The organism is Streptacidiphilus carbonis (genome assembly GCF_000787775.1).
Taxonomy (GTDB): Bacteria; Actinomycetota; Actinomycetes; order Streptomycetales; family Streptomycetaceae; genus Streptacidiphilus; species Streptacidiphilus carbonis.
Map to the genome: position 1 here is coordinate 57,672 of NZ_BBPM01000005.1, position 57,671 is coordinate 115,342.

At 71.1% G+C, this 57,671-nt stretch carries 43 protein-coding genes (1 of these 43 only partly in view); 18 read left to right on the forward strand and 25 right to left on the reverse strand.

Going from position 1 to position 57,671, the window contains the following annotated elements; all coding sequences use genetic code 11:
* The first annotated feature begins 545 nt into the window (after positions 1-545).
* From TR46_RS05385 to TR46_RS05395, 3 genes are all read left to right on the forward strand, one after another.
* Entirely contained in the window at positions 546-1,148 is a 603-nt protein-coding gene (locus tag TR46_RS05385; protein ID WP_042394391.1) for a TetR/AcrR family transcriptional regulator, read from the forward strand.
* Between the two features lie 276 nt (positions 1,149-1,424).
* The gene (locus tag TR46_RS05390; protein ID WP_042394784.1) at positions 1,425-2,429 is read left to right on the forward strand and encodes an NADP-dependent oxidoreductase; all 1,005 of its coding nucleotides are present in this window, start codon (positions 1,425-1,427) and stop codon (positions 2,427-2,429) included.
* Between the two features lie 59 nt (positions 2,430-2,488).
* Positions 2,489-3,358: an alpha/beta fold hydrolase gene (locus TR46_RS05395; protein WP_042394393.1), complete on the forward strand. Its 870-nt coding sequence runs from the start codon at positions 2,489-2,491 to the stop codon at positions 3,356-3,358.
* A 110-nt stretch (positions 3,359-3,468) separates the two neighbouring features.
* Here the strand turns inward: TR46_RS05395 and TR46_RS05400 are convergent, their stop codons facing one another.
* From TR46_RS05400 to TR46_RS05435, 8 genes are all read right to left on the reverse strand, one after another.
* Positions 3,469-4,368 (reverse strand): aminoglycoside phosphotransferase family protein, encoded by a 900-nt coding sequence (locus tag TR46_RS05400; RefSeq protein ID WP_042394787.1) that lies wholly within the window; start codon positions 4,366-4,368, stop codon positions 3,469-3,471.
* Between the two features lie 136 nt (positions 4,369-4,504).
* The gene (locus TR46_RS05405) at positions 4,505-5,722 is read right to left on the reverse strand and encodes an alpha/beta hydrolase (protein ID WP_042394397.1); all 1,218 of its coding nucleotides are present in this window, start codon (positions 5,720-5,722) and stop codon (positions 4,505-4,507) included.
* A complete protein-coding gene (locus tag TR46_RS05410; RefSeq protein WP_042394399.1) occupies positions 5,712-6,599 on the reverse strand; it encodes a hypothetical protein in 888 nt (295 codons plus the stop codon). The genes TR46_RS05405 and TR46_RS05410 overlap by 11 nt, the downstream gene beginning before the upstream one ends.
* Entirely contained in the window at positions 6,596-6,904 is a 309-nt protein-coding gene (locus TR46_RS05415; RefSeq protein WP_042394790.1) for a PadR family transcriptional regulator, read from the reverse strand. The genes TR46_RS05410 and TR46_RS05415 overlap by 4 nt, the downstream gene beginning before the upstream one ends.
* A 324-nt stretch (positions 6,905-7,228) precedes the next feature.
* Positions 7,229-9,427, reverse strand: coding sequence for an MMPL family transporter (locus TR46_RS05420; RefSeq protein ID WP_042394402.1), 2,199 nt, complete (start codon positions 9,425-9,427; stop codon positions 7,229-7,231).
* A gap of 221 nt (positions 9,428-9,648) precedes the next feature.
* A complete protein-coding gene (locus tag TR46_RS05425; protein WP_042394404.1) occupies positions 9,649-10,368 on the reverse strand; it encodes a response regulator in 720 nt (239 codons plus the stop codon).
* Positions 10,365-11,588 (reverse strand): sensor histidine kinase, encoded by a 1,224-nt coding sequence (locus TR46_RS05430; RefSeq protein ID WP_052432563.1) that lies wholly within the window; start codon positions 11,586-11,588, stop codon positions 10,365-10,367. Before TR46_RS05430 ends, TR46_RS05425 begins: the two co-directional genes overlap by 4 nt.
* Positions 11,582-12,340, reverse strand: coding sequence for a class I SAM-dependent methyltransferase (locus TR46_RS05435; protein ID WP_236655209.1), 759 nt, complete (start codon positions 12,338-12,340; stop codon positions 11,582-11,584). Before TR46_RS05435 ends, TR46_RS05430 begins: the two co-directional genes overlap by 7 nt.
* A 188-nt stretch (positions 12,341-12,528) precedes the next feature.
* Here TR46_RS05435 and TR46_RS05440 point away from each other — a divergent pair, with 188 nt between their 5' ends.
* A complete protein-coding gene (locus TR46_RS05440) occupies positions 12,529-13,350 on the forward strand; it encodes a helix-turn-helix domain-containing protein (RefSeq protein ID WP_052432575.1) in 822 nt (273 codons plus the stop codon).
* A 25-nt stretch (positions 13,351-13,375) separates the two neighbouring features.
* Here the strand turns inward: TR46_RS05440 and TR46_RS05445 are convergent, their stop codons facing one another.
* Positions 13,376-14,386, reverse strand: a complete 1,011-nt coding sequence (locus TR46_RS05445; protein ID WP_236655210.1) for a carbohydrate kinase family protein — start codon at positions 14,384-14,386, stop codon at positions 13,376-13,378.
* Positions 14,379-15,437 carry a LacI family DNA-binding transcriptional regulator gene (locus TR46_RS05450; RefSeq protein WP_042394406.1) on the reverse strand — a complete coding sequence of 353 codons (1,059 nt, stop codon included), beginning with the start codon at positions 15,435-15,437 and terminating at the stop codon, positions 14,379-14,381. The genes TR46_RS05445 and TR46_RS05450 overlap by 8 nt, the downstream gene beginning before the upstream one ends.
* A gap of 148 nt (positions 15,438-15,585) precedes the next feature.
* On the opposite strand from TR46_RS05450, the gene TR46_RS05455 reads away from it, so the two are divergent.
* The 5 genes from TR46_RS05455 (at position 15,586) to TR46_RS05475 (ending at position 22,544) form a co-directional block, all read left to right on the forward strand.
* Positions 15,586-16,716, forward strand: a complete 1,131-nt coding sequence (locus TR46_RS05455; RefSeq protein ID WP_042394409.1) for a substrate-binding domain-containing protein — start codon at positions 15,586-15,588, stop codon at positions 16,714-16,716.
* A gap of 237 nt (positions 16,717-16,953) precedes the next feature.
* Complete coding sequence (locus tag TR46_RS05460) at positions 16,954-17,988, forward strand: ABC transporter permease (RefSeq protein ID WP_042394412.1); 1,035 nt, start codon at positions 16,954-16,956, stop codon at positions 17,986-17,988.
* Positions 17,985-18,761 (forward strand): ATP-binding cassette domain-containing protein, encoded by a 777-nt coding sequence (locus TR46_RS05465; RefSeq protein WP_042394415.1) that lies wholly within the window; start codon positions 17,985-17,987, stop codon positions 18,759-18,761. The genes TR46_RS05460 and TR46_RS05465 overlap by 4 nt, the downstream gene beginning before the upstream one ends.
* 100 nt (positions 18,762-18,861) lie before the next feature.
* A complete protein-coding gene (locus tag TR46_RS05470; RefSeq protein WP_042394418.1) occupies positions 18,862-19,872 on the forward strand; it encodes an aldose 1-epimerase in 1,011 nt (336 codons plus the stop codon).
* A gap of 116 nt (positions 19,873-19,988) precedes the next feature.
* Positions 19,989-22,544, forward strand: coding sequence for a glycoside hydrolase family 32 protein (locus TR46_RS05475; protein ID WP_042394420.1), 2,556 nt, complete (start codon positions 19,989-19,991; stop codon positions 22,542-22,544).
* A gap of 147 nt (positions 22,545-22,691) precedes the next feature.
* Here TR46_RS05475 and TR46_RS05480 read toward each other — a convergent pair whose 3' ends face one another.
* The 4 genes from TR46_RS05480 to TR46_RS42090 all read right to left on the reverse strand — a co-directional run bounded on the left by TR46_RS05480 (position 22,692) and on the right by TR46_RS42090 (position 25,913).
* Positions 22,692-23,291 carry a cation diffusion facilitator family transporter gene (locus tag TR46_RS05480; RefSeq protein WP_042394422.1) on the reverse strand — a complete coding sequence of 200 codons (600 nt, stop codon included), beginning with the start codon at positions 23,289-23,291 and terminating at the stop codon, positions 22,692-22,694.
* Between the two features lie 156 nt (positions 23,292-23,447).
* On the reverse strand, positions 23,448-24,530 hold the full coding sequence (locus TR46_RS42080; protein WP_052432565.1) for a sialidase family protein: 1,083 nt from the start codon (positions 24,528-24,530) through the stop codon (positions 23,448-23,450).
* Positions 24,527-25,687 (reverse strand): hypothetical protein, encoded by a 1,161-nt coding sequence (locus TR46_RS42085; RefSeq protein WP_052432566.1) that lies wholly within the window; start codon positions 25,685-25,687, stop codon positions 24,527-24,529. The genes TR46_RS42080 and TR46_RS42085 overlap by 4 nt, the downstream gene beginning before the upstream one ends.
* A gap of 76 nt (positions 25,688-25,763) precedes the next feature.
* Positions 25,764-25,913 carry a hypothetical protein gene (locus tag TR46_RS42090; protein ID WP_161790088.1) on the reverse strand — a complete coding sequence of 50 codons (150 nt, stop codon included), beginning with the start codon at positions 25,911-25,913 and terminating at the stop codon, positions 25,764-25,766.
* A gap of 663 nt (positions 25,914-26,576) precedes the next feature.
* Between TR46_RS42090 and TR46_RS05495 the strand changes: the two genes are divergently transcribed.
* The 5 genes from TR46_RS05495 (at position 26,577) to TR46_RS05515 (ending at position 31,471) form a co-directional block, all read left to right on the forward strand.
* The gene (locus TR46_RS05495) at positions 26,577-26,915 is read left to right on the forward strand and encodes a hypothetical protein (RefSeq protein ID WP_152626307.1); all 339 of its coding nucleotides are present in this window, start codon (positions 26,577-26,579) and stop codon (positions 26,913-26,915) included.
* A 134-nt stretch (positions 26,916-27,049) separates the two neighbouring features.
* Positions 27,050-27,430 (forward strand): VOC family protein, encoded by a 381-nt coding sequence (locus tag TR46_RS05500; protein WP_042394428.1) that lies wholly within the window; start codon positions 27,050-27,052, stop codon positions 27,428-27,430.
* A gap of 274 nt (positions 27,431-27,704) precedes the next feature.
* Positions 27,705-29,312 (forward strand): alpha/beta hydrolase, encoded by a 1,608-nt coding sequence (locus TR46_RS05505; protein ID WP_042394431.1) that lies wholly within the window; start codon positions 27,705-27,707, stop codon positions 29,310-29,312.
* Positions 29,313-29,471: 159 nt separating this feature from the next.
* Positions 29,472-30,776, forward strand: a complete 1,305-nt coding sequence (locus tag TR46_RS05510) for a sensor histidine kinase (protein WP_084717964.1) — start codon at positions 29,472-29,474, stop codon at positions 30,774-30,776.
* Entirely contained in the window at positions 30,773-31,471 is a 699-nt protein-coding gene (locus TR46_RS05515) for a response regulator transcription factor (RefSeq protein WP_042394434.1), read from the forward strand. The genes TR46_RS05510 and TR46_RS05515 overlap by 4 nt, the downstream gene beginning before the upstream one ends.
* 149 nt (positions 31,472-31,620) lie before the next feature.
* Here the strand turns inward: TR46_RS05515 and TR46_RS05520 are convergent, their stop codons facing one another.
* Positions 31,621-32,976: a hypothetical protein gene (locus TR46_RS05520; protein ID WP_052432567.1), complete on the reverse strand. Its 1,356-nt coding sequence runs from the start codon at positions 32,974-32,976 to the stop codon at positions 31,621-31,623.
* Between the two features lie 297 nt (positions 32,977-33,273).
* Here TR46_RS05520 and TR46_RS05525 point away from each other — a divergent pair, with 297 nt between their 5' ends.
* Positions 33,274-33,849 (forward strand): dihydrofolate reductase family protein, encoded by a 576-nt coding sequence (locus TR46_RS05525; RefSeq protein ID WP_174505093.1) that lies wholly within the window; start codon positions 33,274-33,276, stop codon positions 33,847-33,849.
* Between the two features lie 232 nt (positions 33,850-34,081).
* Positions 34,082-36,175, forward strand: a complete 2,094-nt coding sequence (locus TR46_RS05530; RefSeq protein WP_084717966.1) for a SpoIIE family protein phosphatase — start codon at positions 34,082-34,084, stop codon at positions 36,173-36,175.
* An 88-nt stretch (positions 36,176-36,263) separates the two neighbouring features.
* Here TR46_RS05530 and TR46_RS05535 read toward each other — a convergent pair whose 3' ends face one another.
* The 3 genes from TR46_RS05535 to TR46_RS05545 are packed head-to-tail and all read right to left on the reverse strand — an operon-like array spanning position 36,264 to position 39,486.
* A complete protein-coding gene (locus TR46_RS05535; RefSeq protein ID WP_201776368.1) occupies positions 36,264-37,211 on the reverse strand; it encodes a carbohydrate ABC transporter permease in 948 nt (315 codons plus the stop codon).
* Entirely contained in the window at positions 37,208-38,107 is a 900-nt protein-coding gene (locus tag TR46_RS05540) for a carbohydrate ABC transporter permease (RefSeq protein WP_042394439.1), read from the reverse strand. The genes TR46_RS05535 and TR46_RS05540 overlap by 4 nt, the downstream gene beginning before the upstream one ends.
* 8 nt (positions 38,108-38,115) lie before the next feature.
* Entirely contained in the window at positions 38,116-39,486 is a 1,371-nt protein-coding gene (locus TR46_RS05545) for an ABC transporter substrate-binding protein (RefSeq protein WP_042394442.1), read from the reverse strand.
* Positions 39,487-39,851: 365 nt separating this feature from the next.
* On the opposite strand from TR46_RS05545, the gene TR46_RS44990 reads away from it, so the two are divergent.
* On the forward strand, positions 39,852-42,140 hold the full coding sequence (locus tag TR46_RS44990; RefSeq protein ID WP_042394446.1) for a beta-galactosidase: 2,289 nt from the start codon (positions 39,852-39,854) through the stop codon (positions 42,138-42,140).
* A 50-nt stretch (positions 42,141-42,190) separates the two neighbouring features.
* Positions 42,191-44,302 (forward strand): ROK family protein, encoded by a 2,112-nt coding sequence (locus TR46_RS39105; RefSeq protein ID WP_174505094.1) that lies wholly within the window; start codon positions 42,191-42,193, stop codon positions 44,300-44,302.
* 35 nt (positions 44,303-44,337) lie between these two features.
* Here TR46_RS39105 and TR46_RS05560 read toward each other — a convergent pair whose 3' ends face one another.
* From TR46_RS05560 to TR46_RS05590, 7 genes are all read right to left on the reverse strand, one after another.
* Positions 44,338-45,486 (reverse strand): ROK family transcriptional regulator, encoded by a 1,149-nt coding sequence (locus tag TR46_RS05560; protein ID WP_042394449.1) that lies wholly within the window; start codon positions 45,484-45,486, stop codon positions 44,338-44,340.
* Positions 45,487-45,662: 176 nt separating this feature from the next.
* Positions 45,663-48,845, reverse strand: coding sequence for an alpha-mannosidase (locus TR46_RS05565; RefSeq protein WP_042394451.1), 3,183 nt, complete (start codon positions 48,843-48,845; stop codon positions 45,663-45,665).
* A gap of 127 nt (positions 48,846-48,972) precedes the next feature.
* A complete protein-coding gene (locus TR46_RS05570) occupies positions 48,973-51,996 on the reverse strand; it encodes an alpha-mannosidase (RefSeq protein ID WP_042394455.1) in 3,024 nt (1,007 codons plus the stop codon).
* A 70-nt stretch (positions 51,997-52,066) separates the two neighbouring features.
* The gene (locus tag TR46_RS05575) at positions 52,067-53,164 is read right to left on the reverse strand and encodes a Gfo/Idh/MocA family protein (RefSeq protein ID WP_042394457.1); all 1,098 of its coding nucleotides are present in this window, start codon (positions 53,162-53,164) and stop codon (positions 52,067-52,069) included.
* Complete coding sequence (locus tag TR46_RS05580; RefSeq protein ID WP_042394472.1) at positions 53,149-53,808, reverse strand: ThuA domain-containing protein; 660 nt, start codon at positions 53,806-53,808, stop codon at positions 53,149-53,151. Before TR46_RS05580 ends, TR46_RS05575 begins: the two co-directional genes overlap by 16 nt.
* A gap of 335 nt (positions 53,809-54,143) precedes the next feature.
* Positions 54,144-54,764, reverse strand: coding sequence for an L-threonylcarbamoyladenylate synthase (locus TR46_RS05585; RefSeq protein WP_042394475.1), 621 nt, complete (start codon positions 54,762-54,764; stop codon positions 54,144-54,146).
* 126 nt (positions 54,765-54,890) lie between these two features.
* Positions 54,891-57,671: the 3' portion of a fascin domain-containing protein gene (locus TR46_RS05590; RefSeq protein WP_174505095.1), read on the reverse strand. The gene runs 63 nt beyond the window's last position; only the last 2,781 of its 2,844 coding nucleotides appear in the window; its start codon lies off the right edge, out of view — the gene reads right to left on this strand; its stop codon occupies positions 54,891-54,893.

Consider the following 57,671-nt stretch of genomic DNA (forward strand, 5'->3'; position numbering starts at 1 on the left):
GCCGAGCCTTGTGCGGTCGGTCCCTTCGGACTTCCTCGACCATTGAAGTATGACCGTACTCCCATGAGGGCGCAAGCGACGAGCCGTACTCAATGACGCCGATGTCGGACCGCGCACACAGACACCGCCCGAGATGACATTGGGGTCGCCTCCCGCGCTTGCGGGGCAGCCAGCGGGAGACTCGTGCGGACTGCGACGCAGTGAGGATCAGCGGCGCGACGGATGCGGCCAGACCGCGAGAAGGTCGACCACCCGCCTTGCGGGGGCCTGGCGCTCAAGCCGCCGGGACACAGGGCGGGATGCCTCTTTGCTTCCGACTCCACACGAGGGGGCGTTGCGGCGGGTGCGGATCTGCGTCGAGTCGTACAGCAGAGCGCAAGCCACCAGCCAGAGGGCCGATCATGAGCATGGACACAGAGCCGCAGCCGCCGACTCACCGCCACCTGGGGCGATCGTCACAAGGATCATTGAATTACGTTCACAATACAATACAGTGGAGAAGCGGCGGAGGGTGAACAACCGCTCCGGCGACCGAAGGAGTATGCGTGCGATACGGGAAAGAGCACAAACAGGAGACCAGGCAGCGGATCATCGAGACAGCCGGCCGCCGGTTCAAGAGGGACGGGATAGACGGCTCGGGCATCGCTGCGCTGATGAAGGACGCAGGACTGACCAACGGCGCCTTCTACCTCCACTTCACGTCCAAGGACGAACTCGTGGCCACCACGGTCGCCGACCAACTGCACGCCCAGAACGCGAACATCGTCGCGCACGCGGCACCCGGTCACGCCGGACTCGAACAGATCGTCCGGTGGTACCTGTCCCCCTGGCACCGCGACAGCCCCGGCGACGGCTGCCCCTCAGCCGCCCTGCTCGACGAGATCGGCCGCTGCACGCACACGACCAAGCAGGCCTACACCGACGGCGTACTGGTCATCGCCGACGGCATCGCCGCCCGGCTGGCGCCCGACGATCCACTCTCGGTCCGCACCGTGACACTCAGCACCTACGCCATGATGGCGGGGACACTACAGCTCTCCCGAGCCCTCGCCGACCCGCGGCTCGCCGATGAAGTCCTTGAGCAGGGCATCCACAACGCCCTCGCGCTGCTGGGTGTCGACCATGCCCGCGCCGGGGCCGCAAGCTGAGGCACCCGACAGAAGACGCGCCGGAGGCGACCGCCCCTCGCCGATCAGCACGTCACCGGCCGCGGCCTCCATCCCTCCGAACACGAGCCCCGCTTGCAGCCCGTCATCCGACGATGTTAATATTATGACCGTAATTTAAATGACGACCCACTGGTCGTCGACATTCGGGCAGTCCCGACGCCCACCTCGCATGTCCCCTCGATCCGTGGGCGTGCGCGTACATCCTCACAAAGCAGGAGCAGTCCGTTCGCTGGCGGACGAGATATGGAGACGACGATGAAGGCCTTCTTGGTCGAGCGCTACGGGGACAAGGACGGTCCGCGGGCCGGTGACGTGCCGGAGCCGAAGGTGGGCAGGGAGGACGTGCTGATCCGGATCCGGGCGGCGAGCATCAATCCGCTGGACCGCATGATCCGTGACGGAGAGATGAAGGCGATCCTGCCGTACCGGGTCCCGTTCGTCCTGGGCAACGACCTGGCCGGGGTGGTGGTCGAGGTCGGCGCCGCCGTCACCCGGTTCTCGGTGGGCGACGAGGTCTACGCGCGGCCCGACAAGGACCGGATCGGCACGTTCGCCGAACTCATCGCGGTGCGACAGGATGACGTGGCGCTCAAACCGGGCGCACTGACCATGGAGGAGGCCGCCTCCCTTCCCCTGGTCGCACTGACCTCGTGGCAGGCGCTGGTCGAGCGGGCAGGCGTCCAGCCGGGCCAGAAGGTACTCATCCACGCCGGCTCCGGCGGCCTCGGCACCATCGCCGTCCAACTGGCGAAGCACCTGGGTGCGCACGTGGCCGCGACCACGAGTACGGCCAACCTCGACCTGGTGAAAAGTCTGGGCGCGGATGTCGTCGTCGACTACAAGAAGCAGGCGTTCGAGACGGTCCTGCACGACTACGACGTCGTCCTGGACGCACTCGGCGGCGAGACGCTCAAGAACTCCCTGCAAGTCCTCAAGCCCGGCGGAAAGGTCGTCAGCGTCGCCGGCCCGCCCGACGCCGCCTTCGGCAGAGAGATCGGAGCGAACCCGGTCATCCGGCTGGTGATGTCCGCGCTGAGTTTCCGGATCCGTCGACGTGCCCGGCGCCACAACGTCACCTATTCCTTCCTGTTCATGAAGGCCAGCGGCAACCAGCTGCGCGAACTCACCCACCTCATCGACACCGGCAGGATCCGCCCGGTCGTCGACACCGTCTTCCCCTTCGAGTCGACCCGGGAAGCACTGGCGTACGTCGAGGCAGGGCGGGCGAAGGCCGGCAAGGTCGTCGTGAAGATGACGTGAGCGGACAGTCCCGCCGGTCACCGACATCACCCCGAAGCCCGCGACAGAAGGACCCGGACATGAACGCACCGCACTACTCCCCCTACCCAGCGTCGGCGTCGTACAGGGATGCGGCCACCCGCTCCGTGTCCGTACAGGGTGTGGACTTCGCCTATCGGGAACTCGGCCCTGCGGAGGGCGTGCCGCTCATTCTCCTGATTCATCTGGCCGGGGTCCTGGACAACTGGGATCCGCGGGTCGTCGACGGACTCGCCGCAGCGCACCGGGTGATCACCTTCGACAACCGTGGCGTCGGCGGCTCGGGCGGCTCCACACCGGACACCGTCGAGGCGATGGCTCGCGACGCCGTGCTGTTCGTCCGGGCCCTCGGATTCCAGCAGGTGGATCTGCTCGGTCTGTCGATGGGCGGCTTCGTCGCGCAGGTCGTCGCGGCGAACGAACCGGGCCTCGTGCGCAAGGTCATCCTCGCGGGTACGGGCCCCGCCGGAGGCCCCGGCATCGACAGGGTGCCGGCGCTCACGATCCAGGCCACGCTGAAGGGTGCCCTGACCCGACAGGACCCGAAACTGTCCCTCTTCTTCACCCACAGCGCTGACGGCCGGCGGGCGGGACGGGCCTTCCTGGAACGGCTGAAGGAGCGCACCGACAACCGCGACAAGGACATCTCCCTGCCGTCTCTCCGCGCCCAGCTCAAGGCCGTCAAACGGTGGGGCCGCCAGACACCGTCGGACCTGTCGGGCATCCGCCAACCCGTCCTCGTGGCAAACGGCGAGAACGACCGGATGGTACCCAGCCAGAACACCCTCGACCTTGCCGCACGCCTCCCCCGGAGCCGACTCCTCCCGCTCTACCCGGACGCCGGGCACGGCGCAATCTTCCAGTACCACAGGGAATTCGTGACAGAGGCGCTTGAATTCCTCGAATCCTGAGCCCGGTTGACGGTTGATCACGGGTGCCGAAGCGGCGCTGGACGTGGCTCCGCCGCGTGATCGCGTGGTGCGCGATCACGTCTCAGGACTTCCCCGAGCCCACGGAGCCGTCAGGTCAGCAGCTCGGCCAGGCCATCGGTGAGCCGGATGAGCCATGCCGGGTCGCCGTGCTCACGGCCCCAATGCGCAGCCATCACGGCGCGGGCTTGGGCCCAGCGCTGGACGCGTTCGCGGTCGATCTCGGCGGCGTCGGCAAAGATGGCCAACCGGCGCAGGACCGCGGCCTCCAGGTCGTCAGCGGCAAGCAGGTCCTCGAAGCGGCTGCGGAGAAGCGTGATCGCGTCGTACGCCGGGTCCCCGACGTATCCCTTGGGGTCGATGGCCAGCCAGGGTTCTCGCTCGGCCCGCAGAACGTTCCCGAAGTGCAGGTCGCCGTGGACAAGTGTGTCCGGCTGGTCGCAGCCCAACTCCCGGAGGGTCGCGGCGGCGGCCTGCACGACGCGGCGGGGCAACGGCCGGGCGAGTCGTGCAGCGTCCTTACGAAGGTCTTCCTGCCAGCCCTCGGCTCGATCCCGCAGACGCGGCAGACCTGCCGGGGCCCGGACGGCAAGTCTGCGAACGAGCCGGCCCGCGACAGCGACCGCCTCGTCGACGTCGTCGAGTTCGGCCAGGGTGCCTTCGCCGGCCTGCTCCAGCAGCATGGCGAAGCGCGCGTCGTCACGCTCGAGCAGCAACACCGCGCCCCGCCCGCGCCAGGCCGCGAAAGCGTCCGGTTCATGAGCGTTTCCAGGGTGGGGAAAGGAGACCTTCAGGACCGCAGACGCTCCATCAGCCGACCGCACGGGAACGATGATCCCCACCCCGCCGTGTCCGACCTGCTCAGCGATCTCGCAGTTCCAACGATCAAGAAGTTCATCCACCACAGACGGCAGAGACGCAACCCACTCCTGACCTTGCTCGCCCTGCCGCTCGATGGTGCCCTGCGCGAACCCCGCCGGGATCTCGATCACCACAGCACACTACCCAGCGGCCCGCACCACGTCAGGCTCTCGGAATTACGTGCCGAAGCCGCGGGGAATCGCGGTCTCCGACAGCGCTCCGATCACAAGATCAGCGAGCGCGACGTTCGGACTCCTCTGCCCATGCTCACGACGCGGTGCGCTGTACCTCGACCTGTGGGTACGGCGAGGACCGGCCGGTCAGCAGCGGTTCCGGGAGGCCGCGGGCGACATGGTCGACGAACGCGACCAGGTAGGCGTCGGTGATGGCCAGCGCGTCGTCGCCGCTGATGGACCCGAGCCCGACCACGGAGCGGATCGGCGCGGCCAGGTAGTAGGCGCCGTAGTCGCTGAAGTTGAAGTGCTCGGACCCGTCGAGCCGGTAACTCCAGACGGGCCCGGTACTGGCTGCCAGCAAGGTGCGAGCGGCGTCGCGTTCGGACTGCTCGTCGGCATTCCTCGGCTGACAGGTTCCGGTGATGCACGAGATCTGGCCGGCCAGCAGCATCATCGGTTTGGCGAGCCCGGACCGGACGACCGTGCCGAACTGGGTGCCGTCCAGATCCGCCGCGCCGACGCAGTGCGCGTCGTCGTGGCAAGCCTGCAGCGCGGACGCGCCGCCGAAGGAGTGGCCCAGGTACACGGTGGTGGCCGCGTCGAGGTGCCCGGTGAACCGCCCGGTGGTGTCCAGCGCGGCGAGCTCGGTGGCGACGAAGCGGTCGTCGGCCGCCCATACGCCGACCAGCCGGTCGTCGGCTGGGCGCATGCTGGTCGCGTCGGAGCCCTGCGGGTTGCCGGAGGGTGTCGCGCTCACCGGTCGTCCGTTCAGCACCGTCAGGTTCGCGCTGTAGGTGGGGGTGATCCCGGCGACCAGGTATCCGTGGCTGGCCAGGTTCTCCGCGATGGTGGTGTACTGCGGCGCGGCCAGGCCCAACCCGGGTTCGAGCACCACCACGGGGAAGCGGCCGGCGGCGACGGGGGCCTCGGCGACGGCGTGCACCCGGATGTCGTCGAAGCCGGTCTCGCCCAGCCCGGGCAGGCCCCCCAGATGCAGTCCCGACCAGGCGCCCGGGGCGTAGGGCGCGGATGGCGCACCAGGGGCGGGTGCGGCCGGGTACCAGAGCCACACGGACAGCTCCCGCGGCGTGCCCGCCCGCGGGGCGAGCGGATCGGTCCGGGTGTGGTCGGTCCAGTCGGCCGTGGTCCGGCCGACTGGATAACGCCCGGTCGGGGCAGGCAGCGTGACCTGCTGCCCCGACCGGACCGCGACAAAGCCGATGTAGCCGCCGAGCGTCACCACCAGCACGATCACCAGGACGAGCAGGGTCTTCAGGGTTCGGCGCAGCCACCGGCGGTCAGTGCGCATCGACGCTGCCCCGAGTGCCTGCGACGGCGGCCCGCAGACCGCGTGCGGAGGAGGTCGCCGCGACCACCAGCGTGACCGCCATGACCGTGCCGTAGCCGGTCAGTGCCGTGAACCCCGGCCGGTCGGCGAAGGTGACCAGGCCGCAACCGACGCTGGCGGGAACGGCCACCGCCATGAGTGCCGTGGCGACCGCGCCGGCCAGGGTGGTCACGCGCAGCTCCGCACCGCTCGGCGCGACGTGCCGCAGCGCGACAGCCGGTCCGGCGGCGCAGGCGGCGCCGGTGAGCAGGCCGAGCCCGATCAGGACCAGAAACCCGGTGCGGCCGACACCCGCCCCGTGGGTGATCAGCCGGAGCAACGCCGCAGAGCCCAGGAAGGCCGATACGGCGACCGGCGGGGCGAGCAACAGCAGGAGGGCTCGGCGGCGTCCGGGATGGCATTGCGGGGCGCGGAGGACGGCGGCCACCGGCGGCAGCCAGCCGACCGCGATGGCCAGCGCCGACGTCCCCGAGGCCAGCGCGTAGACGTTGTACCACCCCGCGGCCGGGTCGGTGTGCCCGCTGACGTACCATGCCCCGTCCCGACTGGTCTTGGCGAACAGGACGGCTCCGGCCGCCAGCGCCGTCCACGCGCACAGGGTGACCGCGACGGTGGCGCGCATCCGTCCCGTCCGGTCGTGCAGGTGCGTGCTGGGACGGACCCAGGCGTGCAGCGCCGCGACCGCGACGTCGACCACCTGTCGAACCCCGCCGTCGCTGTCCTCCAGCAGGGCCGCGAACTCCGTGGCGTAGCGCTGCCGCCACGCGGGCGGATACAGCCCGACCAGCGCGCGCGTCCGCCGGTCGGGCCTGTCCTCGGCGGCGTTCGGGATCTTCACGGCATGGCCCCTGCGGCCCGGAGCCGGCGTAGCCCCAGATCGGCCACCCGCCGCATCTGCGCCGCCTGCTCGGCCAGCGTGCGCTCACCCAGAGCGGTGATCCGGTAGGGGCGGCGGCGCCCTTGCGCGGGCAGCGCCTCGATCAGCCCATCAGCTTCCAACCGGGCCAGCACCCCGTACAGGGTGCCGGGCCGGAGGACGACGCCGACCGAGTCCGCGATGTCCTGGGTGATCGCGTAACCGTGCCTGGGTTCGTCGGCCAAGCTCGCCAGCACGAGTACGGCTGGATCGTTCTCGGACACCATGAGTTCCCCCTCTATGTCGCAGGACACTATAACGCCTCACGATGTATCGCCAAGCAGGGTAACCCATGACGGGTGGCGGGCTTCTGTGTGGAGCCGGCGAAGTCGCGTTCCGGCGCTGACGGTGACGAGGTCTCAGTTCCCAGGCTGCGGCCTCGTCGGCGGTGGCGGCCGGTGCTGTCCTGCGGTGGTGCCGTACTGCGGTGGTGCCGTCCTGGGACCGGACGTCTCGGCGCCACGGCGGTGCATCGTGCACCGCCGTGGCTGTTCGGCTCTGCCGCTGTGTGACCGTGCCCCCGGGTGGCTCTACGACTGTGCTGCTGGGCGTCAGACGAGCGCGGCTCCGGGAACGCGGGCGGGCTGCTCCTCCGCGGGCGGCTCGATGGCCAGGTGCGGCAGACGGCGGTCCAGCCAGCGGGGCAGCCACCAGTTGGCCCGGCCGCACAGGTACATCACGGCCGGTACGAGCACCGTCCGCAGGACGAGCGCGTCCAGCGCCACCGCGGCGGCCAGGCCGATGCCGAACTCGGCGATGCTGCGCTGGCCCGTGAACACGAATGCGGTGAACACGGCGATCATGATCATGGCTGCGGCGGTGATCACCCGTGCGGTGTGGGTCACGCCGGCGAGCACCGAACGGGCGTTGTCATGGGTGCGCGACCATTCCTCGGCCATCCTGCTGACCAGGAACACCTGGTAGTCCATGGACAGGCCGAACAGGACCGCCAGCACCAGCTCGGGAAGGTAGCCCTCGACGGGACTGGGCGAGCCGAGGCCGAACGCCCTGGTCCCCCAGCCCCATTGGAAGAAGGCGGTGAGTACGCCGAACGAGGCTGCCGCAGACAGCAGGTTGAGCACCGCTGTGACCGCGGGGATGAGCAGGCTGCGGAAGGCGAGCACGAGCAGCAGGAAGCTGAAACCCACGATGGTGGTCAGGAGCCAGGGCAGCTTGGCGCTCGTCATGGTCGCGAAGTCGATGAACGTGGCCGTCAGGCCGCCGACGTAGACGTGCAGTGTGGTGCCGTGCGTGTAGCGCGGTATGACCGTGCCGCGCAGTCGGTCGATCAGCGCGGAGGTGGCGGGATCCTGGGGCGATGTGGCGGGCAGGACCTGGGTCACCTCGATCGTCGGACCCGCGCCGGGCGTGGTCTGCGCGGGCACGGTCTCCACGGCGGCCACCCCCGGAACGGCGGCGAGCGCCCGGTCGAGCCGGTCGAGTGCGGCGCGGTCGGCCGCCGACTGGCTCTCGGCGACCAGGAACAGCGGTCCGTTGAAGCCCGGCCCGAACCCTGCGGCGAGCATCTCGTAGCTCCTGTGGGTGTGCGTCGACACGGGGTCGTTGGACGCGTCCGCGAAGCCCAGTCGCAGGTGCAGCACGGGAACGGACACCACGAGCATGACCACGAGCCCCAGGGAGGCGAGCACGGCGGGGAACCGCGGCACCATGCGGGACCAGCGTTCCCACAGGCCGCTGCCGCTGTCCTCGTGGCCCGGTCGGCCGGCCCGCAGCCTGCGGCGTTGCCTGCGGCTGAGCACGCGCGGGCCGAGCACCCCGAGGAGCGCGGGCAGCAGCGTGACGGCCGCGACCACGGTGCACACCACGGTGATCGCCGCCGGGACGGCCAGCCCGTTGATGAACTGCAGGTTGACCGAGAGCAGCCCGAGCAGGGCGATGCACACCGTGCCGCCGGCGAACAGAACCGCGCGCCCCGAGGTGTTGAGCGCCTGCACGGCCGACTGCTCCGGGTCCAGTCCGGACTGCAGGCCGCGGCGGTGCCGGGTGACGATGAACAGGGCGTAGTCGACGCCGACACCGAGGCCGATCAGCGCCCCGAGGATCGGCGCGATGCCGTTCACCGGCATCAGGTGGCTGAGCGGGGCCATCAGCAGCAGGCCGCTGCCCACTCCGGCCACCGCTGTCACGATCGGCAGTGCCATCGGCAGCACCGATCCGAACGCGATGAGCAGGATGACGGCGGCTGCGATGATGCCGATCAGCGACGCGTTCGAGGCCGGCGTCTCCTCGGCGCCCGCGATCGCCTTGCCGCCGACCTCGACCGCGAGACCCGGCTCACGGGCCGCTGTCGTCGCCGCGATCACCCGGTCGACGTCGGCATGCTTCAGGTTGTCCGCCTGATCGGTGAAGGTCACCGTGGCGTACGCGGTGCGCCCGTCCGAGCTCACCTGGACCTGTCCGCCCGGCCGGTAGGGGCCGGCGACCGAGGCTACCGCGGGCAGGTGCGACACCTGCGCGAGCATCGCCGACATCCGATGCTCGACGGCCGGATCGGTGGCGCTGCCATGGCTCACGTGCCAGACGATCTGGTCGGAGTCGCCCGCCTGGGCCGGCGCCGACCGCTGCAGCAGCTGCTGGGCGCTGCCGGAGCCCGTTCCCGGCAGGGTGAGCGAATTGTCGTACGTCGTCCTCAGCGCCTGCGACATCACCGCCAGGGCGATGAAGAGACCTGTCCAGGCAGCGATCACGATGAGGCGGTGCTGGTAGCACCAGCGTGCAAGGGCGGACATGATCCTCCGTTCGGTTCGGTTCGGTCCTCATCGTCGGATTCCCGGCTGCCCCGGTCACCGGCCGTCCGCAGCGACTGCCCGAAGCGCTACCGCGCCGTCCGGCGCGGTTCGCGGCATCGCCTACTGCGTCGGCAGTAGTCCTGATCCCGGGTACCCCGCCGGCGCTGCCCGGGTACGGTACGGTGCTCGCGGAAGTCCTCGCCTCGCGGTGCCGCGGTGGCTCACGGACGGGGTCGCGGCGCCCCGGCCAGGCCGGTCTGGTAGGCAAGAACCACGAGTTGGGCGCGGTCCCGGGCACCGAGCTTGGTCATGGCGTGGTTGACGTGGGTCTTGACGGTGAGCGGGCTGACCGTCAACTGGCAGGCGATCTCAGCGTTGGACATGCCGTCGGCGACCAGGGCCGCCACCTGTCGCTCGCGGTCGGTGAGGGCGGCGAGCACAGGTGAGGGACGGACCGGCTCGCTGTCGCGCAGCGTGAGGAACCGGGTGATCAGGCCCCGGGTGGCGGACGGCGAAAGCAGCGCGTCGCCGCGGGCGACCGTGCGGATCGCCTCGATCAGGACCTCCGGGCGGGCGCCTTTGCCGAGGTACCCGCTGGCGCCCGACCGCAGCGCCTCGAAGACGTACTCGTCGACCTCGAACGTCGTCAGGATCAGCACCCGCACTGCGGCGAGGCTCTCGTCGGCGGCCATCCGCCGGGTCGCGGCCAGCCCGTCCATGCCGGGCATCCGAATGTCCATCAGGACGACGTCGGGGCGTGCCTCGCGGGCGAGCCGGACCGCGCCCAGGCCGGTGCCCGCTTCGCCCACGACGGCCAGTCCCGGCGCCCGTTCGATCATCAACCGCAGGCCCGCGCGGACGAGTTCCTGGTCGTCGGCGAGGACCACCCGGGTCGGCGCCGCGGCGGCGGACGCCGACAAGGCGGTCGCGGTCCCGTTCATGAGCCCTCGATCCCGGGCGCTCGCAGCGGAAGCTCGGCGAAGACGCGGTAGCCCCCCTCAGGACGGGGTCCGGCAGCCAGACGTCCGCCCACGGCGGCCACCCGCTCCCGCATGCCCACGAGGCCGTGCCCACCAGGTGTGCGGCCGGCCGGTGCGCGGCCTGCGGGCGTGGGACGGCTGTCCCACGCAGCCTGGTCGCCCTTGTCCTCGACCGCCAACCTGAGCGCCCCGGGGGCGTATCCGAGCCGCACCACCGCCGTGTCGCAGCCGGCGTGCTTGCGGGTGTTGGTCAGTGACTCCTGGATGACCCGGTAGGCGGTGAGCTCCACCGCCTCGGGCAACGGCCTGGCATCGCCGGTCACCTCGCGGGTGACCCGCAGCCCCGCACCGGCGAACGAGCAGAACAGTTCACCGAGAAGGTCCAGAGCCGGCACCGGCTCCGCCGGGGTGGCCGGCTCGGCCGCGCCCGGGGCGCGCAGCAGGCCGACGGTCAGCCGCAGTTCGTCGAGGGCCTCCTCGCTCGCCTGCTGGATATGTGCGACCGACTCCTTGGCCTGGGACCGGTCCTCGTCGTCGAGCAGACAGGCCAGCGCCCCGGCCTGCACGCTGATCAGGGCGACATGGTGGCCGACGGCGTCGTGCAGCTCCCGTGCGATGCGCAGCCGTTCCTCGGCGACACGGCGGCCCGCCTCCCCCTCCCTGGCCAACTCGGCGCGTCTGACCCGCTCCTCGGCCTCGGCGACGTAGGCGCGGTGGCTGCGGGCGGCGCTGCCGGTGGTGACGGCCAGGGCCGCCCACAGCACGATGACCATGCCCGTGATCCCGGGATGGGTGATGAGCGAGCCGGCGAGCAGCGTCGCCTTGACACCGACGCCGACCGCGAGCGCCCGGGCCGGCGGGGCCTCCAGCGCGACCCAGTACAGCGCGCCGAACAGCGCCAGCATGGTCAGCGGGTAGGCCATCCCGTCGGCCATCAGCACGACCGACCCGATGACGGCGACCGCCGTGGCGCCCAGCGGGAACCGCCTGCGCACCAGCAGCACCGCGTAGACCGCGACGGTGACCAGCCAGCTCAGCGGCTGGTGCGAACCCAGCGCGTGCCGGACAGCCGTGGGGATCGTCGCAAGCGTGAACAGCGCCGTCGAGGCCAGCGACGAGAGCGGCAGCAGCTGCTGTCTGGCCGTCAGCCTGCTCCAGGGAACCGCGGCCGCAGTCAGCAAGGCTCCGTGCCTTCCGGCCGCGGCTCCTTGACGACATGCAGCAGCGTGATGCCGAGCCACGGACCGCCGTACCAGTAGCCCGCCCCGAGCGGGCGCAGCGTTCCCTGCCCGAGGTGGTCGGCATACTGCCGGGCGATCCACCAGGGGTCCGCGATGAGCAGTTGCCCGCCCGGGCGCAGCACCCGCACGGCCTCGTCGACCGCGCGGTGGCGTCCCTCGCGCGACGGGATGTTGTGGATGGCCATCGCGCTCGTCACGATGTCGAACGTGCCGTCCTCGAACGGGAGTGAGGTCATGTCGCCGGTGTGCACCTCCACCCGGTCGGCGACTCCGGCAGCGGCGGCGTTGGCGAGGGTGACGGCGGGACCGTTGCCGCTCTGGTCCTTTCGGGACCACAGATCCACGCCGTCGGCCCGCCCCGCCGGTACCCGCCTGGCCGCCTCGACCAGAACCGCACCGCGACCGCAGCCCAGGTCCAGCAGGTGCTCGTCACCCTTCAGACCGATCCGGTCCAGTTCCTGCTTCCAGATGCGCAGCTTGCCGCGCAGCGTGGTGTGCAGGTAGACGCCGGTGGACGCGAGCAGCAGCGTTCCCACGGCTGCCGCCCGGATCCGTCCCCGCCGCCACCGGGCGGCGGCCAGGCAGCTCGCCGCCCCGGCGGCAGCGGTGACAGCCGGGAACGCCGGCGCGTCAACACCGTAGCGAGGCCGTTGAAGCGGCAGGACCGGGGAGGACATCGGGTTCTTGGACACACCCGCAGCGTCACAGGCGTGACGTCCCGGCGTCTTGAAGAAATGTTCCCCTCCAGAGCGGTACCGGCCGTTGTGGGACGGACTTTGGCCGGCTCACGTATCATCGGACGGTGCGGAGCTTCGTGCGCGGTACGGCTGTGTGGGGCGTCGAGTGCCCGCAGCGGCCCAGCCAGGTGGCCGGTGTCACCATGGCCGGATTCCGTATCCCCGACCTGAACGAGCTCCGTATCGTCCCGCACCCGGCTGTGACCGTGCTCATGGATTTCGGCACCGGCCCGCCCGTCCTCGACGGTGCCGCCGGGCGGCAGCAGCGGGGAAGCATGGTCGCCGGGCCCGGGTTCGGATCCGGCGGCGCGGTCCGCGTGCGCGGAGAGAACGTCGAGTGCCTGCAGGTGCGCCTGTCCCCACTGGTCGCACGCGCCGTTCTGGGCGCCTCCCCCGCCGAGCTCGACGGCGCCGTCGTGTCCCTGGACGACCTGTGGGGGCGGGAGGCGTCCCGGATCCGCGAGCGACTGGGCGACGCCTCGTCCTGGCAGGAGCGCTTCGCGCTGACGGACGCGCTGCTCGCCCGTCGGTACTCGGCAGCACCGCCGGTGGACCCGGAGGTCGCCTGGGCCTGGCACCGGATCATCGGCAGCCGTGGCCTGGCCCGGGTCGACGCACTCGCGAGCGAGGTCGAGTGGAGCCGTAAGCGCCTCTGGTCCCGGTTCCGGTCCCAGCTCGGCCTGCCGCCCAAGCGCGCCGTGACGCTGGTCCGCTTCGACCACGCCGCCCACCGCCTGGTCGCGGGTGAAGCCGCGGCCCGGGTCGCGGCCGACGCCGGCTACGCCGACCAGTCCCACCTGCATCGCGACATCAGGACGTTCACCGGGGCGACCCCCGCGACCGTGGCCGACGAGCTGTTCCTCGCCGTCGACGACCTCGCATGGCCGCGCGGCGGAGGGCGAGTGACCAGGAACTGTGCGACGTTCAGCAGGTCTGCTCGCCCGCCCGCGCGAGCATCTCGTTGACGGCGAACAAGGGTTCCCTGTGGTTTCAAGGGTGCCGTGCGAACCGCAGGTGGGCGGCTTCGAGTGGGGCGTGGGCTGGGAGTTGGGGGCGGGGGGTCGCGGTGGGCGGGTCGGCTCCGGTGCGTTCGCAGGTCAGCGCGGAGACCAGGATCGCGTCGTCGAGTGCGGCGGCCAGCTCGTCTTCGGCGGCATCGGCGAGTTGCGCGGGGGCGTGCAGGTCGCGGCGGATCAGGGCGCTGAGCAGTCCCGCGGTGAAGGCGTCGCCGGCGCCGACGGTGTCGACGACTGCGGCTTTGCGACCGGGCCGGACCAGCGGTGGGCTGTCCGGTCGGAACGCGCGGGCGCCCTCGGCGCCGTCGGTGATGACGACCAGGAGCGCGCCCAGGGTGAGCCACCGCGTGGCGGCCTGTTCCAGGCCGCCGGGGTAGAGCCACTCGACGTCCTCACGGCTTGCTTTGACCAGGTGCGCGTCGGCGACGGTCCGTTCGATCAGTGGACGCGCGATGTCTGCGTCACCCAGGAGCGCGGGGCGGACGTTGGGGTCGTAGCTGATGAGCACGTGCCCGCCGCTGCGCAGCCGGGAGGTGGCGGTGTGGATGTGCTGGTCCCCGGGCGGGGTCCAGGAGGCGACGGAGCCGAGGTGGAGTACGGCGGTGGCTGCGGGGATGCGGGCGGTCTCGGCTTGGGTCCACTGCCAGTCGGCTGTGCCCTGGTGGTAGAAGTCGTAACTGGCCTGGGCCTCGGCGTCCAGCGACACGACAGCGAGGGTGGTGGGCTCGGCGGCGTGCGGGGCGCTCCGGAGGTCGATGCCCTCCCGGTCCGCGTGGTTGCGCAGGATTCGGCCGAAGGCGTTGTCGGCCAGCCGTGCCATCATCGCCGTGCGCTGGCCCAGGCGTGCCAGGCCGACGGCGACGTTGAACGGGCTGCCCCCGGGGCGGGCTTGGAACCGGTCGGGGCCGCCCTGGGGGACGAGGTCGATGAGGGCCTCGCCGATCACGGTGACCAGCGGCTGCGGGACGGGCTGCGGTTCAGGCACGGAGCGGCTCTCCCAGCGGAATCTCGCCCGAGCCCCGCGTGATCAGGCGGGTGGGAACGGTGGTGGTGGCGGTGGGTGACTGGTCGCCGTCGAGCCTGCGGAACAGCGCGTGCGCGGCGAGACGGCCGATCGCCTCGATGTCCTGGGCCATGACCGAGATGCCGGGCCGGAGCATGTCGGCCAGCGGGAAGTCGTCGAACCCGACCATGGCGACCCTGTTCTCCAGGGCCAGGTCGCGCAGTGCCCGGCTGGCGCCGATGGTGACCAGGTTCTGGCTGGTGAACAGCGCGGTCGGCGGATCGGACAGGGCCATCAGGTGCCGTGCGGCCTCGATGGCGCCCTGTTCGGTGACCAGCCCCTGCTGGATGAGCGTGCGGTCGGCCGTGACCTGGGCCAGTTCCAGCGCGTGCAGGTAGCCGTCCAACCGCTGGGCGGCGGTGGGGATCGACGCCTGGTCCCCCAGGAAGGCGATGCGCCGGTGGCCGGCCTCCATGAGGTGCCTGACCGCCGTCACCGCGCCCTGACGGTTGTCGGAGACCACCACGTCGGCGTCCAGCAGCTTCGGCTCGCGGTCCACGAACACCAGGCAGGTGCCGGCCCGCTGCTCGGCGATGAGGTAGCTCTGGTCGCGGCCCGCGGGCACGATGACCAGTCCGTCGACACGGCGGTCGATCAGCGCGAGGGCCAGTTCGCGTTCGCGGTCCGGGTCCTCGTCCAGGCTGCCGATCAGGACCAGGACGCCGCGTTCGCGCGCGATGTTCTCCACGGTCCGGATGAGGGCCGCGGAGTAGGGGTTGGCGGCGTCCTCGACCAGCATGCCGATCGTGGCGGTGCGGCCGTCCCCGCGCCGCAGGTTACTGGCCGTCAGATTCGGCCGGTAGCCGAGCTTCTCCGCGGCCTCGCGCACCCGGGCGGCCATCTGCGGGTCGACCGTGCTCACCCCGTTGACCACCCGCGACACGGTCTTGGGGGCCACTCCCGCGAGCCTGGCGACCTCCCGCATCGTGGGGCGGCCCGGCCGTCTCGACTGCCCTGGTTCGCCCTGAGGCATCGTTGTCTCCCATGAATCCTGCGTTACCGACTCGTTGCCTGGACACTTCGATCTGTGTCTTGACTCACTTTTGCATGGCGGTCACTCTGATGTCGAGACCACGTTGTCTCACCGTGTCGGGTCGCGATGGTTCGGAAAGGTTTCTGAGATGCACATCTCGATACGCAGCGCGGCAGCGGCGTCGCACGACCGTTCGCGCCGCCCCCAGCTCGCCTCGGCGGGCCTGGTCGTCTGTCTTGCGGCGTCACTCGCGGCCTGCAGTTCCTCCAGCGGCACCACCGCCACCGGGGGCTCGGCGTCCGGCGGCGGCGCCAAGGTCGGGGTCGCGTTGATCCTCAAGACGCTGTCCAACCCGTACTTCGTCTCCATGGAGAAGGACGCCAAGACCGAGGCGGCCAAGGACAACGTGAGCCTGACCGTGGCGGCCGGCAACACCGACGGCGACACCCAGACCCAGATCAGCGCGATCGACACCGCGATCTCCCGCGGCGACAAGGGCATCCTGATCACCACCAACGGGGACGCCGTCAACGCGGCGCTGAACCAGGCCAAGCAGGCCGGCCTGTTCGTCATCGCGCTGGACACCGCGACCAACCCCGCCACCGTCGCGGACATCACCTACGCGACCGACAACACCCAGGCCGGCAAGCTCGACGGCCAGTACGCCGCAACCGCGCTGGGCGGCAAGCCGGCGGACATAGCCATGCTCGACCTGTTCAACAACCAGGTCGTGTCGGTCGACATCAACCGCGACCACGGGTTCCTGCAGGGCATGGGCATCGACCCGGGCAGCACCACCCAGAACGCCAAGGAATCCAAGACCGGGAAGTACTCCGGCGGCACCTACACCGTCGCCTGCCACCAGCCGACCCAGGGCGCCATCGACGGCGGCCGCACCGCGATGGAGAACTGCCTGTCGGCCGACCCGAACATCAACGTCGTGTACGCGATCAACGAACCCGCGGCCGAAGGCGCCTACGCGGCCCTCAAGGCCGCAGGCAAGACCGACGTCCCGGTCTACGCCATCGACGGCAGCTGCGCCGGCCTCAAGCTGGTCGCCAGCGGCGAGTTGGCCGCCGACGCCGTGCAGTACCCCGGCAAGATGGCCAGCCTGGGCGTGGACGCGATCGCCAAGCTGGCCCGGGGCGGCTCCAAGCCCGCGGTGACCTCGGGCAAGGACTTCTACGACACCGGTACCGCGTTGGCCGCCACGAAGCCGCAGACCGGAGTCACCATCGAGTCCCCCGACCAGGCCGCAGGCGCCTGCTGGGGCAACTAGCCCCGCAGCTGCGGCCCCCGGACCAGGTGCGCCGACGGGCGCCCATCGACCCGACCCTCGTCGGCGCACCTGCACCCCCCGGACGATCCGCGCCACCCGCGCCACCCGCGGACCAGCGATTCCGGCACACCTGTACAGCCGTCAGCCACGGGTCGACATCTCCTCTCAGCAGCGCACCCCGCAGGTCCACCACGAATCAGAACGCCGCCGGCCCACGTCGGCGGCGAAGGGATCCAGATGACCGCCCACGTGGACAGCCACGCCGCACCGACATCGGCGGAGGACTTCCTCAACCGCCGCGCCACCCTGAGCCAGCGCATCCACACCGTGCTGCACCGCCAGCCCGCACTGAGCCCGGCCATCGTCCTGGTCCTCGCCGGCGCCGTGTTCGCCCTCCTCAACAGCCGCTTCTACCAGCTGGGGAACCTGTCGCTGGTCGCGCAGCAGGTCGCCGTCGTCGGCTCCCTGGCGGTGGGCCAGACCCTGGTGATCCTCACCGCCGGCATCGACCTGTCCATCGGCGCGGTCATGGTGCTCTCCTCCCTGGTCATGTCGAAACTCGCGTTCGACCACGGCGTGCCGGGCGTGCTCGCCCTGCTGATCGGCGCAGCCCTGGCGGTGGCGGCCCAGGCCGTGAACGGGCTGCTGGTCACCCGCATCAAACTCCCCCCTTTCATCGTGACGCTGGGCACCTTGAGCATCTTCACCGCCGCCACGCTGATCTTCGCCAAGGGCCAGACCGTAGCCCTGCCCCCCGGCGCGTTCCTGCTGTGGAGCTCGCAGACGATCTCGCTGGGCTCACTGCACCTGACCACCGGGGTCCTGCTCATGATCGCCCTCTATGCGGTGATCGGCTTCGCCCTGCGCTACACCGCCTGGGGCCGGCACCTGTACGCGGTGGGCGACGACGTCGAGGCATCCCGGCTGGCCGGGATCTCCGTCAACCGCGTACTGCTGAGCGCCTACATGGTCGCCGGCCTGGCCATCGCCGTGGCCGCCTGGATCCTGGTGGGCCGCGTCGGCGGCGGCGACCCCAACAGCGGCATCAACGCCAACCTGGAGTCCATCACCGCCGTCGTCATCGGCGGCACCAGCCTGTTCGGAGGCCGCGGCGTCGTCCTCGGCTCACTCATCGGCGCCTGCATCGTCCAGGTCTTCGACAACGGCCTGGCGCTGGCCGGATTCGACCCCAACTACCAAGTGCTGGCCGTCGGCGTCCTGGTGATCGCCGCGGTCTCCGTCGACCAGTGGATCCGGAGCGTGAAGTCATGACCGCACCCGTGCTCGAAGCCAAGGGCCTCGTCAAACTCTTCGGCAGGGTCGTCGGCCTGAACGACGTCGACCTCACCCTGTACCCCGGTGAAGTCCTCGCCGTCATCGGAGACAACGGCGCCGGCAAGTCCACCCTGATCAAATGCCTGTCCGGAGCCATGGTCCCGGACGAGGGCAGCATCCTGGTCAACGGCTCAGCGGTCCACTTCAAAGGCCCCCAGGACGCCCGCGACGCTGGAATCGAGACGGTCTACCAGACCCTGGCAGTGGCCCCCGCCCTGGACATCGCCAGCAACCTCTTCCTGGCCCGCGAGATCCGCCGGAAGGGACCGCTGGGATCCGTGCTGCGCATGCTCGACACCAGCGCGATGAAGCAGCAGGCGACCGAGCACATCAACCGACTGGGCATCACCACCCTGCAGAACATCGGCCAGGCCGTGGAAACCCTGTCCGGCGGCCAGCGCCAGGCCGTCGCCGTCGCCAGGGCCGGCGCCTTCGGCGGCAAGGTCGTCATCCTCGACGAACCCACCGCCGCCCTCGGGGTCCGCGAGACCGGGCAGGTGCTCAAGCTCGTCAAGGACCTGCGCGACCAGGGTCTGGGCATCATCCTGATCAGCCACAACATGCCCAACGTCTTCGAAGTCGCCGACCGGATCCACATCCAACGCCTCGGCAGCTGCGCCGGCGTCATCACACCCAGGTCCCACTCGATGGAGGACGCGGTGGCCGTGATGACCGGAGCCAAGACCCTCACTCCCACGAGCGGGACATGAACGGCTGCGACCCGCTGCACGGGTTCCAGGACCTCCCGGAACCAGCGGGCGTCGGGCGCGCCGGCCGGGTGACCGGCGCGACACTCCCAGGAGCCTGACGGTGGTTCAGTTCAACGTCGAACACGACCGCATCGGCGCCGAGCCCACCGTGGTCGTCTCCGCGACGGACGGATCGACACGTCTGGTGATCGCATGCCGCGGCGCGACCCTGCTCAGCTGGCGGAGACGGCTGGGCGGCCATCCGGTGGAGCTCACCGACGGGTACCGCAGCGAGGCCGAACTCCAGGCCCAGGACGGTGTGCGCAACGGCCTCCTGGCCCCGTTCCCCAACCGGATCGCCGGGGGCCGCTACCGGTTCGAGGGCCGCGACCACGACCTGCAGCCGGGCCAGGAACACCCGCGCGAACCCGTCTACCACGGATTCGCCCGCACGGAGCCGTTCGACCTCGACCACGTGGAACCGACGGCCCACGGAGCCCGGCTGACCTTCCGCAGTACCGGGATCAGGCCCGGAAGGCATCCGGGCTACCCGTTCCCGCTCGACCTCCGAGTGGTCTACCTGATCGGTGCCGACGCGATCGGGATCGAGATCCGTGCGACCAACACCGGCGAAGTGCCGGCACCGTACGCGGCCGGCTGGCACCCCTACTTCCGCCTGGCGGCGACCATCGACACGCTGACCCTGCAGGTCCCCGCCGCGAGCGTCGTCCGCACCGACGACGCGCTGATCCCCCTCCATCCCCCGAACACCATGGCCGCGCTGGAACACCAGCCCGCGATGGACTTCCGTCAGCCCCGGACGCTCCGCGGCGCGGTCATCGACGCCTGCTTCAGCGACCTGCGGTTCGCTCCCGACGGACGGGCCGAGACCGTGCTGCGTGACCCGCTGACCGGAAGCGAACTGCGGATCTGGCAGGTCAGCGGCCATCTGCACGTGTTCACCGGCGACACCCTGGCCCGGGACCGGCGCCGGTCCATCGCCCTGGAGCCGGTCGAGACCCTCACCGACGCCTTCAACCGCGACGAGTACGCGTCGGCCATCCGCATCGAACCCGGCGAGGAGCGCCGTTTCCGCTTCGGCGTCCGCCACCTCCCGCCCGTCAGCGGATGACCCGGCGGCTCCGGCCCTGCCCCTACGTCAGGGAATCCGCCCGACGGTCGTCGGAGCTCTCAGCGTGGCCCGACCCAACCGACGTCCTGTTCAGCGACGAATAGGAAGGTACACCTGTGTCCACAACAACCCGCCGACGCCGCGCACTGCTCATCACCGCGGCGACCGCCCTCTGCGGGGCGGCACTGCTCAACACGTCACCGGCCGCAGCCGGCACCCCCTACAGCGAGACCTACCGCCCCCAGTTCCACTTCACCCCCGCCGGGAACTGGATGAACGACCCCAACGGTCTGATCTACGACAAGGGCCAGTACAACCTTTTCTACCAGTACAACCCGGACGGCAACACCTGGGGCAACATGTCCTGGGGCCACGCCGTGAGCACCGACCTGGTGCACTGGGAGCAGCTTCCGATCGCCATCCCGCAGGACGCCGACGAGATGGTCTTCTCCGGCAGCGTCGTGCGCGACCAGAACAACACCAGCGGCTTCGGCACCCGCTCCGATCCGCCGCTGGTCGCCGTGTACACGAGCTACCGCAAAGCGACCGGCATCCAGGAGCAGTCGCTGGCCTACAGCACCGACGACGGTCTGACCTGGAAGAAGTACGCCGACAATCCGGTACTCGACATCAACTCGCAGAACTTCCGCGATCCGAAGGTCTTGTGGTACGCCCCCGCGCACCGCTGGTTGATGACCGTCGCCCTCTCCGCGCAGCACCAGGTCTCGTTCTACAGCTCCACCGACCTCAAGTCCTGGACCCATCTGAGCGACTTCGGCCCGGCCGGGGCCACCGGCGGAGTCTGGGAGTGCCCGGACCTGTTCCCGCTGGAAGTCGACGGCAACCCCAAGGACGTCAAATGGGTGCTGGCCGTCGGCACCAACCCGGGATCCATCGCCGGCGGCTCCGGCGTGCAGTACTTCGTCGGCACCTTCAACGGCACCACCTTCGCCGCCGACGACCCGGCCGGCTACACGCCGCCGGCCGGCACCGTGCTGCAGGACTTCGAATCCGGCAGCTACGGCGACTGGACGGCGACGGGCACCGCCTTCGCCACCGCTCCCGCATCCGGCGCCCTGCCGGGTCAGTCCGCCGTCACCGGAAGCCAGGGAACCTACTTCGCCGACAGCTTCAACGGCGGCGACGCCTCCACCGGCACGCTGACCTCCCCGGCCTTCACCGTCACCAGCAACTACATCAACTTCAAGGTCGGCGGCGGCAGCCATGCGTACGTACCCGGCACGATCCTGGGCAACGAGCCGGTCCCGACCGGCGAACTGCTCGCCGACTTCGAGGGAGGCACGTACTCCAGCCCCATCGGCGACTGGACCAGCAGCGGCACCGCGTTCGGCACCGGACCGGCCCGAGGCACCCTGCCCGACCAGCAGCAGGTCACCGGCTACCTCGGCAACGGGCTGGTCAACAGCTACCTGGGCGGCGACACCTCCACCGGCACGCTGGCCTCGCCGGGCTTCACCATCGACAAGAAGTACCTCGACTTCCTGATCGGCGGCGGCGACCACTCCGCCGGCTCGGCGAACCCGACCGCGGTCGAACTCCTGGTCGGCGGCAAGGTGGTGCGCAGCGCCACCGGCTCCAACGACGAGCACCTGAACTGGGACTCCTGGGACCTGTCCGACCTGCAGGGGCAACAGGCCCAGATCGAGGTCGTCGACGACAACACCGGCGGCTGGGGCCACATCAACCTCGATCAGGCCGTCATGTCCGACACCCAGGCCGAACCCGTCTCCGCCGAGACCGGCGTGAACCTGATCGTCAACGGCCAGGTGGTGCAGAGCGCCACCGGCTCCAACTCCGAGAACCTGGACTGGGCTTCCTTCGACACCGCCGCCTACCGGGGCAAGCAGGCGCAGATCCAGATCGTCGACGACAACACCGGCGGCTGGGCCCACGTCCTGGCCGACGACTTCCAGACCTCCGACCAGCCGGCGGCCTCCGCCGTCCAGCGCGCGCACTGGATCGACTACGGCGAGGACTTCTACGCCTCCCAGACCTACAACGACGCTCCCGGCGGTCGCCGCATCATGATCGGCTGGATGAACAACTGGAACTACGGCGGCAACATCCCGACCAGCCCCTGGCGCAGCGCCGACACCTTCCCGCGTGAGCTGAGCCTGCGGACCGTCGACGGCACGGTCCAGCTGATCCAGCAACCGGTCGGCGAGCTGGCCGGCCTGCGCGGCACGGGCGTCCAGGTTCCCAGGACCGACGTCACGAACACGACCACGCCGCTCGGCGTGAACGGCAGCACCCTGGAGATCCAGGCCGGCCTCGAAGCGGGCAACGCCGGACAGTTCGGCCTGGACGTGCACACCGGCAGCGGCCAGCACACCCGGATCGGCTACGACACGACCACCGGCGAGGTCTACATCGACCGCACCGCCTCGGGCGTGGTCGATTTCGACCCCGCCTTTCCCGGCATCCACACCGCACCGCTCGCTCTCCACGGCGGAAGCCTCCACCTGCACATCCTCGTCGACACCTCCTCCGTCGAGGTGTACGCGCAGAACGCCGACGGCGAGCAGGTCGTCCTGACCGACCAGGTCTTCCCCGGCCCCTCAAGCACCGGGGTCGACGCCTTCGCCACCGGCGGCACCGCCACCGTCGCCGGCCTGCACGCCTGGCAGCTGAACTCCATCTGGAAGCAGTGACCGACCCGGTCGGGAATGGGCGGCACCCCGGTCCCGGACCGGGGTGCCGCCCATGTGCTCCTGCGCACCGACCCGGTGACCACCGGAAGCCGAGCCCGCTGCCCACGGATTCGTTCCGAGCGAGTGAAACGCGGGCTGCACAGGCCGTCAGTGGTCGCCGGAGAAGATCTCCTTCGCCTCGCGGACCGCGTAGAACACGACGACCAGCCCGGCGAGGGGATCGGCCCACCATGCGCCGAATGCCGAGTTCAGTACCAGGCCCAGCAGAACGGCGGCGGCCAGGATGCCGTCGACCATCGTGACCCGCCCCTCGGTCCTGAGCACGGGGTTGTCCAGGGCCGCTCCCGTTTTCGCCTTGCCGAGGGCCAGCGCGAACATCACCGCGGCGGTCACCGCCGTCCACACGATGCCCAGCGTCGAGTGACGCGCGTGGAAGCCCGCGGCCAGCACCACCGAGGACTGCACCAGCAGGTACAGCGCGAGTAGCACGAACGCGCCCCCGATCAGCCGCAGCGCCCGGCGCCGGCGGTCCTCCCCACTGCCGGATAGCTCCCAGACCACCACCGTCGACGCGCCGATCTCGATCAGCGAGTCCAGGCCGAAGCCCGCCAGTGCCACCGACTTCGCGGCGAGTGCGGCGACGGCCAGCACCACGATCCCGGCCACGTTCCAGCCGAGCGTTGCGTACTCCAGGGCGAAGCCGCGGCGGAGAAGGGCATCTCGGGAGGTCTCATTCAAGCTGCTCACTGCGGCATTTTCGCAGCCGTGGCCAGAGCCGCGGCACCCGGGCCGAAGAGTCCGACCGGCCGTTTCACGAACCGGCGAATCTGGTGCGGCCCCGGCGGTGGTCGCCGGCGCCGCACCTCACGCCCGGTCCGCTGGGGCCGGTCGCCGGGGCTGTTGTCAGTTGATCGGGACGGGCGGGCTGAGCCGGATGTGACTGGGGGTCGTGTACAGGACGGGGCCGGTGCTGGAGGGGATGGTTCCGGCGCGCAGTGCGAGGCCCCCGCTGACGGTGTACATGGCTTCGTCGAAGGCCTGGCCGTTGGTGGGCGCCTTGCCGACGGGGAACAGGCCGATGCTCTTTCCCGCGACCACCGAGGTGGAGATGTAGTCGCCGACCATCGGGCCCTGCGAGGTGGAGGCGATCTGGGCCAGCGTCATGGGTCCGGCCACGGTCTGGGCGGTGCTCCAGGTGGAGCCGCCGTTGGTGGAAGAGGTGAAGCCGACCTCCAGTTGGCAGGTGGCGGCGGTGCAGCTGTGGTTGGGGTAGAAGTAGTAGTACAGGCCCAGTTTGGCGGTGGCGCCGGAGGTGGTGGGGTCCACGCCCAGGCCGGGGGTGAAGTGGTCGGCACTGCTGGTGACCGCGTCGATGGGCACCCGCGTCACGGCGGTCCAACTGGTGCCGTTGGTGGTGGTGGAGTAGACGATGTCGTTGCTGGGGCAGCCGGAGCGGAAGCGGCAGTCCTGCCAGGCGACGTAGATCTTGCCGGCAGCGTCGATCTCCGCGGACGGCAGGCCGTCGCCGGCGCGCAGGCCGCCCGAGACGGTGGCCGAGGAGATGTTGGCGACCAGGACCGAGGAGCCCCAGGACGCTCCCCCGTTGGTGGAGCTGAAGGAGCGGATCGAGGAGCCGTCGGTGGAGAACGGGACCACGACGGTGCCGTTCGGTTGGACCAGGGGCTGGCCGCCGAGGCCGGAGTCGCCGCTGGCCGGGGAGGCGGGGGCGGACCAGGTCGCGCCGCCGTCGGTGGAGGTGGACATGATCTCCTGGTTGCCGCTGGAGGTGATGTCGGCCTCGATGTAGCAGTTGCCGTAGTGCGGGCTGGTGCTGGTGTTGTCGCAGGCGATCCATTCCTTGTCGTAGCCCTGGCCGTCGTTGCCGACCGCGAGTACGGGGTTCTGCCAGGTCAGGCCGTCGGCGGAGCGGCTGACGGTGACTCCTGCGCCGTTGACGTTGGCGTCCAGGACCAGTCCGACGATCATCCAGGTGCCGTGTTTGGCGTCGTAGCTGACCGATGCGTCCGAGACCCGGGCCCACGGGCCTGATCCCTGATAGGTGGTGATGCCGGGAAGCATGCCGTGCTGCCAGGTGGCGCCGCCGTCGGTCGAGGTGTTCCAGCTGATGTCGGAGGCTCCCCCGTCGTAGAACGGCCGACCTGGGAGGAGGACACGATGGTGCTGCCGTGGGCGAAGGTGTCGGGTTCGACCTCGGTGGCGTGCTGGCTGGTGGAGTTGGTGAACGGGTCGGTGCTGATCTGTACCAGGCTCGGTCCGCTGCCGTTGACGGTCAGGGTGAACGTGGTGGTGTGGGTGGCCGACGTCCCGGTGCCCGTGACGGTGATCGGATAGCTGCCGGCCGGGGTCGAGGCGGCGGTGCTCACGGTGAGGGTGGAGGAGGCGCCGGCGGTCACCGAGGCCGGATTGAAGGTCGCGGTCGCGCCGGTGGGCAGGCCGCTCGCCGAGAAGGCGACGGTCTGGGCCGCCCCCGAGGTGACGGCCGTGGTCAGCGTCGAGGCCGCCGAGGCGCCGGGGTTGACCGCCGCCGCTGCAGGGCTGTCGGTCAGTGAGAAGTCGTTGGTGGTGGTTCCGCCGGTCAGGGCGATGTCGTCGTACAGGGTGTAGGTCGGGTCGCCCGTGTAGTTGTCGTCCTTGCTGGTCAGTGTCAGCGTGTAGTTGTGGCCCGCGGTGACGGCCTTGCTGACCTGCTTCCAGCCGGAGTTGGCCACGCAGGTCTTGGCCAGCACCGTGGTCGTGGTCCCGGCGGTGGTGTCCGCCAGGGTGGCGGTGGCCCAGTCGTAGGTCACGGTGTCGGGGCAGGTGACGTCGTACCAGAAGGACAGCACCGGGCTGCCCGCGGGCGCGGTGAAGGACTGCGCGATCGAGGAAGCGCCGTTGGTCGGCGAGGAACTGCCGAGCTCGGCGGCGTAGGTTCCGCTGTGCGGGCCGCTGGTGGTGACGCCGGTGGCGGGTCCGGTGGCGGTCCAGCCGGAGAGGCTGCCGGTCTCGAAGCCGCCGTTGGTGATCGAGGTCGCTGCGGTGGCGGGGGTGGCCGCGACGGCGAGCCCCCCGGCGAGCAGGGCGGCGGTGGAGGCAGTGGAGGCGATGGCGCGCCACCAGCCCCGTGGGCGTAAGGACTTCATGGGGGACTCCTGACGTGGGTGGGCCACCGCATCTCGTGCGGCGGCCGACCGTTCGGTTGGATGATGTGGTGTCGGGTCAGTTCACGGTTACGTCGCCGTACGCGGTGCAGGTCGGCTCCACACAGGTCGTCGAGGTGGATCCGGCCGCGGCGTGCAGGGTGCGCAGCTGCGGGGAGGTGTCGTGGCGCACCGCCTTGCCGGAATCGACGGAGTGGTGCACGGACACCGCAGCGGTGGGGGCCAGACCGCGGGCAGCGAGGCGGGCAGGGCCGCGAGTGCGGCGACACGGCCTCGTCGGCGGAGGGAACGTGGCACTGAACATCCTTTCGGCGGCCGGGGATCACCCGGGAGGCAGAGGAGAAGGACGTTCGCGCAAGGTGCACGCGTGTTCGCAAGTCGTGAGTCTGGGCCAGGACATGACACGATGCAAGGGGAGTGACACCCCGGCGAGTGCGTGCGACCAAAGATTTGCACAGGAAGCGCACAGCATTTGATTTTCCGTCAGGTATCGACACGGCCGCGAGACCTCCGGGACCGGATCCGCTGGGCTCCACGCTCGGGGCCGCCCGCCGCGGATCCAGCCGTAGCGAGAAGGGGCAGGGAACCCCGGCCCCATCTGCCGCGTCCAAGGCATGAGCACTTCCGACCCATGTACTGAGGAGCCGAAATGACGCGCCGGTACCCACGTCTGGCAGCTGCTCTGCTCACCGCGCTGGCCCTTGGCGGTGCGGCGGCCTGCAGCTCCGGTTCCGGCGCCCCCACCGCTGCCGCTTCCGCACCACGGACCGCATCGGGAGCAGGCTCGGCGCCCGCGCCCTCGGCGACGACCGCATCGCCGTCCCCAACCGGCATGGGGTCCGCTCCCGCCACGCCCAGTACCGCTGCCCCCGTGACGGTGGCCCCGAGCGCGTCCTGTCTCAGCGGAGCGGTACGGGTGCTCTACCCGGGCGCGGACAATCCCCTGCGCACCGTCTGCGTCCACGTCGGGACCCAGATCACGATCACTCTCGACGCCGTGGCCTCCTACAAGTGGGCGCCCGTCACCAGCTCGGTCCCCGCCGTGGTGCTCATGCTGGGCAACCACGCGGCCGACGGCGGCACCCTGGTCGAGGTCGCCCGTGCCCAGGCGCCCGGAGCGGCCACCCTCACCTCCGCCGACACCTTCACCCCCGGCCCCCACGGACCGCCCTCACGGACGTGGCAGCTGACAGTCACCGTCGTGCCCTGACCACCGGAAGCGCGGAGATCCGTCGCGGAGCGTCAAGGGCGACCCGTACCGTCAGGTCCCCTACCGTCGGCGCGTTGACCGGCAGCACAGAAAACCGCATGACACCGGCTGACGGAGGCGCAGAGCATAGGCAGATGGCGCGACTTCATGACATCGTGTTCGACTGTGCTCACCCGGCGGCCACGGCTCGTTTCTGGGCCGCGACTCTTGACGGCTATACCGTCGCACCCTATGACGACGCGGAACTCGCACGCCTGCGCTCCCTTGGCATCACCCGTCCCGAGGACGACCCCACGGTACTCGTCGAGGCCGCAGACGGAGGACCTCGCCTGTGGTTCCAGCTTGTGCCAGAACCCAGAAGCGTGAAGAACCGCGTGCACGTGGACCTGCTCGCCGAGGACCCGGAGGCCGAGATCCGGCGTCTGACCGGTCTCGGCGCGACCGTCCAGGCCCGGCATTCCGACAACGTCGTCCTGGCCGATCCCGAGGGAAACGAGTTCTGCCTGTCGCTGTAGCCTGCGGCCCGCACAACCGCGTCATCCGTGGACGCGGACTTTGAGGAGGGCTTCGGCGCCGTCCAGACCCCATCGGGCCCAGGTGACGACGGCGTAGGCACACCGCGCCACCGAGGGGTCCCGGGCCGGCGGTCCGTCCTGTCGGCATCCCCCGAGCGAGCTACCTGCCTTTGTCCACTCTGCGGTGACGCGCGCCGCCGGTGGTCTCTTGTTGACTCGAACGGTCAGCACAACGGCACCAGCCAGGCCGACCAGCCGAGTTAAGGACATTCCCATGACCACGACACGCAGTTCCGCGATGCTCAGCTTCCCCGGCGGCCGCCGACTCGCCGCGGCGCTCCTGGTATCCACGTTGGCCGGAACGGCACTGGTCGCGTGTGGGTCCGAAGCCACCGGCGCGCAAACGGCCAAGGCCGCCGGTACGAGCGCCGCCGGGACCGCGACCAACGCGAAAATAGCCTGGGACCGATGCCCGGCGCCGGCCGCGGGCGTAACCCGCAACCCCCACCTGACCTGCGGGACGTTGAAGGTCCCGCTGGACTACCAGAACCCGCGCGGCAGGCAGATCGACGTGGAAGTCTCCCGGCTGTCCACCGCCACGCCCGGGAAGCGCCGCGGCGTCCTGGTGCTCAATCCCGGCGGGCCGGCCCTCGGCGGTCTGGACATGCCCGAGACCATGGCCGCCACACTGCCGAAGTCCGTACTGGAACGCTACGACCTGATCGGCTTCGACCCGCGCGGCGTCGAACACAGCACGCCGCAAAGCTGCGACCTGAAGGACCCCAGCGTGACCGGGCTCTTCCCCTACCCCGCCGCGGACGGCTCGATCACCAAGAACGTGGCCCTCGCCGAAGCCGACGCCACGCAGTGCGCCGACACCCAGGGCACGAACCTGCGCTACTACACCACCGCCGACACCGCCCGCGACCTGGACCGCATCCGCCAGGCGCTCGGCGAGAACAAGATCTCCTACTGGGGCCAGTCCTACGGCACCTACCTAGGCGCCGTCTACCGCACGCTCTTCCAGGACCACACCGACCGTATGGTCCTGGAAGGCAACGTCGACCCCACCAAGGTGTGGGCCGACCAGGTGGCGGACACCTGGGGCAAGGGCATGGCCGACCGGTTCCCCGACGCCGCCCGCGTCGCCGCGGCGCAGGACAGCACCCTCAAGCTGGGCAGCAGCGTCGCGGAGGTGACCCGCACCTACCTCGCCCTGGCCGACCGGCTCGACCGCACACCGGCAACCGTGCCCGGCACATCGGTGTCGCTGGACGGCGCGATGTTGCGGAACATCACCTACGCCCTGCTTCTGCACAACAGCACCCTTCCCGCGCTCGCCGAGTTCTGGCGGGCCACCGCCGACCTGGCCGACGGAAGGATGACGGCCGCCGACACCGCCGTCTTCAAGCAGGTGTTCGCCGACACACCCGGGTCGCCGGGTGTCCCGGCGGACAACCAGGCCACCATGTTCATGGCTATCACCTGCGGCGACGCCGAGTGGTCGCACGACGTCGCCGGCTACGCCTCCCGCACCGCCGCCGACCGCAAGGCGTGGCCGCTCACTGCGGGCATGCCCGCCGGCATCTGGGCATGCGCCTTCTGGAACAAGCCGGCCGAGGCGACCGTCACCGTGACGTCCGGCGGCCCGCGCAACACCCTGATCCTGCAGAACCGCCGTGACAACGCCACCCCGTGGGAGGGCGCCCTCGGGCTGCACAAGGCCCTCGGCCAGGGCTCCGCCTTCGTCGGCGTCGACAACGGCGGGCACTACGTCTACAACGAGGGATCCGCCTGCGCCGACAAGGCCACCGTCGGCTTCCTGGTCACCGGCCACCTGCCGGACAAGAACGTCTACTGCACCGATGTCACCCGGAAGTAACCGCGGGCACCGGGCCCGGAGCGGTTCCGACCGGGCCTCGGTGTCGTATGGTGCGGATCTCGAACAAGTCGTACCGAACGGGCGGCCCGGCGGGCGGATCACAGGCCGCAGTCCGTTCCTCATACCGCCCGGCGCCGGACGTACAGGATCATGGAAGAGATGACGACGCAAGACCAAGCAGCGCGTGAACCGTCGGGCTCGGCGTCCGCCACGCCGACGGCGCGCGCGCAGGACCGGGGCGCGGCCCAGGGCGCGAACCTGGTGGCCGCAGCAACCGTGCGGCTGCGGGTGCTGGCACGCTGGTGGGGATCCCGCTCCGCCGCCACCAAGGACCGCGGAATCGCGCTCGTCTTCACGGTGCTGTCGTTCGCGCCGCCGCTGTCGCGGGTCGGGGCCCAGATCAGTGACCTCCCCCAGCACGGCGCCTCCGTCGCGGGCGTGCTGCTGCCGCTGGGGCAGACCCTGCCGCTCGCGGTTCGCACCCGGTGGCCGGCCGCCTGCCTCGCCGTGGCGGGGGTCTCGTTCGCGGTGCACGAGGCGCTGGGCTACCCGCCGAGCTTCGGCAGCCTGGGGCTGTACATCGCGCTGTACTCCGTCGGTGCCCATCAGGACCGCCTGCGGCGGGTGGTACCGCTGGCGGCGACGGGCGGGTACGTGGTCTTCGTCGCCGTCCTGATCGCGCTGGGGTCCCACGAGGGCATGACCAGCTACTTGGTCTACTACATGGCCCTGGCGGTGGTGTGGGGCCTGGGCGTCCAGGTCCGCGGCCGGCGGGCGCAGGAGGCCGAGCGCCGGCGGCTGTCCACGCAGATGGCCATCGACGCGGAACGCAGCCGCCTGGCCCGGGAGTTGCACGACGTGGTGACCCACCATGTCACCGCGATGGTGGTGCAGGCGGACGCGGCTCAGTACCTGACCCGGTCGCCGGACCGCCTCCAGCAGACCCTCGACGCCATCGGCGGCACCGGGCGCCGCGCGATGGCCGACCTCCGGTTCCTGCTCGGCGTGCTGGAGCCGACCGGTGACTCGGCGCCCAGGGAGCGGACGCCGGTGCCGGGCCGGGTGCCTGATCTGGTGGAGCAGACGCGGGCCGGCGGCCAGCCGGTCGAACTGGTCGAGGACGGAGAACCGTCCACCATGGCCATGGGCGCCCAACTCACGGCGTACCGCGTCGTGCAGGAATCACTGACGAACGCCGTGAAGCACGCCCCGGGGCGGCAGACGCTGGTACGGCTCACCCACAGCCCCGACTGGACGGCCGTCGAGGTCACCACCGCGGGACCGACCGACGGCGGTTCCAAGTCCTCCGCGCTGCTGGGTGGCGGCCCGCACATGTCGGGAGGCCGGGGCCTGACCGGGCTGCGGGAACGGGTGGAGATGCTCGGCGGCGAGTTCACGGCCGGGCCCCGCCCCGACGGCGGGTTCCGTGTGCACGCACGCATCCCCGCGGGAGGCGTCTCGTGAGCGCTCCACCCCCTGCGATCAAGGTGCTGGTCTGCGAGGACCAGGCCCTGGTGCGCGCCGGCTTCGTCACCATCCTCTCCGCCCAGCCCGACATGGAGGTCGTCGGAGAGGCCGCGGACGGCCGAGCGGCGATCCGCAGCGCCCAGGAACTGAAGCCGGACGTCGTCGTCATGGACATCCGCATGCCCCTGCTCGACGGAATCGAGGCCACCCGCCACCTGGCCGGCCCCGACTCCCCCAACCCCGCCAGGATCCTGGTCGTCACGACGTTCAACATCGACGAGTACGTCTACGAAGCCCTGCGCGCCGGCGCCAGCGGCTTCATGCTGAAGGACGCCCCCGCGCCCGAACTGATCAACGCGGTACGCGTCATCGCCCAAGGCGAGTCCCTCCTGGCCCCAGCCGTCACCCGCACCCTGATCGGCCGCTTCGCCGAACGCGTGCGACCCTCCACCGCCCCCGCGCAAACCGAGAGCGAACGCCTGAAGGTCCTCACCTCCCGCGAGCAGGAAGTCTTCCTCCTCATCAGCGAGGGCCTGTCCAACGCCGAGATCGCCAACGAACTGGTCATCAGTCACGAGACCGTGAAGACCTACGTGTCGCGCATCCTCACCAAACTGGACCTCCGCGACCGCGTCCAGGCGGTGGTCCTGGCGTATCGGGCGGGGTTGGCCGGGGGCCGCGACCGAGCCTGACGCGCTGTGACGAACGTCGTGGGCACCGTCAACCGGATACCGAGTAGACGGTGTCGACCGGTCCGGCTTGCAGGACGCCGGCCAGCGAAAGTCCGACACCGGTCAACTGCCGGTAGGGAAACGCCGATCGGCCCGTAGGGACCCGGCTTTCAGCCTGGTGTCGGGACGTGGGTCAGTGGCCGGAGGAAGTCGGCGGCATCGGTGTGGTGGAAGTGCTCGCCACGGCCCAGCGCGTTGACGTCGAATCCGAGCCCCACCAGCAGCGGGACCGCATCCCAGGCGCCGCGGGCCGCCGCCCACACGACCAGGCCGGGCCGCTGCCGGCGTGCGGCGCCTGCTGCTGCCCGCAACAGCTCCACCGCGGCCTGGTCGCCCGCCAGGGCTGCGGCGACCAGCCTGTCGGCACCGTCGGGCGGTGACCAGGGAGCGCCGTGCGCAGCCAGGTACTCCAGCACCCGGGTGCTGCCGCACACCGCGGCCAGGCGTGCCGGGGCGGTTCCGTTCCAGGCCCGCAGGTGCTCCGGACGGTCCTCGGGGAACCGGAACTCGGCGCGCAGGTCGGCGCACTGGCCCAGCAGTCGCACCCGGTCGGCGAGGTCGTGGGTGACGGCCCACCACAGTTGATCGGCGATCAGCTCGGCGGGCGAGGGGATCGCGTCGCCGAGCCGTGCCCGCCACGGGCCGCCGCCACGGCCGAGGCCGTGGTCGATCAGCAGGCCCAGGTGGCTGTCGTCGGTTCCGAACTGCCGGTTGTACAGCGCCTGGGCGTCATTGGGGTCGGCACCTGAGTCCAGGAGCGTCCGCGCCAGCGCATCGGCTGCCGGGTGGGCGGGCTGCCCGCCCTCGCCGCCGCCCAGCGCACCGGCCAGGGCGGTGAAGGGCGAGGTCAGGCCGTGCCAGAGGTAGCCGGCGTTCGGGTCGGCGCCGTGGTCCAGCAACACGCGGGCGGTCCGGACGACCGCGTCCGGGCGGATGGCGGGGTCGTGCCGGGCGTACGCCAGATACAGCATCGGCTCCCATCCGAACGGGCCGCCCTCGGCCGCGGCCAGGGTCGGATCCGCGGCCAGCAGGGCAGCGAGCGCCTCGACGTCGGCGGCGGCAGCCGCCGCGTGGACCGAGCCGGCGGTGAGCCCGGGGTGCGCCGCCAACAGCGCGGAGGCCCGTTGCCAGCGGGCCGGATGGTCGTCGTGGCCGTACCGCAGACAGGCCAGCAACAGGAACGCGTCGGCGCGTGAACCCGCCGCGTCGACCTGGTCCGGGACCCGGCGGTAGCGCCGGATGGTCTGCACGTGCCGCTTGAGCGCGGCCCACGACGGGAAACCGTGACGGCGGGCGATGACCAGCTGAGCGCCGGCCAGGGACGGCCGGTGCGGCCCGTCCGGGTGGTGGGCGCCCACCAGGACCAGTGCGTCCGAGGCACCGGACCCGGCACGGTCGCGAAGATCCTTCGCCTGCTTGCGCAGCTGCTCGAAGTTCGGGTCGTCGGGAAGACGAACGGTCGCCACAGCGACCTCCTTCCAGGGCCCGCGGTCCGCTACGCCGGGCTGAAAGGAGGTACAGGACCATGCCCTTGCCTCATACACAACCGGGTGGGCTCAGCCCCGTCCGCGGACCGGAGGCGCCCCGGGACGCCAACGGCAGTCTAGCCGGACCGCCGGCGCCGCACCCGGTTCTCGTAGTCGGCCCGGTAGCCCCCCGCACAACCCGCTCGGGCCGCGGTGGCACCGGCCGCCACCGATGAGTTTCGCCATGGCGTCCCGTCTGTACCGACAGACCGTTCAACCGCGACCAAGGAGTGCACCGTGACTGCCACCTACACCTTCGACGTCTTCGCCAGCCTCGACGGCTACGCCGACGTGACCAGCGGCGACTGGGGCGGCTACTGGGGCAAGCAGGGCCCCGAGCTGCTCGACCACCGCCTCGGCCTGTACGCCGCGGAGCAGCGGATGGTCTTCGGGGCCAACACCTACCGGGCCTTCGTGGGACTGCTGGCGAGCAGCGAGGAGACTGTGGGCGACCCGTGGGTCACCCGGATGCTGGGCATGCCGGCGACGGTGGTGTCGTCCACTCTGCAGGGCCCTCTGGACTGGCCGGACGCGACCGTCGTGAGCGGTGACGCCGTCGACGTCGTGGCCCGGCTCAAGAAGGAGTCCGACGTTCCGTTGCGTTCGCACGGCAGCCTGTCGTTGAACCGGGCGCTGATGGCCGCCGGTCTGGTCGACCGCGTGCAGGTGACGATCTTCCCGGTGATCACCGGTCGGACCGGAGACCACCTGATCTTCGCCGGTGCGGCGGACTTCGACCTGGAGTTGCTCGAGAGCCGGACGCTGGACGGCCGCATCCAGGAACTCGTCTACCGTCCCACCCTGCACGTCTGAGACCGCCGACCCGAGGACACCCCGGGCCTCCTCGACCTGCAGACCGCGGCCTCCCGGGCCCGTTCGAGGCCGAGGAGCGCCGGCGGCGCGCCCCGACCGGCCCCGCCTCGTGCGGACCGGCCGGAGGCCACTGCCCCGGTCCCCCGGGCCAGCTCTCCATCTCTCGGGCGAAGTAGACTAATCAGGCATTTCCCCGAGGAGCCGGGTATCCCCTAGCGCCGGGAGCACTCGTATGGCGGACCAATCTGTGCGCGGCCCGACCGGCTACGACCCGCGGAACAGACCGGCGTCGTCGCCGGCCAAGGCGGACCTGCTGGCCCTCACCGGCATGGGCAGCTTCGACTGGGACCTCGAAGCCGGGACGTACCACCTCGACGAGGTCGGCCTGGACGTCTTCGACCTGCGGGCGGACGAGTACGACGGCCGCCCGGCCTCACTCGCGGACCGCGTCACCCGCGAGGACGGCATGCGCCTCGACGCCGCGGTGACACTGGCCATCCAGGCCGGCCACCTGACCTTCGCGGCCTACTTCCAGGTGGTCTGCCGCGACGGAACCCGCCGCTGGGCGCACACCCAGGGCCGCATCCTGCGGGACGAGCGGGCCCGCCCCTACCGAATCGTCGGCATCGTCCGCAACGCCGACGAGGAACTGGCGCACGCCGAGGCGATGCGCACCCTGGGAGCCGACCGGCGCCGCCAGACGGACGCCGTCCGGGCCACCACCGAGGCCCTCGCCCGTGCCCTCACCGTGCAGGACGTGATCGGCGTGCTCACCGACAGTGAAGGGCTCCGCCGGTTCGGCGCGGACGGACTCGCCCTCGGCCTGATCGAAGGCACCAGCCTGCGGCTGGTCGCCGCCACCCACCCGCCCTCACCGGCGCTCAAGGCCCAGGACGACTTCTCGCTCACCCGATTGGACGACCAGCTGCCGCTGGCCGAAGCCGTCCGCACCGGACGGCCGCAGTTCATCGCCGACCAGGACGAACTCTGCACCCGCTTCCCCCGGCTCCGCCCCTACGCGGACCAGATGGGCATCAACGCGGGCGCCTTCCTCCCCCTGGTCGCCCAGGCACGCACCCTGGGCGCACTGGGCCTCTACTACGGCGACAGCCACGACTTCAGCACCGAGGACCGCAACATCTGCATCGCCCTCACCAGCGCCGTGGCCCAGTCCCTGCAACGCGCCGTGCTGTTCGACCAGGAGCGCGAGTTCGCCACCACCCTGCAGACCACCATGCTGCCCCGACGGATCCCGCAGATCAGCGGGGGCGAGGTGGCCGTCCGCTACCGGGCCGGCCGCAGCGGCCGGGAGGTGGGCGGGGACTGGTACGACGTGATCCCGCTGCCGCACGGCCGGGTCGGACTCGCCGTCGGCGACGTCGAGGGGCACGACAGCCACGCCGCCGCCGTCATGGGCCAGCTGCGGATCGCCCTGCGCGCCTACGCCGCCGAGGGCCACGCCCCCTCCACCGTCCTGGCCCGTGCCTCGCGGTTCCTGGCCGAACTCGACACCGAGCGCTCCGCCACCTGCATCTACGTCGAGGCGGACCTGGAGGCCGGCTCGCTGCGGCTGGCCCGGGCCGGCCATCTGGAACCGCTGCTGCGCCACCGCGGCGGCCGCACCACCTGGCCACCCGTACGCGGCGGACTCCCGTTGGGGATGGCCACCGTCCTCGGAACGGACGACTATCCGGAGACCCGGCTCCACCTCAACCACGACGGCGTCCTGCTGCTCTGCACCGACGGTCTGGTGGAGCGGCCCGGCCAGGACATCACCGACGGCATGGACGCACTCGCTGAGGCGCTGCAGTCCGGGCCGCTGCGCACCGAGGAGCTGGCCGACCACCTGTGCTGCCACGAGTTCGAGCACTCCGGCACCGAGGACGACATGGCGCTGCTCCTGCTGCGGCGCACCCCCGTCGCCGGCGGCCACCTCCCGATCCGCACGGTGCAGCACATCCACCAGGCCGATCCGCAGGGGCTGGTCGAGGCCCGCGCCGTGCTGCGGCAGACCCTGTCCGCCTGGGCGGCCACCGGGCCGGTCGGCGACATCGAACTGGTCGCGGACGAGCTGATCACGAACTCCCTGGTGCACACCGACAGCGGTGCGACGCTGACCGTCGAACTCCTCGGCGACGCCAGCCCCAGGCTCCGCCTGGAGATCCAGGACTCCTCCAGCGAGTGGCCCCGACGCCGGGCCCCCGGCGAGACCGCCACCTCCGGTCGCGGACTGCTGCTGGTGGACGCCCTGGCCGAGCGGTGGGGAGTGCAACCGCTGGGTTCCGGCAAGAGCGTCTGGTGCGAGTTCCCGCTGCCCGCACCGTGAGCGGCGGCAGCGCACAGCGGCCGTGGGGCCGCCGGATGTCCGGCGGCCCCACGTCGTGGCGCTGTGCTGGGGGCTGTGCCGTGCCCGGTCACTCCTCCGCAGCGGCCGCCGCGACGGGTGCGTTGCCCACCCCGGCCGTGCCGGTGGCCGCGCCGCCGGCGACGCCCTCCACCAGGTACCGCTGCAGCAGCGCGAAGACCACCAGGATCGGCGCGGCCACGATCATCGTGGCCGCGGCGATCAGCGGCCATTGGCTGCCGTGCTCGCCGAAGAAGCTGTAGAGGCCACGGGTGACCGGCCACAGGCTGGAGTCGGTGAGCATGATCAGCGGCAGGATCAGGTTGTTCCAGGAGGCCACGAAGCCGAACACGGCGAAGGTCGCCAGCGCCGGTTTCATCTGCGGGATGATGATGGTGAAGATGAAGCGGAGGTAGCCGCAGCCGTCCATCGCCGCCGCCTCGTCCAACTCCCTCGGGATGGTCTTGATGTAGCCGACGAAGAAGAAGAAGCCGGCCCCCGCGAGCGAGGTGAGGGTCAGATAGCCCAGCCGGTTGTCGTACAGGCCGAGCTTCTGCGCCTCGATGAACAGCGGGATCAGGCCCGCGGGCAGAAAGCCGGAGAAGACGAAGAACGCGTACAGCACATTGGAGTGCTTGAACCAGCCCCGCGAGATCGGGAAGGCCAGGAACACTCCGAGGACCAGGGTGATGACGTCCGGGACGACGGCGTAGATCAGCGAGTTGACCATCTCGGTGGCGAAGTCGCCCTGCGTCCAGGCGGCGGAGAAGTTGCTCAGCGTCCAGTGCTTGGGCAGGCCGGTCGGGTCCTGCAGGAAGTCCAGGTTGTTCTTGAACGCCTGAAGCAGCATGTAGACCAGCGGCAGCGCGAAGAAGCCCGCCGAGACCACGAAGCAGAACAACTGGACGCCGCTCAGCCGCAGCCCCCGGATCAGCCCGCGGCGGCGGGCGGCGCGCTTCGGGTCGACGGCGACGGCCGGGTCGCGCTGCCCGTGCAGTCGCGTGGTGAGGGCACTCACAGGGCCACCTCCCGCCGGCGGAGGCGCCACAGCAGCACGCCGCCGATGGCCGCGGTGAAGACGAACTGCACCATGGCGAGGGTGGAGCCGAGCCCCAGGTCGGGGTTGACGCCGAAGGCCGAGTTGAACATGAACATCCCGATGGTCTGGGTCTTGTACTGGCCCTGGGTCATCACCAGGATCAGCGCGTACTCGCCCAGGCTGCCGATCGCGGTGAGGAAGACGTTCACCGTGGTGGCCGGGGCCAGCATGGGCCAGGTGATCCTGGTGAAGCGGCGGACGGGACCGCAGCCGTCCAGCGAGGCGGCCTCGTACAACTCCGGTGGAATGCGCCTCAGTCCGGCGATGTAGACCAGCATGGTGTAGCCGGAGAACATCCACACATTGACCGCCACGATCAGCCAGATCGAGATCGAGGAGTCGCCGAGGAAGGCGCTCGAACCGCCGGAGAGCGAGTGCACGATCTTCTCCGCCGGACCGCTGCTCGGGTCGAGGATCAACGAGAAGAGCACGCCGACGATGGTCACCGAGAAGATCTGCGGCATGAAGATCAGGGCCCGGTAGAGCCCGTAGCCGAACCGCCGGCGCTGCAGCAGCAGAGCCAGGCCCAGACCGACCCCGATCTGAAGCACCGTCACACCGGCGGTGTACTTCAACGTCGTCACCACGGCGTCGGAGACCTGCGAGTAGTTGCTGGTGAACAGGTTGCGGTAGTTGCACAGGCCGCAGTAGTTCATCGGGGTGCCCGGCACTCCGGAGTACTCGGTGAGCGAGTAGTAGACCGTGGCCAGGGACGGGTAGAGCCCGAAGGTGAGCCAGCCGATGGAGGGCACCAGGATGGAGAGCCAGGGGATCCAGCGCCTGGTCCTGCTGGTGCCGAAGGGGTTGGTGGACACGGCGCCCCCTACTTCTTGACGGCGGCGGTGTACGCCTTGGCGGAGTCGTCCAGTGCCGAGAGCAGGTCCTTGGAGCCGAAGGGCTTGGTGTCGGTCAGCGTCGGGCCGCCGGCCGGGTTGCCGGTGCCGACGTTCGACGGCAGCCAGGGCAGCGTGGTGCCGGGGAAGCCCTTGGCGGCGTTGGCCTGCAGCCAGTCGGTCCACTTGAGCTGCGGGGTGGGGACGGCGGTCTCGGTGGAGAGGGAGCCGGTGGCCTTGACCCAGGCCTGGTAGTTGGACTCCTGTGTGAAGAAGTCCAGGTACTCCAGCGCCAACTGCTGGTGCTTGGACCAGGTCGGCACCGTCCAGGCGAGGTCGGGGGCCAGGTCGGCGCGGTTCCAGGCGGCGGTGTCGGTGCCGGGGACGGCCATGAGGCCGAAGTTCAGCGACGGGTTGTCGGCGGCGATGGTGTTGCCGTCGTAGGAGCCGTCCACGAAGAAGGGGTAGTCGTCGGTCTTCGCCGACCAGGTCCCGGGGGCGCTGGCGAAGGAGACGCCGCCCGCGTTCGGCTCGATGTACTGCATGATCTGCTCGTAGCGGTTGGCGGCGTCCTGGTACAGCGAGCTGTTCCAGTTCTGGGTGCCGCCCAGGAAGGCGTTGTCCTTGGCTATGAAGGTGCTGGTGGCCTCGGAGGCCGGCTTGTCCTGCATCATCAGCTGGTTGTAGATCCCCATCCAGACGATGTTCTGGATGCCGTCCTTGCCCGCCACGTAGATCGGGCTCATTCCCTTGGACTTGAACGTCTTCAGGTCGCCGACGAACTCGTCGAAGGTGGTCGGCACCGGCATGCCGTACTTGGCCAGCAGGTCCTTCTTGTAGAACAGCCCGGTGTTGTTGACGTACTCGGCCGTGGTCACGCCGTAGATGCCGTTGTTGTAGCCCATCGCGAACTTCTGTGTGGTGGCGTCGAAGCGCGACATGAACGGCTGCTTGCTCAGATCGAGCAGCTGTCCGCTGGAGATCAGCGCCGGGGTGCCGCCGACCTTGACGCCGGAGCTGGCCGGCGCGTACTTCTCCGGCGACTGCGCGAACTGGGCGAGCACGTCCACGCCCTTGGAGGCCTCCAGCGAGGACTGCAGGGCCGGCCAGGCGCCCGCGGTGGTCGGCGCGGTCTCCAGTTTGATCTTGACGTCGGGATGGGCCTTCTCGAACGCGGCGTCGATGGCCTGGGTCTCCTGCACGGCGGCGGCATTGGTCCATTCGGCCACCACCAGGGTGGTCGACGAGCCGCCGCTGCCGCTGCTGCCGCCGCAGGCGGTGAGCCCGGTGGCGGCCAGGGCGGCGGCGGCGGTCGCGGCCAGCATGCGGGACGAGCGGATGGTGCGGGTTCTGTCGGCCATGTCTGCTTCCTCTGCTGTGTGGACGAGGGATGCGATCTGGCCGACGGGGAAGCCCCGGAGATTGATCCGAAGCATGTGACCGATCGGTCGTCGCGTCAAGCCCGTGCGCACGGAGAATTCTGACGGAGCGCCAAGGGACTTTTCTTACGGAAGCATGGTGGAAACCCTGCTATCCGCGCAGCCGCGGTGGCATCAGTGCAGGTCGTCTCTGCCACCGGCGAGACGGAGGCAGGTTTTCCGGCTGGACTGTTGCGTTCATAACACTCTTGGTTTTCCATAGCCCTTGCCGCCGACGGGGCGCCCCGGAGAAGCACACCCGTCGAATTCCACCCGTCCACCCGCCCCCACCCGGAAGGGCTCCGCCGATGCTGCGCACCTCGAAACCCTCGAAACGCAGAACGGTCCCACTCCTCGCCGCCGTCACGGCGGTCGTCGCCGCGACCACCTGCATGGTCTCCCCGGCCGGCGCCGCAACCGGCGCCGCCGCGACCGGGTCTGCGACCGGTGCACCCAAGCTGTGGGCCACCCAGCTCCAGTTCGACGACAACGGCACCCCGTGGTCCGTCGCACAGTTCCAGGCCATCAAGGCCAAGGGGATGAACAGCGTCGAGATCAACATGCCGTGGAACCAGATCGAGCCCGGCAAGGGCACCTTCGACTTCAGCGAGCTGGACACCGAGCTCGCCGACGCGACGGCCGCCGGCATCCGGATCGTCCCCATCTTCTGGCAAGCCGGCTGGCGCGGCAGCCCGGCCGCCTGGATCACCGGCACCGAGACCACCAGCACCGGCGGGACCGGTATCGCCCCGCCCTGGTGGGACCTGACCCAGCAGCAGGACTACTTCGACTACGTCACCGGCACGGTCGCCCACATCACCGACAACCCGGGCTACGGCGGGGCCATCCTCAACTACGGCCGCCTGGACGCCCAGTGGAGCGACAACGGGGACGGCGGCTGGGCCACGGCCGACATCGACTACTTCCACCGGCACTGGCTGCCGCAGACCTACCGCACCATCGCAGCGTTCAACTCCGCCAACGGCACCGCCTACACCTCCTTCGACCAGGTGCCCGCCGCCGTCCCCGGAAAGCCGCTGGCCGGCGTCTACCAGGACTTCCGCCAGTGGAGCGTGCAGGACACCTACGACCGGCTCACCGCCGCCGTGCGCAGGGTCAGCGCCGGGCCGCTGTACTACTACTTCGGCGGCCACATCTCCAACGCGCCCGACATCGGCAATCTGCCCGACATCTTCTTCGACCTGGCCCGAAAGTACGGCGTCACCGTCATCGAGGACGCCGCCCAGTCACCCGGCCTCACCCTGACCTTCGGCAGCCTGGCCAACGCCTACCACGTGAAGCTGGCCCAGGAGTGGACCGCGCCGGACGACGCCGAGATGCCCGCCCAGGCGGTGCAGTGGATCTCCAACTACGGCATGGGGCTGCCCTACGGCGGCGGCGAGGACTTCTTCATCCACGACGGCACCTCCAAGGACGTCATCGCCTACCCCATCTACACCGCCGCGCTGTCGCAGCTGCAGAGCCTCAAGGGCTCGTACCCGCAGCAGCCGGTCGCCGTCTACTTCGACTACTCCAAGGCCTGGGGCAACCCGGCCGGCGGCAGCCTCAGCAGCGTCGAGAACGAGATCACCGCGCTCTGGTCGCGCCACCAGAGCGGCTTCGCCGTGGTCACCAGCGACGAGGTCAAGAACCATGCGGTGGACCTGAAGAAGTTCCGCGCCGTGCTCCCGCTCAACGGCGCCGACGCCAATGTGACGGCCTATCAGAAGGCTGGCGGCACGGCGCTGTCCAGCGGCGACCAGCTCACCGCCGCCGCCCCGGCCTACGCGGACCTCAGCAGTGCGCACGCCCTGCAGGTCGTCCCCACCACCGCGGCCGACCACCACAGCGCACAGCTGGTGCTGGCCGAGATCAACCCGTACTTCGGCTACGACGGCGCGGTCGTGCTGCACCCGGCCGGGCTCGACCTGGCCTCGGGCCGCTACCACGCGGTGGACGCGGCCACCGGCAAGGCGCTGCCGCAGGTCGCCGAGAACGACGGCGGCGCCTGCGTACCGCTGACGCTCGGCACGGCCACCCTCGCCGACTGGAAACTGGTTGCGGGCCCTGCCCCGGCCGGTACCCCGGTGCCCGCCTCCTGCTCCACCACCGCGGGCGGCGCGACCACCGTCGGCGCCACCGTCGGCAGCAACGACGGCTCCTCGGGGGTCATCTTCCAGAGCGTCGGCGCGACCGGCGCGGGCGCGGACGGCAACCTGACCGTCACCACCATCGGCGGCCAGAGCGCGTACCGGACCTGGACCACCGCCCAGACCGGGGTCGGCTCCGCCAACGCCTACCTCCAGCTCGACCCGGGCAGCGCGGTCGCCCGGGCGGCCACCGTCACCCTCACCGTGACCTACTGGTCGCAGGAGGGGCAGGGCTTCACCGCCCAGTACGACGCCACCGGCAGCCCGTACCAGAACGGGCCCACGGTCACCGGAAGCGGCAGCGGCAGCTGGCAGACCGCGACCGTGACGCTCACCGGCGCCCAGTTCGACCAGGCCCAGAACCTCCAGGCCGACCTGCGCCTGGCCGCAACCGACCCGAGCCTGCCGCTGTACATCCACAGCGTCCAGCTCTCCACCGCCCAGTAGCCCTACCATGAGATCCGCCGGCACCGGCCGGCAGGAGGGGATGACCGCCGGTGCCTGAGCACACTGCCACCCGCGCACCGGCGCAGGACGAACTCGACGTCCTGCGCCGGTGGGCCACCGGGCCCCAGCCCCGCGCCCTGCGCGCGGCCATCGTGCTGGAGGCCGCGCTCGGCCGGCACAACGCCGAGATCGCCCGACGGCTCGGGGTCTCCCGGCAGACCGTGGCCACCTGGCGGCAGCGCTACGCCGCCGAGGGCGCGACCGGGCTCGACGGCCGCTCGCAGAGCGGCCGTCCCAGCGTGGTCGACGAGGGCGAGGTGGTCGCCGAGAGCCTGCTCGCCCCGCCCGACCAGCGGTCCTCACGCAGCCTGGGACGACGCCTCGGCTGCTCCCACACCGCGGTCGCCGCCGCCCGCCGCCACTGGAACCTGGGCCGCGACGAACTGGCCTCTCCCGCACCTCCGTTGACACCGCCGCTGGGCCCGGGCGGGATCTGGGTGGCGGGCCTGCTGCACGAACCGGGCCACACCCTGGTCCTGCTCGCCCAACGCACCGGTCCCAGGGACGAACCGGCGCTCACCGGCATCCAGCCCCCCGCCGACGCACTGGCCGCGGTCACCAGCGCGTTCACCATCGCGCTGACCGCCCCCACTCCCCCGCCTTCCGGCCCCTCCGCCGTCAGCGCCTTCCTGGCCGCGGCCCGCCGGGCCCACCCCAGGGCCGCGCTGCACCTGGTCGTCCTGCGCGGCGCCGCCGCCGCCGACTTCACCGAGCACTGCGCACGCGCCAAGGTGACGCCCCACCAGCCGCCCGAGCACACCAGCACGGTGTCCTTCCTCCGCGCCGCACTGGCCCTGGACGCCGCCCAGCACCCGTCCTCCTCGGCCAGGGTGCTGCTGGACCTCGCGGCGGCGCTGCGCGGCCCCGCCCCGCTGCGCTGGATCCGCGAGCCGCTGCCGGCCGCCCCGGGCGAGCGCCCCTCGGGCGCGGCCGGACCGCTGCACACCGCCGTGACCGCGAACGGCGCCGGAGCCAACCAGATCGATCTGGGCTCCTTCAACGAGTGCGTGGTCATCGAGACGGTACGGCTGGCCGGCACGATCACCCGCGGCGACATCGCCGCCCGTACCCGGCTCACCCAGCAGTCGGTCTCCCGGATCGCACGCTCGCTGCTGGAACGCGGACTGCTGGTGGAGGACCGCAAACGCCCGTCGGCGGACGGCAAGCCGCGCGGCCTGGTGCGGCTGCGCGACGACGCGGCGCACGCCATGGGCATCCACATCGACCCCGAGGTGATGACCGCGGTGGTGGTCGACCTGTCGGGCCGGATCGTGGCCCGGCAGGTGGAGCGCATCACCCCCGAACCGCGTCCGGGGGCGGTGGTCGCCCAGATCGCCGCGCTCGGCCAGGCCGTGCTCGCCGGCGCCGGGCGCCAGGTGCGCGAGAGCAGCTTCCTGGGCCTCGGCGTCGCCGTGCCAGGACCGGTCGACACCGTGTCAGGGACGGTGCTCGACCCGCCGCTGATGGGCGTGCTGCGCGACGTACCCCTGCGTACCCTGCTGGAGCGCCGCTTCTCCTACCCGATCCTGGTCGAGAAGGACTCGATAGCCGCAGCCGTCGGCGAACGCTGGATCGGCCGGGACCGGCGCTCACGCGACTTCGTCTACCTCTACCTGGGCACCGGGGTGGGGGCGGGGCTGATCCTCAACGGCGACATCTACCGCGGCCTGACCGCCAACGCGGGCGAGTTCGGCCAGCTGTGCGCGGTGGTTCTGGGCCGGGTCGAGCCGTCCGGGCGCCCGGAGGTGCTGCCCGAGTGCAACCCGGCCAGCCATGTGCTGGTCCCCGACCCCGCCGCCCAGCGCCCGCAGCTGACGGTGCGGCAGGCCGCCCGCGCCATCGGCCGCGGCACCCTCGCCGTGATCGACCTGCTCGACGTCGGCCTGGTCGTGGTCGGCGGCCCGTTCTGCACCGGACCCGCCGCCGAGGTCTACCTCACCGAGATCGAACGTGCCGTCAACGACTTCCCCACCGCCCGCCGGCTGCGCCGCGTCCACGTCGAACGGTCCGTCAGCACCCATGAGGCCGCTGCCGTCGGCGCCGCCTCCACCCTCTTCCACGCCTCGTTCACCCCCCGGCTGCGGCGGCCCGGCTCCCCCTGACCCCGCAGGGCGCTCGCGCGCTGCCGCCCGGTCCGCTACTTCAGCAGCAGCGTGCCCGGCTGCGCCGACAGCGCGCCGTCGAGCACCAGGGACGCCGCGCCCACGGCGGCCACGTTCGCGCCGAGGGTGGTCGAGACGACCGCGGTGGCATGCGTCGCCTTGACGAACGGACTGCCGGCCACCATCGGCTCGATGGTCCGCAGCAACCGGTCCGCCAGCACCTGCCAGGCGGGACCGCCGAACACCACCGTGTCGACGTCCAGCAGCGTGGCCGCCGCGCACACCCCGCGCCCGATCCGGATCGCCAGGCGCTCCAGGATGCCGTCGGCCGCCGCCTCGCCCGCGGCCGAGAGCTGCGCGAGGCGCTCCAGCCCCCGCTGCGCGTCGGCCGGGTTCACCGCCGTGTACTCGGCCCCGAGCACGCCCAGCGCCACCGCCTCCTCGACCAGGGTGCGGGTGGAGCAGGCCGCACCCAGACCGCCGACCTCGCCGGCGTTGCCGGAGATCCCCCGCAGCACGGTGTCGTCCACGACCAGGCCCATACCGGTCCCCGTGCCGAAGTAGAAGAACAGCAGGTTCCGGCTGGCCGTCGCGGCCCCCGTCCAGCGCTCCGCGACCACGGCCGCGGTCACGTCCTTGTCCAGTACGGCCGGCAGACCGGTCGCCTCGCTCAGCCGGTCGCGCAGCGGGTAACGGCCCCAGCCGGGCAGCTCGGGCGGGTCCACCACCCAGCCCGCCACGGCGTCGATCGGCCCGGGCGCCGCGATGCCCAGGCCCAGCACCCGGTCCCGGTTCGCGACCGAGTCCGCCAGCAGCTCGGTCACCGAGGCGGCCATCTCCGCTGCGATCTTGTCGGTGTCCCCGCCGCTGGGCGTGGTGTGGCTGCGCTGCGCCACCACCGTACCCAGCAGGTCCACCACCACGCAGGTGATGACGGCCGGGTCCAGGTGGACGCCCACCGCGTACAGCGAGTCCGGGACGACCTCCAGCAGGGTGCGAGGCTTGCCGCTGCCGCTGCTCTGCCGTCCGGACTCGCGGATCAGGCCCTGGTCCAGCAGCCGACGCGTGATGTTGGAGACCGTCTGCGTGGACAGGCCGGTGGCCCGCGCCAGTTCGACCCGGCTCAGCCCGGCGCGCTGGCGCCGGATCGCGTCCAGGACCACCGACTCGTTGAAGTCGCCCACCCGCGGCAGATTGGTTCCGCGTCTGATGGGTGACTGCGTGTCCGAACCCGCCCTCGTACTGGTCAACCTGCGCCTCTTCGCCTCCGGGGAGTGGTGTCCGGTCGCTGGAATGCTATGCCACCGCCCGGCGACCGGCGGCGGGACGGACCCGTCGGGCCCGGTCGGAGGTGACCCGCTCACCCGTGCCCTCCGCCGTCGGCGGGCTCGGGGCGCAGCCGCAGCGTGAGGATCTGGAAGGGGCGCAGCCGCAGCCGGAGCCCGTCCGGCCCCTGCGCCGGCACGGCGGCAGGCCTGAGCTCGGTGGTGCCCGACGGCTCGCCCGGCACGGGCTGCGGCCACGGCTGCTCCAGCAGGTCGCAGTCCCAGGCGGCGGCGAGCGGGAACCCGGTCGACAGGCGCGCCGCGGCGGCTCCGCCGCCCGACTCGTACAGCCGTACCACCACGTCCCCGCTGCGGTCGTCCGCCAGCTTGACCGACTCCACCAGGACCGCGTCGTTGTCGAGGACGACCAGCGGAGCGGCCCGGACGGCGGCCGCACGCAGCGGCAGCGACAGCGCGTAGCCGCCCGCGATGGCCTGCTCGACCCCGGCGCCGGGGGCGAAAGCGTAGCTGAAGCGGTGCCGGCCCCGGTCGGCCTGCGGGTCCGGGCTGTGCGGGGCGCGCAGCAGGGACAGCCGCACCGTGGTGGTGGTACCGCCGTCGGTACGGGTGTCGCGGTGCAGGTCGTGGCCGTAGGTGGAGTCGGTCAGCAGCGCGGCGCCCCAGCCCCACTCGCCGACGTGGATCCAGCGGTGCCCCCACAGCTCGAAACGGGCCGCGTCCCAGCTGGTGTTCTCGTGGGTCGGCCGGCGCACATGGCCGAACTGGATCTCGGCGCTCTCGTGCTCGGCGTGGACGTCGATCGGCCACGCCGCCTTGAGCACGGTGTCGCGTTCCTGCCAGTCGATGTCGTTGCGCACCGTCAGCCAGGGGCTCTCCGCGGCGAGTTCGATGTGTTGGACGAAGCGCGACGCTCCGTGGGTGCGCTCGACGCGGACGGCTGCCAGCAGCGGCCCGGCGTCGGTCAGGGTGACGGACTCGGCGCGGTCGAGGTCGCGGACGGTGTCGCGGTAGTAGGCGTCCAGGTTCCAGGCCGACCACAGGGTGGGGTCGTCCGGGTGGACCTGCAGCAGGTTGCCCGCGGCACCGGGCGCGATCGCCTCGCGGTCCGCCGCGTGGTCGTGCACGGAGGTCACCAGGCCGCGGCGGTCGACCACGACCCGCAGCCGGCCGTTGTCCAGGACGTAGCCGCCGTCCTCGGCGCTGGCGGTTACCGGCTGCGCGGGGACCGTCGCCGTACCGGAGCCGAGGGCGGGCGCCTGGGCCAGCAGGGCGGTCCTGCCGTCCGAGAGGAGCTGGCCCGCGGTCCCGTCCGGGCCGTCCGCCGCGGTCCGGTCCGGCATCTGCTCCGGCGTCAGGAAGGCGACCTCGCGGCGCGGCAGCGGGCCGCTGTTCAGAAAGCCCGGCGCACCGGGCAGCTGTGCCACCGCCGTGCCGATGACCTGCTCCAGCTCCCGCTGGATCTCGCCGTACTCGCGTTCGGCCTGCCGGTGCACCCAGGCGATGGACGAGCCGGGCAGGATGTCGTGGAACTGGTTGAGCAGCACCCGCCGCCAGATCCGCTCCAGCCGCTCGAAGGGGTAGTCCGCGCCCGCCTGCACGGCCGCCGTCGCGGACCACAGCTCGGCCTCGCGCAGCAGGGCCTCGGCGCGGCGGTTGCCCCGTTTGGTGCGCGCCTGACTGGTGTAGGTGCCCCGGTGGTTCTCCAGATAGAGCTCGCCGCGCCAGACCGGGAGCTGGTCGTACTCGGCCTGCGCGGCGGCGAAGAAGGCGTCCGGCGCTTCGACCACGACGCGGGGCGACCCCTCCAGGTCCCGCAGCCGGCGGGCCTTCTCCAGCATCGAGGGGGTGGGGCCGCCACCGCCGTCGCCGTGGCCGAACGGCACCAGCGACCGGCCGGCCACCCCCTTCTCCGCGAAGTTGGCCTCGGTGTGGGCGAGTTCGGCCCCGGTGAGCTCGGCGTTGTAGGTGTCGACGGGCGGGAAGTGGGTGAAGACGCGCGAGCCGTCGATGCCCTCCCAGGCGAAGGTGTGGTGCGGCAGCCGGTTGGTCTCGTTCCAGGAGAGCTTCTGGGTGAGGAACCAGCGGGCGCCGGCCAGCCTGGCGAGCTGGGGATAGGCGGCGGTGTAGCCGAACGAGTCGGGCAGCCAGACGCCGTCCTGCCCGATGCCGAACTCCTCGGCGAAGAAGCGTCGGCCGTACACGAGTTGGCGGGCCAGCGCCTCGCCACCGGGGAGGTTGCCGTCGGCCTCCACCCACATGCCGCCGACCGGCGCCCAGACGCCGTCGGCGACGGCCTTCCTGATCCGGGCGAAGACCTCCGGGTACTGCTCCTTCATCCACGCGTACTGCTGCGCGGAGGAGCAGGCGAAGACCAGTTCGGGGTACTCCTCGGCGAGGGTCGTCATATTGGTGAAGGTGCGCGCGCACTTGCGCACCGTCTCCCGGACCGGCCACAGCCAGGCGGAGTCGATATGGGCGTGCCCGACCGCCGAGACGGTGTGGGCGGAGGCGTGCGCGGGCCGGGCGAGCACGTCGGCCAGCCGGTTCCGGGCCTCCGCGGCCGTGCCCGCGACATCGGCGGGGTCCACGGCCTCGGCCGCGCGGCGCAGCGCGTGCAGGATTCCATGGCGCCGCGAGGAGCCCTCGGGCAGTTGGTGCATCAGTTCGTCGAGCACCTCGACGTCGTGGATCAGGTGCCAGACGTCCTCCTCGCGCACCGCGATCTCGGCCTGCGCCAGGCGGTAGAGGTGTTCGGTGCCGGCGGTCTCCGGCGAGCCGAGGTGGGTGTTGCGGCCGGCGCTGCCCAAGATCCAGGGGTTGGCGGCGAGTTCCACGAGCAGGTCGACGCCCGCACCGGCGGTGGCGGACCGGCTGAGCAGGACGCTGCGGTGGTAGGGGTGCAGTCCCTGGAGCGGTGTGCCGTGGGCGTCGTGGACCAGGCCCTCGGCCTGGCCGCCGGGGCCGCGGGTGAGGTCGAAGCCGAGGTCGAAGACGGCCTCGACGCGGCGACCGGCCCACTCCCGGGGGATCTGCGCGCGCGCCCGGAGCCAGGTGGTCGACCACGGGCCGCCCCAGCTGGAGCCGAGGGCGAACGGCTGGTAGCCGGCGTTCAGTGCCTCGGCGACCGGAACGGGCTCGCCGTCGACCTGCCAGGCACTCAGGGTCAGCGGGTGGGCGGCGCTGTGGAGGGCGGGTCGCAGCACCCGGTCCAGCAGCTTGCGGATCCGGGCCTCGGTGATCCGGCGGTCGTCATGCACGGGGAAGGTCCTTCCAGGGGTCCTGCGCGCGGTCCGCGGCGGGGGTGGGCGGGCGTAGGGTGTCGCCTGCCCGGCCGAGCCGCCGCCCCGCAGCCTGCGCCGCTCCACACGTCACCCATGAGTGCTGTCAGGCTCGCGGAATGCGCAGGGTCAGCAGTTGGAAGGGCCGCAGGTCCAGTCCGGCGGCTCCGTCCTGGACCGCAGGTGGTGCGGACTGCGTGAGAGGGCGCTCCAGCAGGTCGGTCCGGACGGCGCGGTCCACGGCGAAGCCGTCGGCGACGGACACGGCGGCCCGCGTACGGCCGCCGTGGGCCTCGTAGAGGCGGACCACCAGGTCACCGCTGCGGTCGTCGGCCAGCTTCACCGAGCTGACCACCACCCCGTCCCCGGCCACGGACACCACGGGCGCCACCGGGGTCGCCGCACCGGTGACCTTGCGCTCGGGCAGGTTGGCACGGTAGCCCTCGCGCACCGCGTCGCCGATCGTCGCACCCGGTACCAGCGCGTGGCGGAAGCGGTGCACCCCCTGGTCCGTCTCCGGGTCGGGGTAGCGCGGCGCGCGCAGCAGCGACGCCCGCACCGTGGTGGTGGTGCCCGCGTCGGCGGCGCGTACCGCGCGGGTGACGTCATGGCCGTAGGTGGCGTCGTTGACCACAGCCACCCCCCAGCCCGGCTCGTCGACGTGGACGAAGCGGTGGTTGCAGGCCTCGAACTTCGCCCATTCCCAGCTGGTGTTCTGATGGGTGGGCCGGTACACGTGCCCGAACTGGGTCTCCGAGGCGTACCGGTCCGCCTTCACGTCCAGCGGGAACGCCAGCTTCAGGAAGCGCTCGCGCTCGTGCCAGTCCACCTCGGTTTCGATGTCCAGCCGCCGCACGCCGTTGGGCACCGACAGCAGCTGGGTGACCCTGGACCCGCCGAAGACCCGCTCGATGCGCACCGAGGTGCCCTGCACGCCCAGGGACTCCACCTCGACCAGGTCGCGGCCGGTGTTGCGGTAGAAGGCGTCGACGTCCCAGGCGTCCCACTGGTTCGGGAAGTCGGGGTGCAGCTGCAGCAGGTTGGCCGCCGCTCCCGGGGCGACCGCCTCGCGGTCGGCCGCGAGGTCGTAGGCCGACACCACCAGCCCGCGGGTGTCGATCTCGACCCGCAGCAGGCCGTTGTCCAGGACGTAGCCCCCGCCCTGGCGCGGCGTCGGCGCGACCGCGCCGCCCGCGGACCCGGGTGCGGCGGCGCCGGCGGGCACCCCGCCGCGCGGGTGCGGTGCGCCGTTGAACACCAGCTCGACCGAGCCCTCCCCGGCCAGCGCCCGCTGCGCGCCCGCGATGATCCCCTCCAGCTCCTCGCCCAGCCGGGCATAGGTCCGCCGCGCCTCGCGGTGCACCCAGGCGATGGACGAACCGGGAAGGATATCGTGGAACTGGTGCAGCAGCACCGACTTCCAGATCCGGTCCAACTCCTGGTAGGGGTACCGGAATCCGGCGCGCACCGCTGCCGTCGCGGCCCACAGCTCGGCCTCCGCCAGCAGCGACTCGCTGCGCCGGTTGCCGCGCTTGGTCTGCGCCTGGCTGGTCAGCGTGGCCCGGTGCAGCTCCAGGTACAGTTCGCCGACCCAGACCGCCGGGTTCGGGTACTCGGCCTCGGCCTTGTCGAAGAACGCAGCGGGGGCCTCCCACCGCACGCTGGCTGAGCCCTCCAGGCTGCGCAGCCGGGCCGCCTTGGCGACCATCTCGCGGGTGGTGCCACCCCCGCCGTCCCCGAAACCGGTCGGCGCCAGCGACCGGGTGGCGACCCCCTTCTCCTTGAAGTTGCGTGCCGCGTGGGCGATCTGACGCCCGTTCATCTCGCAGTTGTAGGTGTCGACCGGCGGGAAGTGGGTGAAGACCCGGCTTCCGTCGATGCCCTCCCACAGGAAGGTGTGGTGCGGGAAGCTGTTGGTCCGGCTCCAGGAGATCTTCTGGGTGAGCAGTCGCCGGGCTCCGGCCGCCCTGATGATCTGCGGCAGCCCGGCGGCGAAGCCGAAGGTGTCCGGCAGCCACGCCTCCTGGCTGTCGATGCCGAACTCCTCGATGAAGAACCGCTTGCCGTGGACGAACTGCCGCACCATCGCCTCGGAGCCGGGCATGTTGGTGTCGGACTCCACCCACATGCCGCCGACCGGGACGAACCGGCCGTCCGCCACCGCCTTCTTGACGCCGGCCCAGACCTCCGGCCGGTGCTCCTTGAGCCAGGCGAACTGCTGGGCCTGGGACATGGCGAAGACGAACTCGGGCTCCGCCTCGATCAGCGCGGTCATGTTGGAGGCGGTCCTGGCGACCTTGCGCACCGTCTCGCGCAGCGGCCACAGCCACGCCGAGTCGATGTGGGCGTGGCCGACCGCGCTGATCCGGTGCGCGGCGGGGGCGGCGGGCGCGGCCAGCACGCCCGCCAGTTCGTCCCGGGCCGCCTGGGCGGTGCCGTTGACGTCCTGCAGGTCCAGTGCGTCCAGGGCCCGGCCGACCGAGCGCAGGATCTCGAAACGGCGCGCGCCGTCCAGCGGGAGCTGGGCCATCAGCTCGCCGAGCACCTCCAGGTCCATGGCCAGGTTCCACACCGTCTCGTCGAACACGGCCAGCCGCATCGACCCCAGGACGTACTGGGGCGCGTCGCCGGCGGTGGCCCTGTCCCCCATCGGCGTGGGCTGGAAGGGCACACCGCCGGCGTCCAGGTCCGGATTGGAGGCCGCCTCGATCCGCCAGTGCACCTCCTCACCGCCGGCCACCGGGGAGTCCAGCCGCACATAGGAGTTGCGCGGATGCAGGCCCTTGACCGGAGAGCCGTCGGGCAGGTATACGAGGCCCTCGCACTGGAAGCCGGGGGTGCGCGGGGTGAAGCCGAGGTCGAGCACGGCCTCGACGGTGGAGCCGGCCCATTCGGCGGGAACCCTTCCGGAGACCTTGAACCAGCTGGTCCCCCAGGGCGCGCCCCAGGCGGTGCCCGCGGCGATGGGGCGGGTCGGCGCCGCCAGACCCTCGGCCACGGTCACGGGTTCACCCGCGGTGGACCAGATCTCGACGTCCAGCGGCGCCGTCAGCGGGTGGACGGCCGGATGGATGCGCTCCCGCAGGACGCGCGCCAGTCGTGCTTCGACCAGTTCTCGGTCGTCGTGCATGGGGTGGGTCTCCTGTTGCTGGGAGCGTGTGGGCACGGGTCCGATGGCGCCGATGTCGCCGGACTGCCGGTCAGACCACCGGGGAGGGGCGCTCGCAGGTGCTGACGACCGGGAGCGCACGGCCCTGGTCCGCGGCGTCCATGAGAGTGAGCATCACATCCAGTACGTGCGCGGCCAGTTCGGCCGAGGCGCGGTGCGGACGGCCCTGCGCCAAGGCCTCGGCCAGATCGGCGAGGCCGGTGCCGCGACCGGCGTCCCGGTAGCCGGCGCCGACCGGCACCACCTCCCAGCCGGCGCCGCGGTTGATCTCGACCGGCCCGTCGAAGCCGTTGGGATCGGGCACGGACAGCGATGCCTCGGTGCCGTGCACCTCGATCCGCGGCAGCCGGGCGGCATGGACGTCGAAACTCATCATCAGGGTGCTCAGCGCCCCGTCCGCGTGTTCCAGCACACCGGTGATGTGGGTGTCCACCTCCACCGGGAAGCTGTCCCCGGCCCGGGGGCCGCCGCCGATGGTGCGCCGGGCACGCGGCCGGGACGAGGCCCCGGTCACCCTGACCACCGGGCCGAGCAGGTGCACCAGGGCGGACAGGTAGTAGGGACCCATGTCCAGCAGCGGGCCCCCGCCGGGCCGGTAGTAGAACTCCGGGTCCGGATGCCATGTCTCGTGGCCGGCGGTGGTCATGAACGCGGTGGCGGCGACGGGCCGGCCGATCAGCCCGTCGTCGACGGCCTTGCGTGCGCTCTGGACGCCGGTGCCGAGAACGGTGTCGGGGGCACAGGCCACCCGCAGTCCCGCTGCCCGGGCCGCGGCCAGGACGGTTTCCGCTTCCTTCCGGTCGACCGCGAGCGGTTTCTCGCCGTAGACGTGCTTTCCCGCGCCCAGCGCGGTGAGGGCGACCTCGGCGTGCGCGGCGGGGATGGTCAGGTTCAGCACCGCGTCCACGTCCTCCCGGGCGACCAGCTCGGCGACCGACCCGACGACCGCGACCTCGCTCCCGTTGCCCGCTCCCCCGGCCGATCCCCGCTGGGCCAGGCTCTGCGCGCGCTGCGGGTCGAGGTCGGTGACGGCGGTGAGCCGGACCGACGTCAGGCGGTCCAGGGTGTCGAGATAGGCTCCGCTGATCTTGCCCGCGCCCACGATGCCGATCTTCAGCGGCTCGCCCACAGCAGTCCCCTTTCGGTCATCGTGCGGACCTCAGGCACGTCGAAGTCGTCGGGCTTGTGCCCGATGGTCGAGACGAACACCCGCCCCGCGCCCCAGGTCCGGGTCCAGACGGCGGGCATCACCGCGGGCCGGTCGCGCAGGTCGTCGGGCGGGAAGGTGCTGGTGGCCAGCACCTCGATATGCGGGTCGGTGAGCACCCAGTACTGCTCGGTGTGCACGTCGAAGTCCTGCAGCCCCGCGATGACGGGGTGCTCCGCCTGTTCCGGCAGCAGGTGCACGGTGTGGTCGTGGAAGCCCGGCGGGTGCATCACGAACCGGCCGCCGGTCAGCAGGTGGTAGCCGTGGTCGAGGAAGGAGTCGACGATGCCGCCGTGCCAGCCGGCCAGTCCGCTGCCGGCGCGGACCGCCGCGGCGAGGTTCGCGCTCTGCTCGGGGCTGATCGTGCCCATGGTCCAGCACTGCACGATCAGATCGGTGGCGGCCAGTCGTTCGGCGTCCTCGTAGACCGCGAGGTCCTCGAAGGTCTCGACGGCGAAACCCCGGTCCTTCAGGAAGGGGACGAAGTCGTCGCTGATCGCCACGGGCTGGTGCCCGTCCCAGCCGCCGCGGACGACCAGCGCCCGCCGGGTCGTGTGAGTGGTCAAGGTGAATGCACGCTCCCATCGGCACCGTGCGAGGTAGCGCACGGCATGGGGTGGTGGTCGCTTTCCCGGCGAACCTACGAACGGCCCTGATGGTTTGTCAATACGTTGGACGAACTCGGGAACAGAGGCTCCGCCGCGCTCGCGACACCCCTGCACGAGGGCTCGGCGATATCGGCAGGCCACCCTGAGTGACCACTCCTGCTCAATCGGCCCTTCACCCTGCCCCTTGGGGTCCAGACCCCCGGGACGGCGGACCCGCCGCCATTGACTAACCCCAGTCAATGGATTTGGTGTCCGGGGGCGCACCGGCCACTCCTCGTCGGCCTATGCCCGGCTCACTCGAACCGCGTGGCGTCGCCCGCCCCGCGCCGTACGATTTCCGCGTCCCCGTCCGAGAAGTCGATGACCGTGGTCGGCTCGGTACCGCAGTCGCCCGAGTCGAGCACGGCGTCCAGCACATGGTCGAGGCGTTCCTTGATCTCCCAGCCCTGCGTCATCGGCTCGTCCTCGCCGGGCAGCAGCAGCGTGCTGGAGACCAGCGGCTCGCCGAGCTCGGTGAGCAGGGCCTGGGCGACCACATGGTCGGGGATCCGCACCCCCACGGTCCGCTTCTTCGGGTGCAGCAGTTGCCTCGGCACCTCGGAGGTCGCCGGGAGGATGAAGGTGTAACTGCCGGGCGTGGCCGCCTTGATCGCGCGGAACACCTTGTTGTCGATGTGCACGAACTGCCCCAGTTGCGCGAAGTCCCGGCACACCAGGGTGAAGTGGTGACGGTCGTCGAGTTCGCGGATCGTCCGGATCCGGCTGATGCCGTCGCGGTTGCCCAGCCGGCATCCCAGCGCGAAGCACGAGTCCGTCGGGTACGCGACGAGTGCCCCGGACCGGACGAGATCCGCCACACTGCCGATGGTGCGGGGCTGCGGGTTCTCGGGGTGCACATCGAAATACTTGGCCATCCGAGGAGCCTAGGGGATCCCTGGTCGGATTCCCGGCCGCCACGAGGAACGGCCGCGCGGCCGGGTGGGTGGTGATACCGCCGACGGGCCCGATCCGCCGGCGGCATCACCACCCACCGCTTGCCGTCAGTCAGTGATCAGGTCGAACTCCTCCCAGGGGCCGATGGCGGTGCGGTTGGCGATCAGCGGAGCGGCGCCGGCGCTCTCGGCGGTGACGATCTGGTTGTCGGCCAGGGAGCGCAGGCTGATGCTCCCGTCGCCGTTGTGGATGAGCGTGAACGTCTCCCATGAGCCGACGGCCGTACGGTTGGCGATCAGCGGGGAGGCTCCGGCGTTGTCGGCGCACACGTACTCGTTGTTCACATGCGAGCGCAGCGCGATGTTGCCGTTGCCCTCGTCGATCTCGTCGAACTGCTCCCAGGTGCCGATGGCGGTGTTCTTGGCGATCAGCGGGGAGGCGCCGGCGTTGTCGGCGGTGACGATCAGTCCGTTGGCGTGCGCCCGCAGGCTGATCACCGGCGTGCCGGTGGTGGCCCGGTCCAGTCCGATGCTGACGTTGCCCAGGTGCTTGGCGGCCGTGGCCGGGCTGCCGCCGACACCGGCGAACGGCAGTGAGGTGGTCGGTGACCCGGTCGGTTCGACCAGGTAGGACTTGCCCGTCTGGGCCGCGATGGTGAAGGTCGCGTTGCTCTGCGAGGCCAGCACCGTCGCGCCGCCGGCGCCGTCCACCACGGTGACGGCCTGCCCGGGCCAGGGACTGCGCATGGTGATCGGGGAGTTGGAGCCGGAGACGATGGCGACCGTGCTCGGCGTGCCGTTGCTGACCTGCAGGTCGACCTTGGTGTTGTGCTGGATGTACACGGTGCCTTCGCCGGTCCAGTCCGAGGGCCAGGCCGGGGCGATGCGCAGCAGTCCGTCGTAGTCCTGCACGAAGGCCTCGCTGACCGCGGCCGCCAGGACCCCGGACTGCTCGATGTAGGGCTCCGACGCCGCACTGCCGGTGAAGCTCGCCAGGCCGGAGGGGTAGGCCTGGTAGGACTTGGTAGCCGCCAGCAGGTCGTTCTTGACCTCGCTCGCCAGGCCCAGGCGGGCGGCGTCCAGCGGGTCGTTGGACCAGTCGTTGCCGTTGACGTAGCTGCGCGAGGTGTAGGTCCGCTTGGCCAGTGCGGTGAGCGTGCTGCTGTCGCCGATCAGGTTGTAGGGCCAGACCGCTTCCAGGCCCAGGTTCTCGCTGTTGTGCCGGGTCGCGGTGGGCTGGGCCGACAGGCCGATCATGTCGTTGCCGGCTGCGTCGGCCGACGCGGTCAGCAGCTGGGTCTGGGTGGCGGTGTCGGTGCGCGGCACCTGCGGGATCTTGGGAATGGCCGCGTCGAGCTGGGCCACCAGGTCGGAGTCGACGCCGAGGGTCTGTGCGGCCTTCACCGCCACCGGGAAGAGCGCCTGCATGGCGACGATGTCGGTGGTCGGGTCGGTCACGTTCCACTGGGTCTCATGGGCGTTGGCCTGGGTGTGCAGCAGGCCGTCCGAGCCGGTGGTCGCGGCGGAGAGCAGGAACCGGGCGGAGCCGCTGATCAACGGGTAGTCGTTGCTGAGCAGTGTGCGGTCGTCGGTGGCCAGGTACTCCTGCCACACCCACAGGGCGATCTCGGCGCCGCTGGTGAACGTGAGCGAGTTGTAGCTCGGCGCGATGGTGGAGTCGCAGGACGCGTTGCTCTCCCCGCCGGTGTAGTAGCCGTTGCCGTTGAACCGCATCGTCTCGGGGACGCAGAGGCCCTGTTTGCCCGGGACCTTGGACGAGGTCCAGGACGCGATGGCGTTGGCGTTGCTCTCGTAGAGGTTCAGGACCGGATCGTTGAGGCTCGACTCGCCGGCCGACAGGTTCGCCTGGACCTGCATCCTCAGGTTCCAGAACCAGTAGCCGGCCGGGAACCAGTCCTGGTGGTCCTGGGAGAAGTTGAACAGGTCCGCGACGCCGGCCTGGGATCCGGGCACCGCTCCGCCGCGTTCGGCGGCGGCGTCGTAGAGGTAGAGGGTGCGCAGGTTCTCCACGTACTCGCCGGAGCCGTCCGACGACGAGATCTTGATCAGTCCGGCGGTGCTCCAGTAGGTGTGCCACCACGCCAGGTGAGCCGCCGTCAGCGCGGAACCCGCCTTGCCGGTGTCACCGTTGATCACCGAGTTGACGGTGGCCAGGGCGTCGCCCCCGGTCCAGGCGGGGGCTGCGACCACGACCCGGAAGGTGCCGTCGGTGTTGGGGTTGAAGGAGACCTGTGCGGTCAGCGAGTCGGGATTGGAAGCCGCGACGTTGCGGCCGCCGGCGCTGACGCCGGCCAGCGAGCCGAAGGTCTGTCCGGAGGCGCCCTGGCCGCTGTTGTCCACCCAGGTCTCCGCCAGCGCGGCCGTGGCACCGGAGGCCTGGGCCGACGGGCTGCGCCCGCTCCACAGCTTGACCTGCGCGGTCTGGGTGCTGTTCGGGTCCGCTCCGGTGACGTCGACCACCAGTTGCGCGGTGTCGGCGCGCACGTATGCGGTCAGCGTCATGCCTCCGCCGGATTCGTGCAGCATTCCGTCGTAGGGGTCGAGGTAGCCGGCGAAGTCCGCGGCGCCGGTGAGCCTGGACAGTCCCGGGATGACGACTTGGCCGGGGGACTTGCGGTCGGGGAAGGTGTCGGACCGGTTCAGCTGGGCGGTGAAGCCGCCTGCCGCCCACACCGCCGCTCCCAGGGTGCCGTTGCCCAGCGGTACGAACTGGGACGGGCTGGTGTTGGCCTTGCCCAGCACGATGTCCGAGCGGCGCACCACATTGGCGGTGTCGAGTGAGAAACTCCCGTTCTGCCACGCCGTCGTGGCGGTGGCGGCGGTGGCGGCCGCGGCGGGGAACAGCAGCCCGAGTGCGGGTAGGAACAG

Bases quoted from the DNA above. Each gene is read 5' to 3' on its own strand.
- TR46_RS05390 (WP_042394784.1), top strand. From the start codon at position 1,425: ATGAAGGCCTTCTTGGTCGAGCGCTACGGGGACAAGGACGGTCCGCGG.
- TR46_RS05395 (WP_042394393.1), top strand. From the start codon at position 2,489: ATGAACGCACCGCACTACTCCCCCTACCCAGCGTCGGCGTCGTACAGG.
- TR46_RS05405 (WP_042394397.1), bottom strand. From the start codon at position 5,722: ATGCGCACTGACCGCCGGTGGCTGCGCCGAACCCTGAAGACCCTGCTC.
- TR46_RS05415 (WP_042394790.1), bottom strand. From the start codon at position 6,904: ATGGTGTCCGAGAACGATCCAGCCGTACTCGTGCTGGCGAGCTTGGCC.
- TR46_RS05420 (WP_042394402.1), bottom strand. From the start codon at position 9,427: ATGTCCGCCCTTGCACGCTGGTGCTACCAGCACCGCCTCATCGTGATC.
- TR46_RS05425 (WP_042394404.1), bottom strand. From the start codon at position 10,368: ATGAACGGGACCGCGACCGCCTTGTCGGCGTCCGCCGCCGCGGCGCCG.
- TR46_RS05440 (WP_052432575.1), top strand. From the start codon at position 12,529: ATGGCCGGATTCCGTATCCCCGACCTGAACGAGCTCCGTATCGTCCCG.
- TR46_RS05450 (WP_042394406.1), bottom strand. From the start codon at position 15,437: ATGCCTCAGGGCGAACCAGGGCAGTCGAGACGGCCGGGCCGCCCCACG.
- TR46_RS05455 (WP_042394409.1), top strand. From the start codon at position 15,586: ATGCACATCTCGATACGCAGCGCGGCAGCGGCGTCGCACGACCGTTCG.
- TR46_RS05460 (WP_042394412.1), top strand. From the start codon at position 16,954: ATGACCGCCCACGTGGACAGCCACGCCGCACCGACATCGGCGGAGGAC.
- TR46_RS05465 (WP_042394415.1), top strand. From the start codon at position 17,985: ATGACCGCACCCGTGCTCGAAGCCAAGGGCCTCGTCAAACTCTTCGGC.
- TR46_RS42080 (WP_052432565.1), bottom strand. From the start codon at position 24,530: ATGATCGTCGGACTGGTCCTGGACGCCAACGTCAACGGCGCAGGAGTC.
- TR46_RS42085 (WP_052432566.1), bottom strand. From the start codon at position 25,687: ATGAAGTCCTTACGCCCACGGGGCTGGTGGCGCGCCATCGCCTCCACT.
- TR46_RS05500 (WP_042394428.1), top strand. From the start codon at position 27,050: ATGGCGCGACTTCATGACATCGTGTTCGACTGTGCTCACCCGGCGGCC.
- TR46_RS05505 (WP_042394431.1), top strand. From the start codon at position 27,705: ATGACCACGACACGCAGTTCCGCGATGCTCAGCTTCCCCGGCGGCCGC.
- TR46_RS05510 (WP_084717964.1), top strand. From the start codon at position 29,472: ATGACGACGCAAGACCAAGCAGCGCGTGAACCGTCGGGCTCGGCGTCC.
- TR46_RS05530 (WP_084717966.1), top strand. From the start codon at position 34,082: ATGGCGGACCAATCTGTGCGCGGCCCGACCGGCTACGACCCGCGGAAC.
- TR46_RS05545 (WP_042394442.1), bottom strand. From the start codon at position 39,486: ATGGCCGACAGAACCCGCACCATCCGCTCGTCCCGCATGCTGGCCGCG.
- TR46_RS44990 (WP_042394446.1), top strand. From the start codon at position 39,852: ATGCTGCGCACCTCGAAACCCTCGAAACGCAGAACGGTCCCACTCCTC.
- TR46_RS05570 (WP_042394455.1), bottom strand. From the start codon at position 51,996: ATGCACGACGACCGAGAACTGGTCGAAGCACGACTGGCGCGCGTCCTG.
- TR46_RS05585 (WP_042394475.1), bottom strand. From the start codon at position 54,764: ATGGCCAAGTATTTCGATGTGCACCCCGAGAACCCGCAGCCCCGCACC.